Origin of the sequence: Escherichia sp. MOD1-EC5189, assembly GCF_002966045.1 — a bacterium.
GTDB classification, from domain to species: Bacteria; Pseudomonadota; Gammaproteobacteria; order Enterobacterales; family Enterobacteriaceae; genus Escherichia; species Escherichia coli_F.
Genome location: NZ_PTRX01000031.1, coordinates 1 through 51,698 on the forward strand (window position 1 = coordinate 1; position 51,698 = coordinate 51,698).

A 51,698-nucleotide genomic window follows, 5' to 3' on the forward strand; every position below is an offset into this window, starting at 1 on the left:
GAATCAGGAGAGCAGATTACCCCCTGGATCTGATTTCAGGCGTTGGGTGTGGATCACTATTGCACCGTTCGTGACAGTAGGTGGCGATGTAGCTGGTTGGCGTGCCTTTTGAGCCGTCGACGTACTCCGCCTTAAAGCGTGGGGTAATATCATCACCCAGCTCGTGACGATCTTCCTGAATGGCAATATCGCGGGTGTGGGACACAATGGTGTCGATTTCTTCCGGATGAGCAAAGACCATCATATGCCAGTGCACGGTGCCGTCATGGTGAGGCTCCACCGTGCGGATGCCATACCAGCGCAGGCCGTCGCGGTTCAGTTTCTTGCGGACCGCCGCAAAAAACGTGTTAACCAGGTAATCGCTGGAGTCGCGCATGGTGGCCCCGTTCCATTTGGGATTCGGATGACCGTTCTCTGTTGTGGCGTGGTATTTTGACGGGCAGGTGATGGTCAGAAACACCGCTTTGTCGCCACGGGCTTCGGCCAGAAGTTCCAGCCCCTTCATGGTGGCCATCATTTCTGCCTTACGGTGAACCGGGTTACTTACTCCCGCGTAATACACTGTCTCGAGATCAATCGTGAACCCGTCTTCGTTTTCCAGCATGAAACTTTTCAGGAAATCGCGTGTTTTCTCGCGCTGTGCGCGAAACTCGCTTAACGCGTCCTGGCTCAGATAGGGCGATGTTTTTCTGGAAACCAGACAGGCGGCGCGGAGTTGTTCTTCCCGCCACTCGCAACGTAACAGCCACAGTTTGCGTTTCCACCATTCCGCACAGGTCAGGCGAAGGATTGCGCCCGGTAACAGTTCCGTATCCGGATCGCTCTTGTTCAGAGCTTCGTAATGTGGCGGCATGGCGTGCAGGTGTAACGCCATGCGGGCCAGCATCTGATACGCCTTCAGCGTTACATCCATGGTCAGTTCGCCATCGGTCGCGCCAAAGCCATCGCAGAGTTTTTCGAAGGTGCTGCTGAACATCGCCGCCGTCATGGTGGCCAGCGTCTGTATCTGGTGCTGGTTGAGCTGCGGCAGGTAAAGCAAATCATCCAGGCGTTCGCGTCCGGCAAGGGAGCGATAACCCTGTGTCAGCCAGCGGTGATCGGTGCGCTCCAGACGTTCGAATATTTTGCGCAGGTTTCCGCGCGCGTAGCGTTCAGCCTGCCAGCTCTTTTTGCCTTTCTGACGATCGGCTTCCTGTTTTTTGCGCAGGAAGGAGAGGTGGCGAATAAGCGGATCGCGCAGATAGGACGGCAGCAGGCGCAGCGAAGCCATGGCTTCATCCACCGCGCCGCGTGCCTGTTTTCTGGCGTCTCCTGCCAGTGTGATGGTTTTGTCCTGTTTTTCCTGTGCGTCCAGGCTTTTATTAATCAGGTTGCCCAGCGGCGTTGCGGAGAACGCCGCATCAGCCATTTCCTGGCAGCGCTCGTTCTCTACCCGGTAGGCATCCAGCCAGGAGGAAAGCGCGGATTCAGGAGCGGGGATCCCCGTTCCTTCACGCCCCACTGCGTGGCGCGGTTGTTGCCAGTCCCTGATGTACTCTGCCGTCATAGTGATTTACTTCGACATGCCATTCAGGGTGTCGCGGCAGACTGTAGCCAGCCGCTGAATTTCCAGCACGGTGTCTTCTGTGTCGGCATGGCGATGTGTGATGCGGATGCTGTCGGCAATCACATCGACGATTGCAGAGGATGGGCGCTGGTAAATGCCAATAACGGACGGGGTGCCACCTTCAATGCGGTAAAGCCTGTAATTTCCCTCGTGGCTGTCAATCATGTAGCGACCATCAATAACAATCTTTCCGTCAGCGAGCTGCGGTACAGGCAGGGATTTCAGGTACATGTCATAACGATCACGCACGCGAGCGGCAAGATCACGTTCTGTGTTGAGCAGGTATTCAAGAAAGTCGTTGGCGAGAATCATTGCGGCAATCCTCTTGTTACAGATGTGCGAAGGCCTCCCGCCGCAAGGTGCAGGAAAGGCCCGGAACAGGAATTAATGGAGTTTGTTTTGCTGCTGGATGAGCTGTTGAAGCTAGTGCAGATCATCCGCCAGATAGCTGAAAACAGAGGCGGAATAAATGTTTGATAGTGCGTGGCTGCGCTCATGCAGCATATTGATGTGCATGATTTGCGCGACGCGTGATGCGCGGGAAAGTCTGCGGTTGATTTCAGTCTGGATGTGACGACGCTCCGCGATAGCGCGGTGTGGTTTGCGGTTTGCCATGGTGTGGCCCCTTGTGTAGTAAGTTGTGAAAACTCACCATCCAGAGCTGCGAAACTGTGGGTGGCGAGACGTACGAGGTTCGCAGTACCGGCTACACAAGAACCCGGCCCGACCGAAGTCGGCCCCGTACGCCCCGCCATAATTCTGACGCGAAAAAAACGTGGCAATACAGTACGCACAAAAAAACCGCTGGCGCGGTTGTGCGCTTGTGTAGTCAGCAGGCTGCGAAACCCGACACCCGTTTTGTGAGGTGCAGCGGAAATGTAACCTGACTGATTGCGGCATGGCAAGCGGTTTTTTTGTGTGTGCATGTTCTGGTTTCTTACTGGTTCAGAAAAAAATCAAAAACCTTGTCAATGCGTTGCAGCAGCTCTTGCTGTATTGCTTCCGGTGTTTCCGGTTCGCCTGGCGCCTTCAACGTCGCGCAGAAATCAGCGATTTCATGATGGAGCGTCAGGCGAATGGCAGGAGCCGTGGTTCTGGCGTGCTCCAGCTCATCCAGCAGTGCCAGCACAGCAGACGGCGAGAGCATTGCGCGAAATACCAGTAATTTTTGAGGCGTTGCCATTCGTTGCAGGGCAAATGCCAGTTCGCGTAGCTTCTGGTGATTGATGGTGCTCATGCTCTGGTTTCCTTCAGCAGCTGGTTAAACATGTGAGTAAGTGGATTGCTACACCCGAACGGCATCGGGTTTACGTGGTAAGAAGCTTGGCCTCCTGCTTTGCGAGCGCGACCACCTGTGCTGCGGTTTGTTCTGATGACTAAGCCGCCGCGCCAGAGTCGGCGTAACTCAGCATTGATGGCTGTGGTTGGGGTATTCAGTGCTGCGGCGATTTCTCCGCCGCTACAACCCGGATGGGTAGCGATGTAGTCCAGAATGGTCATCTGCGTGGCTCCTGTACCTGTCGGATAAGATTCACCCGCGCCACGTTGGTGGCGCAGAAGTAAGTGCCGTCAGTGAGGTAGATGTGGTGTGCATCCTTTTCTGAACGGTGTTTGTCGATTGTGGTAATCAGGCGTTCGTCGACTTCGTATTCACGCCCTCTGGAGGTAAAACGAACGACAGGAAAATGCTTAATTGCCATTACGCCTCCTTGGCGTGTGCGAATACCTCCGCTAATGCGGATTGTTTTTACATTTTCTTATTTTATCTGTGGTTTTATTTGCTCTGTTATTCGCCAGTGAAAAAACGTTCAATCTTTTTTATTGAATGAATAATTCGCATAATCCCAATAGCGCAGGCCACCGAAATAATCAGAACAAGCCATGAGATAAATATACTCATGCGATATTCCCCAGCTTATACGGTTCAATATGTTCCCCGCATTCTGCGGCACAGATCAGCTCGGAAAGTTCGTTAAGTGCATCCAGATCATCAGCGTAAAAAGCCACGTCATACAGACTTCGGATTGCTCTGGTCAATGAGTCACGGGCCGCACGTTCAGCATGAGCGCCTGATGCACTTAAGCGAAAATAAAAACGCTCAAGTGCTTTGTTAATGAGAGTTTTATATTCTTTGCCCATCACAACGCCCTTTAATCTGCTTTCTGTATTTCAGCTTCTGAATCCATACAAATAATTTCGATATAGGGTTCATCGCCATTAGCCTGGCGTGCCTTTTCAGCTTCGCTAATGATTTCTCGTACGGTCTGGTACGGAAGTTCCAGAAGCAGTCGCGTGCCGTTCAGATAAACGTAAGTGGCTTCGTCGGCTCCGTTTTTACCCGCCGGAGTCACTCCGTCAATAGCGGATGCACGTAATAACAGTTCACCGCGAAAATCAATAAAACGGATAAATACACCTTGTGCATGGTCTTTGGTCATAAAGCACCTGTTATAAATCAGCCTGTTTAATAAAACTTTGCCCGCGAAGCAGACGATCAACCGTGCGAAGTGCTTCGTATAATGTGAAATCCTGCCCGAACTGATTGTCGCCACTGCTTAGAGCAAAAATGCGGTTTCCGGTAAACGGATTGTGTGGGCATTTGTGGATCACGATTCCAGCTTTCTCAATCAGCCAGGCATGCTCGCCGATTTGTTTTACTGGGTAGCCATCCGGCGTTGCGTGTGTATCACTCAGGCTGTAGCGGATGTTGCTGCGTGATGCACTGGTAGCAAAACGGTTAGCGTGGCGTTCTGCACCATTGCGAAAGCGTGAATTACGTTGCTGTTTCATGTTAAAGACTCTGTACAGATTTAATTATTCCGGCATAGAGGCTGAACTCAAAATATTTGCGATTAAATCGCATCGCATTGTTTTCACGTTTTGCGGACTGCTGGTTCATTTTCGTTTGCCTCCGCACATGAGAATTGCGCCGCTTAAGAGGTAACCGAAGTTAATTGATAGTATTACAATTAACATAAGGTCCAATTTGTCCATGCCACACATAATTACCCTCATTGCAGTAGTTGTGGGTTGTCAGGTTTCTCACCCGATAAACCAGATAACAAACGCTATAAACATCGCCCCAATAGCTGCCGGGAAAAGTCCTTTGGTATAAGCGGCGATATATTCAATGCTGAGTTCAATAAAGCGTTCTTCATGTCCCGTTAACTTGCGAAACAAATAGATCTCTATTACGCCTATCTCAATAAAAACAAGGGTCAGAATGGCGCTGATGATATGGCTGGTCATTTATGACTAAAGTCCCAGCCACAACAACCATGCGTCGCGGCGTTCTTTCGGTTGCTCAAAAAACGCTTTGCGCATGCCTTCGTTAAATGCTGGCAGATATACCCAGTTTTCTGATGCACGCGTCTTTACTGAACCTGGTTTCACAAAGTCAATTGTCGGTAGCTTTGCTGCGTCAATCATGGTTCTGACTGTGGATTCCTTGCGGCCGATCATCTTGGCGAATAGTTGATATGGCACCGCTTCAAGTGGATATGGTGCTACCTGAATGAACCCCCCAAGCTCTGATTCGCTCATTGTGGTAATCTCCCTAATTCGTTCGAATGGCTCAAAATGGCTTATATCGGCTTATTTGAGTGTTTTTATGTTTGTGCCCGATGTGGCATGTTGCGATGGAGGATATGCCCGATATGGCATCTTTGTCAAGCATGGGTGAAAAATTTCGCCTGATTCGTGAAGCAGAAGGTATGACCCGCCAGGAGTTTGCGGATTGTGTTGGGCTGCCTTATGGGACGGTAACTAACTATGAGGTGAGGGGGAAGCAAGTAACAGAGGGTGCCTTACTTAAGGTTACGAAACACCCTAAATTTAAGAAGTATGCTTATTGGTTATCAACAGATGAAACGATGCCGGAGGTCGGGCAAATTTCTCCGGCTCTCTCTCTTGATGGTTCCTGCAATTCGGAGGGAGATCGCGTTTCAACCGAAACAATCCAAAAATTATCCCGCTGAGGCCAGAAAACTGGTTAGACCTGCTTTTTGTCTGGTCTGATTATTGCTGGAAAGAGGCTGGAGAAATTGTAGAGCGGTTCATTGGAGGGCTTCGTAATGTCGATTAAGAAGCTCGAAGATGGTCGTTATTTGCTGGACATCAGGCCGAACGGACGCAAGGGAAAGCGCGTGCGTAAGGTATTTGACAAAAAATCGGTAGCGGTGGCCACTGAACGCTACATCATGGCGAACGCTGAAAAGCGGGAATATATACAGGGCTACCGTGATCGTCGAACGCTAAATGATTTGCTTGAGTTGTGGTGGATGTATCACGGCCAGCACAGGCGTAAGGCGGAAGAAGACCGAAAACAACTGCGCAACATAATTAATGAGCTTGGCGCTGATATGCAGGCTGTGGATCTTGATAAGCTGAAAATTATCGCGTGGCGTTCTCAAAAGATAGCTGAAGGATTGAAACCGTCATCTGCTAACAGGTACATGAATCGGTTATCCGGAATGTTTACCGTGCTGAAAAAAATAGGTCTTTGGGATGCAGAACATCCAGTAAGGGGAATTTCTATTCTTTATGTATCTCCACGAGAAATGGCGTTCCTGTCACAGAAGGAAGTGGCGCTATTGCTCGATACACTGGAGGGCGACTACTGGCGTGTTGCGCTTTTGTGTTTAAGCACAGGGGCGCGCTGGAGTGAAGCTTGTAAGCTTCGTGGTGAACAGATAGTTCATAACCGTGTAACGTTTCTTGAAACCAAAAATGGCCGGAAGAGAACAGTGCCAATTTCGCAGGCAGTTTGTGAGGCGATCAAAACCAGAGAAACAGGCAGCTTGTTTGAGGTGAAGTACCGGGAATTCTGCCTGGCGCTGAAAAGAGTTAAGCCCGATTTACCAAAAGGCCAGGCTGCACATGTGCTGCGGCATACGTTCGCCAGCCATTTTGTGATGAACGGAGGAAACATTATTGCGCTTCAGAAGATTCTTGGTCACGCAACCATTCAGCAAACAATGGCATATGCGCATTTTGCACCGGATTACCTGCAGGATGCGGTGGCCCTTAATCCGCTGAAAGGTGGCGTAAGTGTCCACGCAGTGTCCACGGGGGATTAATTTTATATAGCCTGAAACGGCTTAAAGGGCGATACTGAATAACAATTTTTCAGTATTGCCCGTCTAAATGGTTATGTTGTTATCTGTATGATTATTAATGTTTTTTCAGATTAAACAGCAGTTTGCAAATGGGCGTTTGTTGATAAAGGAGCCTTAGATTGTCAGAGACTGAAAAAGGGTTAAAAATCCTTGTTGATGAAAATATGCCTTATGCCCGCGACTTATTTAGCCGTTTGGGTGAGGTGACTGCGGTTCCGGGGCGTCCAATCCCAGTAGCTCAACTGGCAGATGCGGATGCGCTGATGGTGCGTTCGGTCACGAAAGTGAATGAATCTTTGCTGGCAGGAAAACCCATTAAATTTGTTGGCACAGCCACAGCGGGAACCGACCATGTCGATGAAGCATGGTTAAAGCAGGCGGGAATTGGTTTTTCCGCAGCACCTGGCTGTAATGCGATTGCTGTGGTGGAATATGTTTTCTCCTCACTGCTGATGCTTGCTGAACGCGATGGATTTTCACTGCATGAGCGTACCGTGGGGATCGTGGGCGTTGGTAACGTTGGTCGGCGTTTACAGGCGCGACTGGAAGCGCTGGGGATCAAAACCTTGCTTTGCGATCCGCCGCGTGCCGATCGTGGGGATGAGGGCGATTTCCGTTCGTTGGATGAATTAGTCCAGCATGCGGATATCCTGACATTCCATACGCCACTCTTTAAAGACGGACCGTACAAAACGCTGCATCTGGCGGACGAAAAACTGATTCGTAACCTGAAGCCGGGAGCGATCTTGATTAACGCCTGCCGTGGCGCAGTCGTCGATAATACTGCCCTGTTGACCTGTCTGAATGAAGGGCAGAAGTTAAGCGTAGTGCTGGATGTCTGGGAAGGCGAACCGGAACTCAACGTAGAATTGCTGAAAAAAGTGGATATCGGCACGCCGCATATTGCGGGCTACACCCTCGAAGGTAAAGCCCGTGGCACTACGCAAGTATTTGAAGCGTATAGCAAGTTTATTGGGCATGAGCAACACGTTGCGCTTGATACGTTGCTACCCGCGCCAGAATTTGGCCGTATTACACTGCATGGTCCGCTCGATCAACCGACGCTGAAAAGGCTGGTGCATTTGGTGTATGATGTGCGCCGCGATGACGCACCGCTGCGTAAAGTCGCCGGGATACCGGGTGAGTTCGATAAACTGCGCAAAAACTATCTTGAGCGCCGTGAATGGTCATCTCTGTATGTGATTTGTGATGACGCCAGTGCGGCATCATTGCTGTGTAAACTGGGTTTTAACGCCGTTCATCATCCGGCACGTTAATCTCTTCTTCATGCTCTCTGCTGTAATATTGGCAGGGAGCTTTGCTATTTCTGGAGTAAACCACCATGTCTGAAGGCTGGAACATTGCCGTCCTGGGCGCAACTGGCGCTGTGGGCGAAGCCCTGCTTGAAACGCTGGCTGAACGTCAGTTCCCGGTTGGGGAAATTTATGCACTGGCACGTAACGAAAGCGCAGGCGAACAACTGCGCTTTGGTGGTAAGACAATCACCGTGCAGGATGCCGCTGAATTCGACTGGACGCAGGCGCAACTGGCGTTTTTTGTCGCAGGCAAAGAAGCTACCGCTGCCTGGGTTGAAGAAGCGACCAACTCAGGTTGCCTGGTGATCGACAGCAGCGGATTGTTTGCTCTCGAACCTGACGTACCGCTGGTGGTGCCGGAAGTTAACCCGTTTGTACTGACCGATTACCGCAACCGAAATGTCATCGCCGTACCGGACAGCCTGACCAGCCAGCTGTTGGCAGCACTGAAACCGTTAATCGATCAGGGCGGTTTGTCACGTATCAGCGTCACCAGCCTGATTTCTGCCTCCGCCCAGGGTAAAAAAGCGGTCGATGCGTTAGCAGGGCAGAGCGCGAAACTGTTGAACGGTATTCCGATTGATGAAGAGGATTTCTTCGGTCGTCAGCTGGCGTTCAACATGCTGCCGTTACTGCCGGATAGTGAAGGTAGCGTGCGTGAAGAACGTCGTATCGTTGACGAAGTACGCAAAATCCTGCAAGACGAAGGGCTGATGATTTCGGCAAGCGTCGTCCAGGCACCGGTTTTCTACGGTCATGCCCAGATGGTCAACTTTGAAGCACTGCGTCCGCTGGCGGCAGAAGAAGCGCGTGATGCGTTTGCCCAGGGCGAAGATATTGTGCTCTCTGAAGAGAACGAATTCCCGACGCAGGTGGGGGATGCTTCTGGTACGCCGCATCTTTCCGTTGGCTGTGTACGCAATGACTACGGTATGCCGGAGCAAGTCCAGTTCTGGTCAGTGGCCGATAATGTTCGCTTTGGCGGCGCGCTGATGGCAGTAAAAATCGCCGAGAAACTGGTGCAGGAGTATCTGTACTAATGTCCGACCAGCAACAATCGCCAGTTTACAAAATTGCGCTGGGCATTGAGTACGACGGTAGTAAGTATTACGGCTGGCAACGGCAGAACGAAGTACGCAGTGTACAGGAGAAGCTGGAAAAGGCGCTCTCCCAGGTGGCGAACGAACCGATCACCGTCTTCTGCGCCGGGCGTACCGACGCAGGCGTACACGGTACAGGGCAGGTTGTGCATTTCGAAACGACCGCGCAGCGCAAAGACGCTGCGTGGACGTTGGGCGTAAATGCGAATTTACCTGGTGACATCGCCGTGCGTTGGGTTAAAGCTGTACCTGATGATTTTCATGCCCGATTTAGCGCCACGGCTCGCCGTTATCGCTACATCATCTACAATCATCGGCTGCGTCCGGCAGTGCTGAGTAAAGGGGTAACCCATTTTTACGAACCGCTGGACGCTGAACGGATGCATCGGGCCGCGCAATGCCTGCTGGGCGAGAATGATTTCACCTCGTTCCGTGCGGTGCAGTGCCAGTCCCGAACCCCGTGGCGCAACGTTATGCATATTAACGTCACGCGTCACGGTCCTTATGTGGTGGTAGATATCAAAGCAAATGCCTTTGTACATCATATGGTGAGGAATATTGTCGGCAGCCTGATGGAAGTCGGTGCCAACAACCAGCCGGAGAGCTGGATAGCAGAACTGCTGGCAGCAAAGGACAGAACGCTGGCGGCAGCAACGGCAAAAGCGGAAGGGCTGTATCTGGTCGCGGTGGATTACCCTGACCGGTTTGATCTTCCAAAACCGCCAATGGGCCCGCTATTTCTGGCGGACTAACGAGAATAAAGCTCGGAAAATTTCAGGCTGTAGCCAACGTAGTTACGGCCTGAGAGATAACGAGTACAAGGCATAGGCTAATATGGACCTGATTTATTTCCTCATCGATTTTATCCTGCACATTGACGTGCATCTGGCAGAACTGGTCGCAGAGTACGGCGTCTGGGTTTATGCCATCCTGTTTTTGATTTTGTTCTGTGAAACCGGTCTGGTGGTAACGCCGTTCTTACCGGGAGATTCGCTGCTGTTTGTTGCAGGGGCACTGGCCTCGCTTGAAACCAACGATCTCAATGTTCATATGATGGTGGTACTGATGTTAATTGCCGCGATTGTTGGTGATGCGGTCAACTACACCATAGGACGGTTGTTCGGTGAGAAATTATTCAGTAATCCGAACTCGAAAATTTTTCGTCGTAGCTATCTCGACAAAACTCATCAGTTTTATGAAAAACACGGCGGCAAAACCATTATTCTCGCCCGTTTTGTGCCGATCGTCAGAACGTTTGCCCCCTTTGTCGCAGGGATGGGCCACATGTCGTACCGTCATTTCGCTGCCTATAACGTGATCGGCGCACTGTTGTGGGTACTGCTTTTTACCTACGCAGGCTATTTCTTCGGTACAATTCCGATGGTTCAGGATAACCTTAAGCTGCTGATCGTCGGGATTATTGTGGTTTCCATTTTGCCGGGCGTCATCGAAATTATCCGTCACAAACGCGCTGCGGCACGCGCCGCAAAATAAAAAGTAACTCCGCGGTTCGACCACTTTTTTATCCAAAGTTTCGGGCTGTTATGTTTTAATGTGCAACATTCATGGTCTGTTGGGGGCAAAAATGGCATTATGCGTCCCCAAAGATAAAACTGGCATCGAACCAGGTTCAGACAGAAAGGTCCCTAATGAGCTGGATTGAACGAATTAAAAGCAACATTACTCCCACCCGCAAGGCGAGCATTCCTGAAGGTGTGTGGACTAAGTGTGATAGCTGCGGTCAGGTTTTATACCGCGCTGAGCTGGAACGTAATCTTGAGGTCTGTCCGAAGTGTGACCATCACATGCGTATGACAGCGCGTAATCGCCTGCATAGCCTGTTAGATGAAGGAAGCCTTGTGGAGCTGGGTAGCGAGCTTGAGCCGAAAGATGTGCTGAAGTTTCGTGACTCCAAGAAATATAAAGACCGTCTGGCATCTGCGCAGAAAGAAACCGGCGAAAAAGATGCGCTGGTGGTGATGAAAGGCACCCTGTATGGAATGCCGGTTGTCGCTGCGGCATTCGAGTTCGCCTTTATGGGCGGTTCCATGGGGTCTGTGGTAGGTGCACGTTTCGTACGTGCCGTTGAGCAGGCGCTGGAAGATAACTGCCCGCTGATCTGCTTCTCCGCCTCTGGTGGCGCACGTATGCAGGAAGCACTGATGTCGCTGATGCAGATGGCGAAAACCTCTGCGGCGCTGGCAAAAATGCAGGAGCGCGGCTTGCCGTACATCTCCGTGCTGACCGACCCGACCATGGGCGGTGTTTCTGCAAGTTTCGCCATGCTGGGCGATCTCAACATCGCTGAACCGAAAGCGTTAATCGGCTTTGCCGGTCCGCGTGTTATCGAACAGACCGTTCGCGAAAAACTGCCGCCAGGATTCCAGCGCAGTGAATTCCTGATCGAGAAAGGCGCCATCGACATGATCGTCCGTCGTCCGGAAATGCGCCTGAAACTGGCGAGCATTCTGGCGAAGTTGATGAATTTGCCAGCGCCGAATCCTGAAGCGCCGCGTGAAGGCGTAGTGGTGCCACCGGTACCGGATCAGGAACCTGAGGCCTGATAACTGATAAGGGCAGGGCCACTGGCTCTGCCCTTTTGCTATTCTCACCGTAACGAATCAGCGGATACCATGATTATCAAACGCACTCCTCAAGCCGCGTCGCCTCTGGCTTCGTGGCTTTCTTATCTGGAAAACCTGCACAGTAAAACTATCGATCTTGGCCTTGAGCGCGTAAGCCAGGTCGCGGCACGTCTTGGCGTTCTGAAACCAGCGCCATTTGTATTTACCGTTGCGGGTACGAATGGCAAAGGCACCACCTGCCGTACGCTGGAGTCGATTCTGATGGCGGCAGGGTACAAAGTGGGCGTCTACAGTTCGCCGCATCTGGTGCGTTATACCGAGCGCGTTCGTGTGCAGGGCCAGGAATTGCCGGAATCGGCCCACACAGCCTCTTTTGCGGAGATTGAATCAGCACGCGGTGATATTTCCCTGACCTATTTCGAGTACGGTACGCTGTCGGCGTTGTGGCTGTTCAAACAGGCACAACTTGACGTGGTGATTCTGGAAGTAGGGCTGGGCGGTCGTCTGGACGCAACCAATATTGTCGATGCTGATGTTGCGGTGGTGACCAGCATTGCGCTGGATCATACCGACTGGTTGGGGCCAGATCGCGAAAGCATTGGTCGTGAGAAAGCAGGGATTTTCCGCAATGAAAAACCGGCAATTGTCGGAGAGCCTGAAATGCCTTCTACCATTGCTGATGTGGCGCAGGAAAAAGGCGCACTGTTACAACGTCGGGGCGTTGAGTGGAACTATTCCGTCACCGATCATGACTGGACGTTTAGCGATGCTCACGGCACGCTGGAAAATCTGCCGTTGCCGCTTGTCCCGCAACCGAATGCCGCAACGGCACTGGCGGCACTGCGTGCCAGCGGGCTGGAGGTCAGTGAAAATGCCATTCGCGACGGGATTGCCAGCGCAATTTTGCCAGGACGTTTCCAGATTGTGAGCGAGTCGCCACGCGTTATTTTTGATGTCGCGCATAATCCACATGCGGCGGAATATCTCACCGGGCGTATGAAAGCGCTACCGAAAAACGGGCGCGTGCTGGCGGTTATCGGTATGCTACATGATAAAGATATTGCCGGAACTCTGGCCTGGTTGAAAAGCGTGGTTGATGACTGGTATTGTGCGCCACTGGAAGGGCCGCGCGGTGCCACGGCAGAACAACTGCTTGAGCATTTGGGTAACGGCAAATCATTTGATAGCGTGGCGCAGGCATGGGATGCCGCAATGGCGGACGCTAAAGCGGAAGATACCGTGCTGGTGTGTGGTTCGTTCCACACGGTCGCACATGTCATGGAAGTGATTGACGCGAGGAGAAGCGGTGGCAAGTAAGTTTCAGAATCGGTTAGTGGGTACGATCGTGCTGGTGGCGCTGGGGGTGATTGTACTTCCAGGGTTGCTGGACGGGCAGAAAAAACATTATCAGGATGAGTTCGCGGCAATCCCTCTGGTGCCAAAAGCGGGCGATCGCGATGAGCCTGATATGATGCCAGCCGCCACCCAGGCGCTGCCGACGCAGCCGCCGGAAGGCGCAGCGGAAGAGGTGCGGGCAGGTGATGCCGCAGCACCGTCGCTCGATCCGGCCACTATTGCAGCTAATAACACCGAGTTTGAACCGGAACCTGCACCGGTCGCCCCACCGAAGCCGAAACCGGTGGAACCGCCTAAACCGAAGGTTGAAGCAGCACCTGCGCCGAAGCCAGAACCGAAACCGATCGTGGAAGAAAAAGCCGCCCCGACGGGTAAAGCGTATGTCGTCCAGCTGGGCGCGCTGAAAAATGCCGATAAAGTGAATGAGATTGTCGGTAAGCTGCGCGGTGCCGGTTATCGGGTTTATACGTCGCCATCCACGCCAGTGCAGGGTAAAATTACCCGTATTCTGGTTGGGCCTGATGCTTCCAAAGAGAAGCTGAAAGGATCGCTGGGTGAACTCAAGCAGCTTTCTGGCTTAAGTGGCGTGGTGATGGGCTATACACCGAATTAATACGGTTTTGCCTGATGCGACGCTGGCGCGTCTTATCAGGCCTGCGCAGGGGTAGAACCGTAGGTCGAATAAGGCGTTCACGCCGCATCCGACAGTCGTTGCCTGATGCGACGCTGGCGCGTCTTATCAGGCCTGTGCAGGAGTAGAACCGTAGGTCGGATAAGGCGTTCACGCCGCATCCGACAGTCGTTGCCTGATGCGACGCTGGCGCGTCTTATCAGGCCTACACAGGGGTAGAACCGTAGGTCGGATCAGGCGTTCACGCCGCATCCGACACGCATTGCCCGATGCCGCAAAGGCATGAAAAGTCGATGGCGTTGAATATTTTTTCAGCGCCATTTTTATTGATGCGTGGGAAGGAAATCCCTACGCAAACGTTTTCTTTTTCTGTTAGAATGCGCCCCGAACAGGATGACAGGGCGTAAAATCGTGGGACACATATGGTCTGGATTGATTACGCCATAATCGCGGTGATTGCTTTTTCCTCTCTGGTTAGCCTGATCCGCGGCTTTGTTCGTGAAACGTTATCGCTGGTGACATGGGGTTGTGCTTTCTTTGTCGCCAGTCATTACTACACTTACCTGTCAGTCTGGTTTACGGGCTTTGAAGACGAACTGGTTCGAAATGGGATTGCCATCGCGGTACTGTTTATCGCGACACTGATCGTTGGCGCTATCGTGAACTTCGTGATAGGTCAGTTGGTTGAGAAAACCCACCTGACGGGCACCGACCGGGTGCTGGGCGTCTGTTTCGGTGCGTTGCGCGGTGTGTTGATTGTTGCTGCCATTCTCTTCTTTCTCGACTCCTTTACCGGGGTGTCGAAAAGCGAAGACTGGAGCAAATCACAGCTGATCCCGCAGTTCAGTTTTATCATCAGATGGTTTTTTGATTATCTGCAAAGCTCGTCAAGTTTCTTGCCCAGAGCGTAAGTGCTCTGAGATGTGGCTTAACGAGGAAAAAGACGTATGTGCGGTATTGTCGGTATCGCCGGTGTTATGCCGGTTAACCAGTCGATTTATGATGCCTTAACGGTGCTTCAGCATCGCGGTCAGGATGCCGCCGGCATCATCACCATTGATGCCAATAACTGCTTCCGTTTGCGTAAAGCGAACGGGCTGGTGAGCGATGTCTTCGAAGCTCGCCATATGCAGCGTTTGCAGGGCAATATGGGCATTGGTCATGTGCGTTACCCCACGGCTGGTAGCTCCAGCGCCTCTGAAGCGCAGCCGTTTTACGTTAACTCCCCGTATGGCATCACGCTTGCCCACAACGGCAATCTGACCAACGCTCATGAGTTGCGTAAAAAACTGTTTGAAGAAAAACGCCGCCACATCAACACCACTTCCGACTCGGAAATTCTGCTTAATATCTTCGCCAGCGAGCTGGACAACTTCCGCCACTACCCGCTGGAAGCCGACAACATCTTCGCCGCCATCGCCGCTACAAACCGCTTAATCCGCGGTGCGTATGCCTGTGTGGCGATGATTATCGGCCACGGTATGGTGGCTTTCCGCGATCCTAACGGTATTCGTCCGCTGGTACTGGGAAAACGTGATATTGACGAGAACCGCACAGAATATATGGTCGCTTCTGAAAGCGTTGCGCTCGATACCCTGGGCTTTGAGTTCCTGCGTGATGTCGCCCCAGGCGAGGCGATTTACATCACTGAAGAAGGGCAGCTGTTTACCCGCCAGTGCGCTGACAACCCGGTCAGCAATCCATGCTTGTTCGAGTATGTTTACTTTGCCCGACCAGACTCGTTCATCGACAAAATTTCCGTTTACAGCGCGCGTGTGAATATGGGCACCAAGCTGGGCGAGAAAATTGCTCGCGAATGGGAAGATCTGGATATCGACGTGGTGATCCCAATTCCGGAAACCTCGTGTGATATCGCGCTGGAAATTGCTCGTATTCTGGGCAAACCGTACCGCCAGGGCTTTGTGAAAAACCGCTATGTTGGCCGCACCTTCATTATGCCTGGCCAGCAGCTGCGTCGTAAGTCCGTGCGCCGTAAACTGAACGCCAACCGCGCCGAGTTCCGCGATAAAAATGTCCTGCTGGTCGACGACTCCATCGTCCGTGGCACCACTTCTGAGCAGATTATCGAGATGGCACGCGAAGCCGGAGCGAAGAAAGTGTACCTCGCTTCTGCGGCACCGGAAATTCGCTTCCCGAACGTTTACGGGATTGATATGCCAAGCGCCACGGAGCTTATCGCTCACGGTCGCGAAGTAGATGAAATTCGCCAGATCATCGGTGCTGATGGTTTGATTTTCCAGGATCTGAATGATCTGATCGAAGCCGTCCGTGCGGAAAACCCGGATATCCAGCAGTTTGAATGCTCGGTGTTCAACGGCGTTTACGTCACCAAAGATGTTGATCAGGGCTACCTCGATTTTCTCGATACTTTACGTAATGACGACGCTAAAGCCGTGCAACGTCAGAACGAAGTGGAAAATCTCGAAATGCATAACGAAGGATGATGCCTTCGCTCAGGGTGCCGGTCTGGCACCCTGACTTGCAACTCCCGCCGAAATCCTGCAAAGTCTGCCTGCAAGTCTGACAGGGCAACTATTTATGAAACGACTCATTGTGGGCATCAGCGGTGCCAGCGGCGCGATTTATGGCGTACGATTATTACAGGTTCTGCGCGATGTCACAGATATCGAAACGCATCTGGTAATGAGCCAGGCGGCGCGCCAGACCTTATCCCTTGAAACGGATTTCTCCCTGCGTGATGTGCAGGCATTAGCCGATGTCACGCACGATGCGCGCGATATTGCCGCCAGCATCTCTTCTGGTTCTTTCCAGACGTTGGGGATGGTGATTTTACCCTGTTCAATCAAAACCCTGTCCGGCATTGTGCATAGCTATACGGATGGCTTACTGACCCGTGCGGCAGATGTGGTGCTGAAAGAGCGTCGCCCGCTGGTGCTCTGCGTGCGTGAAACACCGTTGCACTTAGGCCACCTGCGTTTAATGACTCAGGCGGCAGAAATCGGTGCGGTAATTATGCCTCCCGTTCCGGCATTTTATCATCGCCCACAATCCCTTGATGATGTGATAAATCAGACGGTTAACCGTGTTCTTGACCAGTTTGCGATAAATCTACCCGAAGATCTCTTTGCCCGCTGGCAGGGCGCATAACTCCACTGTTGTCCTGTTTCAGGGCAATTTTGCAACCGCGATCAAATCCTCAACATTTTGTTCCTGCCATTCAATCTAAACGCTGCGATCCAACCGCCATACCTGCTATCTTCAACTTCAGGACAATAATGCAACGTCTTATTAACATATTTAACGTTGAATGTTACTGTTGTCGTCAAGATGGCATAAGACCTGCATGAACGAGCCTGCAAACACACAACACAATACACAATATAAAAAAGCCATTTCACTTGAGGGTTATGTATGAAGAAGTCGATTCTCGCTCTGTCTTTGTTAGTCGGGATTTCCGCAGCAGCTTCCAGCTACGCGGCACTGCCGGAGACGGTACGTATCGGAACGGATACCACCTATGCACCGTTCTCATCGAAAGATGCCAAAGGTGACTTTGTTGGCTTTGATATCGATCTCGGTAACGAGATGTGCAAACGGATGCAGGTGAAATGTACCTGGGTTGCCAGTGACTTTGACGCGCTGATCCCCTCACTGAAAGCGAAAAAGATCGACGCCATTATTTCGTCGCTCTCCATTACGGATAAACGTCAGCAGGAGATTGCCTTCTCCGACAAACTGTACGCCGCAGACTCTCGTCTGATTGCTGCCAAAGGTTCACCGATTCAGCCAACGCTGGATTCACTGAAAGGTAAACATGTTGGTGTGCTGCAGGGATCAACCCAGGAAGCGTATGCCAATGATAACTGGCGCAGTAAGGGTGTCGATGTGGTGGCCTATGCTAACCAGGATTTGGTCTATTCCGATCTGGCTGCAGGACGCCTGGATGCCGCTCTGCAAGATGAGGTTGCTGCCAGCGAAGGTTTCCTCAAGCAACCTGCCGGTAAAGATTTCGCTTTTGCAGGCCCTTCAGTGAAAGACAAAAAATACTTCGGTGACGGCACCGGTGTCGGGCTACGTAAAGATGATGCTGAACTGACGGCTGCGTTTAATAAGGCGCTTGGCGAGCTGCGTCAGGACGGCACCTACGACAAGATGGCGAAAAAGTATTTCGACTTTAATGTCTACGGTGACTGATACGTCGCAGGGAAGCTGTACCTGATGGAATGATCATGGTGCACGCCAGGTTTGTTGCACTATCGTGGTGCATTAAAATGCATACTTAAGCATTTTTAATGAAAAATAATACGTCTAACGGGGCGGGATATTTTGCCTTGATGGTCAATTTTATGGCACGATAAGTGTAACAAACCTGTAAATATTCCCTATAAAAAGACTGTCAGTTGAGGACATTATGAAAAAACTGGTGCTATCGCTCTCTCTGGTTCTGGCCTTCTCCAGCGCAACGGCGGCGTTTGCTGCGATTCCGCAAAACATCCGCATCGGTACCGATCCGACCTATGCGCCATTTGAATCAAAAAATTCACAAGGTGAACTGGTTGGCTTCGACATCGATCTGGCGAAGGAATTGTGCAAACGCATCAATACGCAATGTACGTTTGTCGAAAACCCGCTGGATGCGTTAATCCCGTCCTTAAAAGCGAAGAAGATTGACGCCATCATGTCATCGCTTTCCATTACGGAAAAACGTCAGCAGGAAATTGCCTTCACCGACAAACTGTACGCTGCCGACTCTCGTCTGGTAGTGGCGAAAAATTCCGACATTCAGCCGACAGTCGAGTCGCTGAAAGGCAAGCGCGTAGGCGTATTGCAGGGCACCACCCAGGAGACGTTCGGTAACGAACACTGGGCACCAAAAGGCATTGAAATCGTCTCTTATCAGGGGCAGGACAACATTTATTCTGACCTGACTGCCGGACGTATTGATGCCGCATTCCAGGATGAGGTCGCCGCCAGCGAAGGTTTCCTCAAACAACCCGTTGGTAAAGATTACAAATTCGGTGGCCCGTCTGTTAAAGATGAAAAACTGTTTGGCGTAGGTACCGGCATGGGTCTGCGTAAAGAAGATAACGAACTGCGCGAGGCACTGAACAAAGCCTTTGCCGAAATGCGCGCTGACGGTACTTACGAGAAATTAGCGAAAAAGTACTTCGATTTTGATGTTTATGGTGGTTAATCGCCATCGGTGAAAGAAAGCCCGCTCCCTTCGGGTAACCGGAGGGAGACAAGAGGCGGTAATTCACCACACACGACAGGACAGGCAGCATGTTGTATGGGTTTTCAGGTGTTATTTTACAGGGTGCGCTCGTCACGCTGGAGCTGGCTATCAGCTCTGTAGTGCTCGCTGTAATCATCGGTTTAATTGGCGCTGGCGGTAAGCTCTCGCAAAATCGGTTTTCGGGGCTCATTTTTGAAGGGTATACCACGCTGATTCGTGGCGTGCCGGATTTAGTGTTGATGCTGCTGATTTTCTACGGTTTGCAGATTGCGCTAAACACGGTGACGGAGGCGATGGGCGTCGGGCAGATTGATATTGATCCGATGGTCGCAGGTATTATCACTCTCGGTTTTATCTACGGTGCTTACTTCACCGAAACGTTCCGTGGCGCGTTTATGGCAGTGCCAAAAGGGCATATAGAGGCGGCAACGGCGTTCGGTTTTACTCGTGGGCAAGTGTTTCGGCGGATTATGTTTCCGGCGATGATGCGTTACGCCCTGCCAGGCATTGGCAACAACTGGCAGGTGATTCTCAAATCTACCGCTTTGGTTTCGTTACTCGGCCTGGAAGATGTGGTCAAAGCCACGCAACTGGCAGGCAAAAGTACCTGGGAACCGTTCTATTTCGCCATCGTCTGTGGCGTGATTTACCTGGTTTTCACCACCGTTTCCAATGGTGTGCTGCTGTTCCTTGAGCGCCGCTACTCCGTGGGTGTGAAGAGGGCTGACCTGTGATCGAAATCTTACATGAATACTGGAAACCGCTGTTGTGGACCGACGGTTATCGCTTTACCGGTGTGGCGATTACCCTTTGGTTGCTGATTTTGTCGGTTGTGATAGGTGGAGTTCTGGCGCTGTTTCTGGCGATTGGTCGCGTCTCCAGCAATAAATACATCCAGTTTCCAATCTGGTTATTTACCTATATTTTTCGCGGTACACCGCTGTATGTTCAATTGCTGGTGTTCTATTCCGGCATGTACACGCTGGAGATTGTTAAGGGTACCGAGTTCCTTAACGCCTTTTTCCGCAGTGGCCTGAATTGTACTGTGCTGGCGCTGACGCTTAACACCTGTGCTTACACCACCGAGATTTTTGCCGGAGCAATCCGTTCGGTACCGCACGGAGAAATTGAAGCCGCCAGAGCCTATGGCTTTTCGACCTTTAAAATGTATCGCTGCATTATTTTGCCTTCAGCGCTGCGTATTGCGTTACCGGCCTACAGTAATGAAGTAATCCTGATGCTGCACTCTACTGCGCTGGCGTTTACGGCCACGGTGCCGGATCTGCTGAAAATAGCCCGTGATATTAACGCTGCCACGTATCAACCTTTTACCGCCTTCGGTATCGCCGCGGTGCTCTATTTAATCATCTCTTATGTCCTGATCAGTCTGTTCCGCAAAGCGGAAAAACGCTGGTTGCAGCATGTGAAACCGTCTTCAACGCACTGAGAATACGATGTCCGAGAATAAATTAAACGTTATCGATTTGCACAAACGCTACGGCGAACACGAAGTGCTGAAAGGGGTCTCACTGCAAGCGAATGCCGGTGATGTCATAAGTATCATCGGTTCGTCGGGATCGGGGAAAAGTACCTTTCTGCGCTGCATTAACTTCCTCGAAAAACCGAGTGAAGGATCGATCGTCGTTAACGGCCAGACGATCAATCTGGTGCGCGATAAAGACGGTCAACTCAAAGTCGCCGATAAAAATCAGCTGCGCTTACTGCGCACACGCCTGACGATGGTATTCCAGCACTTCAATCTCTGGAGCCATATGACGGTGCTGGAAAACGTCATGGAAGCGCCGATTCAGGTGTTAGGCCTGAGCAAGCAGGAAGCGCGCGAGCGGGCGGTGAAGTATCTGGCGAAAGTCGGGATAGACGAACGTGCGCAGGGGAAATACCCGGTGCATCTGTCCGGTGGTCAGCAACAGCGTGTTTCTATCGCGCGGGCGCTGGCAATGGAACCGGAAGTTCTGCTGTTTGATGAACCTACCTCGGCGCTCGATCCTGAACTGGTAGGCGAAGTGCTGCGTATTATGCAGCAACTGGCAGAAGAGGGAAAAACCATGGTGGTGGTGACTCACGAAATGGGCTTTGCTCGCCATGTTTCTACTCACGTCATTTTTCTCCATCAGGGGAAAATAGAGGAAGAAGGCGCGCCGGAGCAGTTATTTGGCAACCCGCAAAGCCCTCGTCTGCAACAGTTCCTTAAGGGATCGCTGAAATAATTCCCTCTCCGGTGGCTAACGCTGCCGGAGTATTTCATGGGGAATTTGCGAGTCCGCTTCCGCTGAAATGTAAAAGTTGCAGTCCGCTAAAAATACTTCTGAATTCGCTGTCCAAAGATAAAAACTGCCTGCTGCATTGGGTGTAAATCGTGGTTATTGTCGCGTCATCTTAAATTTGAGGGGTGACGGAACGCCATGACAATATCGACAACTTCCACGCCGCATGATGCGGTATTTAAATCTTTTTTACGCCATCCAGACACCGCGCGGGATTTTATTGATATTCATCTTCCCGCGCCGCTGCGCAAACTGTGTGATTTAACGACGCTCAAACTGGAACCAAACAGTTTTATTGATGAAGACCTGCGGCAATATTATTCCGACCTCTTGTGGTCTGTGAAAACGCAGGAGGGAGCGGGTTATATTTATGTGGTGATAGAGCACCAAAGTAAGCCGGAGGAATTAATGGCTTTTCGCATGATGCGCTATTCCATCGCGGCGATGCAAAACCATCTGGATGCAGGCTATAAAGAGCTTCCATTGGTGATCCCAATGCTGTTTTATCATGGTTGCAGAAGTCCTTATCCTTATTCACTCTGCTGGCTTGATGAATTTGCCGAGCCTGCTATAGCCCGCAAAATATATTCATCGGCTTTTCCGCTGGTGGATATTACCGTGGTGCCGGATGACGAGATTATGCAACATCGCAAAATGGCGCTGTTGGAGTTAATTCAGAAACATATTCGTCAGCGCGATCTGTTGGGATTAGTCGACCAAATTGTTTCGCTGCTAGTTACAGGGAACACTAATGACAGACAGCTAAAAGCCCTGTTTAATTACGTATTACAAACGGGAGATGCGCAGCGTTTCCGTGCATTTATTGGTGAGATAGCGGAACGAGCACCACAAGAAAAGGAGAAACTGATGACCATTGCTGACAGATTACGTGAAGAAGGCGCAATGCAGGGCAAACACGAAGAAGCTCTGCGTATTGCTCAGGAGATGCTGGAAAAAGGATTTGACCACGAAGTCATCCTGACGCTGACCCGACTTTCACCAGACGACCTTATCGCGCAAAGCCACTAACCCTGTAACACCGGGAGTTAACTGGTGGATGTTTACAGTAAACCACATCAGCGAACGACATCCGCCAGCGCCTCTTCTAAATCGTACCAGCGAAACGCAAAACCCGCTTCTTCCAGCCGTTTAGGCAGCGCGCGTTGTCCACCTAATAGCAGTACTGAAGATTCGCCCATTAACAGTCGAATGGCGGTCGCGGGGACGCGCAAAATGGCCGGACGATGCAGAGCATGACTGAGCGCATGGGCAAATTGTTCATTGCGTACCGGGTAGGGCGAAACCATATTAAATGGCCCGCGCAGCTCGTTATCCAGCAGCCAGAGAATACCATTGACCATATCATCGATATGAATCCAGGCCAGATACTGCCGACCGGAGCCAATCGGCCCGCCCAGGCCAAGACGAAACGGCGGCAGCATTTTACCGAGGATACCGCCATCCGGTGCCAGCACCACACCGGTACGCAGCAGGCACACACGCGTTTTGTCGCTTTGCGCCCGACAGGCAATTTCTTCCCAACGAGCGCAGAGTTTATGGGTAAATTCGTTATGCGGCGGTTCCTCTTCGGTAACCACCACTTCACCTAAGTCGCCATAATAGCCCGTTGCCGAACCGGAAATGAGTACCGACGGCGGCGTGTCGCTGGCATTAATTACATCGACCAGTTTTTGCGTGATATTCCAGCGGCTTTGGCAGAGACGATCTTTTTGCTCGTGAGTCCAGCGTTTATCAGCAATCGGTTCTCCAGCCAGGTTGATTACCGCATCAACGCCGTTGAGGTTGCTTTGATCGGCAAGCCCTTGCCATAGTGTCACCCGGGGGCCGAGAACGGAGCTGGCTTTCTGCGGATTACGCGTCACTACCGTGATTTGATGGCTCAGCTCCAGCAAACGCGGAATCAAATGACGACCAATTAATCCCGTCCCTCCGGTGATCACTATGTTCATGCAGCCTCCCGATATGGCGGTTAACGCTGCCAGCTTAAGGTCATGGATACCGAATCGGCGTAGCGCAGCGCGTGCAGTTTATCGATCTCTACTTCAGCATACGTCACCCAGTGATGTTCACGTGCGATATCGAGCACATCCTGAGTTAATTTTTCCAGCAAAGAGAAACGGTTATTCTCTACGTGCTGAATAATGTTTTTCGTTACGGTGCGATAATTCAGCGCATCGTTGATATCTTCGCTGGTGCGCGCTTTATCGGCGGGGTAGTGGATCGCCACGTTGATAACAATATCCTGACGGTTGTTAATCTCTTCGTCCTTAATTCCGATAAACGTACGTAAACGAAGGTTCTTTATACGAATAATAGCGGCAGGTTGTGCCATTGCAGGTTCTCCGTTGTTTTACTTAGTATTAAATAATACACGAGAACCTGTTTCTGTTAACTATCCGAACGCTCATCACCGAGTTGTGCTTTTAGTAGTGCCTGACCGGTGGCAGGGCGCGAACGGATCCGTTCATGCCAGTTCTTAACTGCAGGATACATTGCGAGGTCAATGCGCTGGCGAGTCCAGGCATTAACCCACGGCCAGCAGGCAATATCCGCAATGCTGTAGTTTTCTCCGCCCAACCAGGGCGAGTTTTCCAGCCGCTTGTTCAGCACGTGATACAGACGCTGAGTTTCAACTTGATAACGTTCAATAGCGTAAGGAATGGTTTGTGGTGCAGCGTGATTAAAATGATGATTTTGCCCAAGCATCGGCCCCAGCCCGCCTACCTGCCAGAATAGCCACTGTAATGTGGTGGCGCGTTCACGCATTTCATGACTCAAAAAGAGTCCCGTTTTCTCCGCCAGATACAACAATATGGCCCCGGACTCAAAGAGGCTTAACGGTTCGCCGCCATCGGCTGGGGAATGATCAACAATTGCCGGAATTTTGTTGTTAGGCGAAATGCGCAAAAATTCCGGGCGAAACTGGCCACCTTTTCCCAGGTCTACCTTAATCAAGCGATAATCCAGTCCAGCCTCTTCGAGAAACAACGTAATTTTGTGACCATTTGGCGTCGGGGCGAAATAGAGATCGATCATTGCAGCTCCGGTTGTCTAATCATCTGAACACCACAAGTATAGAAAGCGCGACGACTTGCGTGAGTATTCGTCACGTGACAGTGACAAAAAGGCTCTATAGTTTGATAGCAATCCCCCTTTATTGCCGAGGACATAATGAGTAAACCCGCTATCACGCTTTGGTCAGATGCCCATTTTTTCTCCCCTTATGTGTTATCCGCCTGGGTGGCGTTGCAGGAGAAAGGTCTGCCATTTCATATCAAGACCATCGACCTCGACAGCGGTGAACATTTGCAACCGACGTGGCAAGGTTACGGTCAGACACGCCGTGTGCCGTTATTACAAATCGATGATTTTGAGTTGAGTGAATCTTCTGCCATTGCGGAGTATCTGGAAGATCGATTTGCGCCACCGACCTGGGAACGTATTTATCCGCTTGATTTAGAAAATCGTGCACGTGCACGACAGATTCAGGCCTGGCTGCGCAGCGATCTGATGCCCATTCGCGAAGAACGTCCGACGGATGTTGTCTTTGCGGGGACGAAAAAAGCGCCACTAACGGCCGAGGGAAAAGCCAGTGCAGAGAAACTGTTTGCGATGGCAGAACATTTGTTAGTACTGGGTCAGCCGAATTTATTTGGTGAATGGTGCATTGCTGATACTGATCTGGCGCTAATGATTAACCGCCTGGTACTACATGGCGATGAGGTGCCAGAACGCCTGGTGGATTATGCAACATTCCAGTGGCAGCGAGCGTCTGTCCAGCGTTTTATTGCACTTTCGGCGAAGCAATCTGGCTGATAGCAACGGCAGAATCCAGTATCATAGCTTACGTTTTTTCGACGAGGAGTGAGTGATGAAACTGATGTTTGCATCGGACATTCATGGGTCGTTACCGGCGACGGAACGTGTTCTGGAATTGTTTGCCCAAAGCGGTGCCCAGTGGCTGGTGATCCTTGGCGACGTGTTGAATCACGGCCCGCGTAATGCTTTACCGGAGGGTTACGCGCCAGCCAAAGTCGCTGAACGGCTTAATGAAGTGGCACATAAGGTTATCGCTGTGCGCGGCAACTGCGACAGCGAAGTGGATCAAATGCTGCTGCATTTCCCAATAACCGCGCCGTGGCAACAGGTATTACTGGAAAAACAACGTCTGTTTTTGACGCATGGTCATCTTTTTGGCCCGGAAAATCTGCCTGCTTTAAACCAGAACGATGTGCTGGTGTACGGCCATACCCATCTGCCAGTGGCAGAACAGCGGGGGGAGATTTTCCACTTCAACCCCGGCTCGGTGAGTATTCCGAAAGGCGGTAATCCGGCGAGTTATGGCATGCTGGATAATGACGTACTTAGTGTAATCGCACTCAATGATCAAAGTATCATTGCGCAGGTCGCGATTAATCCGTAATTTACCCACAACTCAAAATGCGCCGTAAGAGCGCCAGAAAAAGAAGGTTTCCTGATAATGGAACAGCGTCGTTTGGCAAGTACTGAATGGGTGGATATTGTCAATGAAGAGAACGAAGTCATTGCACAAGCCAGCCGGGAACAAATGCGGGCACAGTGTCTGCGTCATCGTGCAACTTACATCGTCGTGCATGATGGCATGGGCAAAATTCTGGTCCAGCGTCGTACCGAGACAAAAGACTTTTTACCCGGCATGTTAGATGCGACCGCAGGCGGTGTGGTCCAGGCCGATGAGCAACTGCTGGAATCCGCGCGTCGCGAAGCGGAAGAAGAGTTGGGCATTGCCGGTGTCCCCTTTGCCGAGCACGGGCAGTTCTATTTCGAAGATAAAAATTGCCGTGTCTGGGGCGCATTGTTCAGCTGCGTCTCTCACGGTCCCTTCGCCCTACAGGAAGATGAAGTCAGTGAAGTTTGCTGGCTGACGCCGGAAGAAATCACCGCACGCTGCGATGAGTTCACTCCAGACTCGCTGAAAGCGCTGGCGTTGTGGATGAAGCGCAATGCCAAAAATGAAGCCGTAGAGACTGAAACGGCAGAATGAAAAAAGAGCCGCAATTGCGGCTCTTAACATTTTTAGTGGTAGCCCATCAACTGAGCGCCGATAACCACGACGCTGGACATAATAAACAGCAGTCCAAGCAGTGTCGCGCCCACCTTCAGCCAGTTACGGAAGTCCACCCGACAAACACCGAGCGTTGCCATTAACGAAGCTGAGGTCGGGTAAATGATGTGACTGAAGCCATCACCAAACTGGAACGCCAGCACGGTAACCTGACGGTTAACACCGACCAGATCGCCAAGCGGTGCCAGTAACGGCATGGTTAACGCCGCCTGACCAGAACCGGATGTCACGAAGAAATTAAATACCGCCTGGAAGAGTAACATAAACCAGGCTGCAACTGCGTTATCCAGACCGCTAATGGCATTGGCAATGCTGTTTAGAATGGTATTTAACACACTGGCATCACCCGCTTCACCGTTACCGACCAGCAACAAAATCCCTTTGGCGAAACCCACCAGTAGGGCAGGGGCGATCATCATTCGCGCCCCTTCGGTGAAGGATGAAGCCATGGTATTAACCGTCATACCGTTTAGGCGGAAAACAACGCCGATGATGCCAATAACTAGCCCCATCGTGAAGAACTGGCTGGCTATTTCTGGAATAAACCAGGCATTGACGATAACGCCCCAAATTACCCAGATCATGACGGCGGTTAAAACAATCAATACCAGCCAGTCACCAAAGGTAAATGGACGCTGTTCTACATCCGCCTGTTTTTCGCGGAAGAAACGATCGGACTCATGAACGCGTGACAACAGCGGATTCTTTTTCACCCGCGAGGCGTACACCATAGTGAAGACAAGACCAATCAGAGTAGAGATTACCCATACCACGATGCGCAAACCGGAGCCAGAAAGCACCGGAACACCAGCGATCCCCTGAGCAACAACCACACAAAACGGGTTCATCCACGAACTGGCAAAACCGATTTGCGTGGCGATATAAGTCACCAGGACGGTGGTAATACTGTCATAGCCCAGCCGGACCATTAGCGGTGCGATGATAATGGCAAAGGCGACGGCCTCTTCCCCCATACCAAATACCGCGCCGCCAAGTGAAAAGAGAATAAACAAGGCAGGGATAAAGAGAATTTCATTCCCGCGTGTATGCCGAATAAGTGCCAGGATGCCGTTATCAATGGTTCCTGTACGCATCACGATGCCAAACGCGCCGCCAATCACCAGCATAAACATGATGATGCCAACGGCTGTCCCGTATTTCGATCCTGAGGTTAATCCTTCAAACGGGAAATTCATCAGGCCCGGGCGTTCATCGCCCGTCGAGAACAGTTGCACGCGGTGATACTCAGGTTCGCCCGCCTCGTTAGTCAGAATGCGAAATGAGTGCGGATCTACGACTTTGCGTGTTTTTGTTTGACCATCAACCTGATACTGCACTTCCTGACTGTCAAACATCCCCACCGGAACTACCCAGGTGGCAAGGCTGGTTAAAATAGCAACAAAAAAGATAATCACCAGCGTATCGGGCATTGCCCATCTTCTGGTTGGTTTGGATTCAGTGATTGCGGACATAGCGCAGATATTCCCTTGCACAAAACAAAGTGGTAAGTATGCAAAGTGAGATGGCGCAATTCATTGATGCAGCGCAGTTAAGCAAGATAATCAGAAAGGATTAATGCAAATTAAGAGAATAAAAAACCGGAAATAGTGACTATTTCCGGTTCAGGTATCCGCAGCGCAAAGCTGCGGATGATGACGAGATTACTGCTGTTGTGCAGACTGAATCGCAGTCAGCGCGATGGTGTAGACGATATCGTCAACCAGTGCGCCACGGGACAGATCGTTAACCGGCTTGCGCATACCCTGCAGCATCGGCCCGATGGAGATCAGATCGGCAGAACGTTGTACCGCTTTGTAAGTGGTGTTACCGGTGTTCAGATCCGGGAAGATGAACACGGTAGCGCGACCAGCAACCGGAGAATTCGGCGCTTTGGATTTCGCAACGTCAGCCATTACCGCAGCGTCGTACTGCAGCGGACCGTCGATCATCAGGTCAGGACGTTTTTCCTGCGCCAGACGAGTTGCTTCGCGAACTTTCTCTACGTCGCTACCTGCACCAGAAGTACCGGTGGAGTAGGAGAGCATTGCAACGCGCGGTTCGATACCGAAGGCCGCGGCGGAATCAGCGGACTGAATCGCGATTTCTGCCAGCTGTTCTGCGGTCGGATCCGGGTTGATCGCACAGTCACCGTAAACGTAAACCTGTTCCGGCAGCAGCATGAAGAACACGGAAGATACCAGGGAGCTACCCGGTGCAGTTTTGATCAGCTGCAGCGGCGGACGAATGGTGTTTGCGGTGGTGTGAACAGCACCGGAAACCAGACCGTCAACTTCATCCTGTTCCAGCATCAGCGTACCGAGAACCACGTTGTCTTCCAGCTGTTCGCGGGCAACGGTTTCGGTCATACCTTTGTTCTTACGCAGTTCAACCAGGCGGCCAACATAGCTTTCGCGAACCACTTCTGGATCGACAATTTCAATGCCAGCACCCAGTTCTACGCCCTGAGATGCTGCAACGCGGTTGATCTCAGCCGGGTTACCCAGCAGTACGCAAGTTGCGATACCACGTTCAGCACAGATAGCGGCTGCTTTAACGGTACGCGGTTCGTCGCCTTCCGGCAGCACGATACGTTTGCCCGCTTTGCGCGCCAGTTCGGTCAGCTGATAACGGAAGGCTGGCGGAGACAGACGACGGCTGCGCTCAGAGGTGGCAGTTAGAGAGTCAATCCAGTCAGCGTTGATGTAGTTAGCAACGTATTCCTGAACTTTCTCGATACGCTCGTGATCGTCAACCGGAACTTCGAGGTTGAAGCTCTGCAGGCTCAGAGAAGTCTGCCAGGTGTTAGTGTTCACCATAAATACCGGCAGGCCGGTAGCGAAAGCGCGCTCGCACAGTTTGGAAATGCGCGCGTCCATTTCGTAGCCGCCAGTCAGCAGCAGGGCACCGATTTCTACGCCGTTCATGGCAGCCAGGCAAGCTGCAACCAGTACGTCAGGACGGTCTGCGGAAGTTACCAGCAGAGAACCGGCACGGAAGTGCTCCAGCATGTGCGGAATGCTGCGTGCGCAGAAAGTGACGGATTTAACGCGACGAGTGTTGATATCGCCTTCGTTGATGATGGTGGCGTTCAGGTGGCGAGCCATATCGATCGCACGGGTCGCGATCAGATCAAAGCTCCACGGCACCGCGCCGAGAACCGGCAGCGGGCTGGATTCTTGCAGCTTCGCCGGATCAACATTGTTTACTTTTGCTTTGGAAGAGTCGTCGAAAATCTCGGACAGATCCGGGCGAGTACGACCCTGTTCATCAACCGGTGCGTTCAGTTTGTTAACGATAACGCCAGTGATGTTGGTGTTTTTTGCACCACCGAAGCTGTTGCGAGTCAGTTCGATACGCTCTTTCAGCTGTTCCGGGGTGTCAGTGCCCTGAGACATAACGAAGACGATTTCCGCGTTCAGCGTTTTAGCGATTTCGTAGTTCAGAGACTGGGCAAACTGATGCTTACGTGTCGGGACCAGACCTTCAACCAGAACGACTTCAGCGTCTTTGGTGTTAGCGTGGTAGTTCGCGACGATCTCTTCCATCAGCACATCTTTCTGATTGCTGGAAAGCAGACCTTCAACGTAGCTCATTTTCAGCGGTTCAGCGGCTGTCGTGGTGGAAGAGTTCGCACGCACGATAGTCGTGGTCTGATCGGGCGCATCGCCACCGGTACGCGGCTGAGCGATAGGTTTGAAAACGCTCAGACGAACGCCTTTGCGTTCCATTGCACGGATCACGCCAAGGCTGACGCTGGTCAGACCGACGCTGGTTCCGGTAGGGATCAGCATAATAATACGGGACACGGTTTATCCTCTTTCGTTACCGCCGGTTTGGCGGGTTACAAAACAGCACCGCCAGCTGAGCTGGCGGTGTGGAATCAGGCGGTCAAGCGGCAGGCGTCTTGCGCGATAACCAGCTCTTCGTTGGTCGGAATCACAACAGCAGGGCGGGTGCCTTCTTTGTTGATGAAACCAGACTTGCCGAAACGTGCAGCCAGGTTGCGCTCATGATCAACTTCAAAGCCCAGCACGCCCAGTTTGCCCAGAGACAGTTCACGAACCATCGCGGCATTTTCACCGATACCACCGGTGAATACAACAGCGTCCAGACGACCATCCATCAGCGCGGTGTAGGCTCCGATGTATTTCGCCAGACGGTGGCAGTAAACGTCCATTGCGCGCTTCGCGTCTTCTTTTGTCGCGTAGTTGTCTTCAACATAACGGCAGTCGCTGGTGACTTCGGTCAGACCCAGCAGGCCAGACTCTTTGGTCAGCATTTTGTTGATTGCGTCAACGCTCATGCCCAGAGTGTCGTGCAGGTGGAAGATGATCGCAGGATCGATATCGCCAGAGCGAGTACCCATTACCAGACCTTCCAGCGGGGTCAGACCCATAGAGGTGTCAACGCATTTACCGTTGCGGATAGCAGAAACGGAACCACCGTTACCCAGGTGGCAGGTGATAATGTTCAGCTCTTCTACCGGTTTGTTCAGCATTTTTGCCGCTTCCTGGGTTACATAGAAGTGGCTGGTGCCGTGCGCGCCGTAACGACGGATGCCATGCTCTTTGTACAGGTTGTACGGCAGGGCGTAGAGGTAAGACTCTTCCGGCATAGTCTGGTGGAACGCGGTGTCAAATACAGCAACGTTTTTGTCTTTCAGCTGAGGGAAAGATTTCAGTGCTTCTTCGATACCGATCAGGTGAGCCGGGTTGTGCAGCGGTGCAAAAGAAGCTGCATCTTTGATACCCTGAATAACAGACTCATCGATCACTACGGAGCTGGTATACTTTTCGCCGCCGTGTACGATACGGTGACCGATAGCGGTCAGCTGCGCAGACAGTTCTGGTTTTTGTGCCAGAATAGTATTAACGATAAAGTTGAGCGCTTCGCTGTGAGCGGCGCCTGCACCTAAAGCCGCTTCCTGTTTATTGCCGTCCATTTTCCATTTGATACGTGCTTCGGGCAGGTGGAAACATTCGGCTAAACCAGAAAGGTACTCTTCACCATTCACTGCATCGATGATTGCAAATTTCAGTGAAGAACTACCGCAGTTCAGAACCAGTACTAACTTACTCGACATGGAAGTACCTATAATTGATACGTGGCTAAAAAAACGTCAGGGAGCCATAGAGCGTAGCGCATGATGACACTGACATTTATGATTAACATCATGCACTGCAAATTTTTTTTGCATGATGGAAGAAATATCTTGAGTCTATGCCATTTTGCGTAATTTTCAGCCAATGGCATAATGTATATGAATTTGACGACTCAATGAATATGTACTACTTAGGCCTTCAGGCTGCTAAAGGATACCTGATAGTGGGTATGGAAGACAAAATGTTTTGAACGTTGTCCCGCTGAGTTGTGAATTTGCACAAATTTTTGAATCTTTATATGTGAAGTTGAGGTGAAGCATGTCAACGCCGGATAATCGTTCTGTTAATTTTTTTAGCTTGTTTCGCCGGGGACAGCATTACTCAAAGACGTGGCCGCTGGAAAAACGCCTTGCCCCGGTCTTTGTCGAAAATCGCGTTATCAAGATGACGCGCTATGCGATCCGTTTTATGCCGCCAATCGCCGTATTTACTCTCTGCTGGCAGATTGCCCTGGGCGGACAACTGGGCCCGGCAGTTGCCACTGCGCTGTTCGCCTTAAGTTTACCCATGCAGGGACTATGGTGGCTGGGCAAGCGTTCTGTAACGCCATTACCCCCTGCAATCCTTAACTGGTTTTATGAAGTTCGCGGTAAATTGCAGGAGTCTGGACAGGTGTTGGCACCCGTTGAAGGCAAGCCTGATTACCAGGCATTAGCTGACACGCTTAAGCGCGCCTTCAAACAACTGGATAAAACTTTCCTTGATGATTTGTAATTGACCCCTGATTACGCATATAAAAGAAGGCATACTCAGCCTTCTTTTTTTTCACCGTAGTAGAGTGATACAGGAGTCAACAATGGAAATGACCAACGCGCAACGTCTTATTTTGTCTAACCAGTACAAAATGATGACTATGCTTGATCCGGCAAATGCTGAACGTTACCGTCGCCTGCAAACAATCATTGAGCGTGGTTATGGATTACAGATGCGTGAACTGGATCGCGAGTTTGGCGAGCTGAAAGAAGAAACCTGCCGCACTATCATCGACATTATGGAGATGTATCACGCGCTGCATGTGTCCTGGTCTAATTTGCAGGACCAGCAGTCCATCGATGAACGCCGTGTTACCTTCCTCGGCTTTGACGCCGCCACCGAAGCTCGTTATCTCGGTTATGTGCGCTTTATGGTTAACGTGGAGGGGCGCTATACCCATTTTGACGCCGGAACTCACGGTTTTAACGCACAGACGCCAATGTGGGAAAAATATCAGCGCATGCTTAATGTGTGGCATGCCTGCCCGCGTCAGTACCATTTGAGCGCCAACGAAATTAATCAAATTATCAACGCCTGAGGAGGCCCATGTGCGGTGCAAAGGTTTTCTGTTTGATCTTGATGGAACGCTGGTGGACTCCCTGCCTGCGGTAGAACGGGCGTGGAGCAACTGGGCCAGACGTCATGGGTTAGCGCCGGAAGAGGTGCTGGCTTTCATTCACGGTAAACAGGCCATCACCTCTTTGCGCCATTTTATGGTGGGCAAATCCGAGGCAGACATTGCTGCCGAATTTACGCGTCTGGAGCAAATCGAGGCCACGGAAACCGAAGGTATTACCGCGCTTCCGGGGGCAGTCGCTTTACTCAATCATCTGAATAAAGTGGGGATTCCATGGGCCATTGTGACGTCTGGCTCCATGCCCGTAGCGCGAGCGCGCCACAAAATAGCCGGGCTTCCCGCGCCAGAGGTGTTTGTGACCGCTGAGCGAGTGAAGCGCGGAAAACCAGAACCTGATGCGTATCTGTTAGGCGCGCAGCTGCTGGGGCTTGCGCCGCAGGAATGTGTGGTGGTGGAAGATGCTCCCGCTGGCGTGCTTTCAGGCCTGGCGGCGGGTTGTCATGTAATTGCGGTTAACGCTCCGGCAGATACCCCGCGCCTGAATGAGGTCGATTTAGTCCTCCACAGTCTGGAGCAAATTACTGTGACCAAACAGCCAAATGGCGATGTTATTATTCAGTGAAACACCTGATCATGATTTAGCCCCGTCTCGTCGGGGCTTTTTTATGGCAGAATCAAGTCATCCCCCTCAATTAACAAGGATAAGTTGTGAACGGTGAATTGATTTGGGTTCTTTCATTACTGGCCGTTGCCATCGTCTTGTTTGCGACGGGCAGAGTGCGTATGGATGCGGTCGCTTTGTTTGTTATTGTCGCGTTTGCATTAAGCGGAACGCTGACGGTCCCCGAAGTATTTTCCGGCTTTTCCGATCCTAACGTTGTCCTGATTGCCGCCTTGTTCATTATTGGCGATGGTTTGGTCCGTACCGGTGTTGCCACCGTAATGGGGACATGGCTGGTCAAAGTGGCAGGCAACAGTGAAATCAAAATGTTGGTTTTGTTGATGCTGACCGTCGCGGGGCTTGGCGCGTTTATGAGTTCAACCGGCGTTGTCGCTATCTTTATTCCCGTGGTGTTAAGCGTTGCCATGCGTATGCAAACGTCGCCGTCGCGCCTGATGATGCCGTTAAGTTTTGCCGGGCTGATAAGCGGCATGATGACGCTGGTGGCGACGCCGCCGAACCTGGTAGTCAACAGTGAATTGCTGCGTGAAGGCTATCATGGTTTTAGTTTCTTTAGCGTAACACCTATTGGCCTGGTCGTGCTGGTGCTGGGTATTTTGTATATGTTAGTGATGCGTTTCATGCTGAAAGGGGATACCCAGACCCCACAGCGCGAAGGCTGGACGCGTCGAACCTTTCGCGATCTTATCCGTGAATATCGACTGACCGGGCGTGCGCGTCGTCTGGCTATTCGCCCCGGTTCGCCAATGATTGGTCAACGGCTGGACGATCTCAAATTACGTGAGCGTTATGGCGCTAACGTCATCGGTGTTGAACGCTGGCGGCGTTTTCGTCGCGTTATCGTGAATGTTAACGGGGTTTCTGAATTTCGCGCGCGTGACGTTTTGCTTATTGATATGTCTGCGGCTGATGTCGATCTCCGGCAATTTTGTAGTGAGCAGTTGCTGGAGCCGATGGTACTACGCGGCGAGTATTTTTCTGACCAGGCACTTGATGTGGGCATGGCAGAGATTTCATTAATTCCTGAGTCAGAACTTATTGGTAAATCGGTGCGCGAAATTGGTTTTCGTACCCGCTACGGACTGAATGTGGTGGGGCTAAAGCGCAATGGCGAGGCGATGGAAGGTTCGCTGGCGGATGAGCCTCTGCTGCTGGGCGATATCATCCTGGTTGTAGGTAACTGGAAACTGATCGGTATGCTGGCAAAACAGGGGCGTGACTTTGTGGCGCTGAACTTACCCGAAGAGGTGAGTGAAGCATCGCCAGCACACAGTCAGGCACCTCATGCCATTTTTTGCCTGGTGTTGATGGTAGCGTTAATGCTTACCGATGAAATCCCTAATCCTGTTGCCGCTATCATCGCCTGCCTGCTGATGGGGAAATTCCGTTGTATCGATGCTGAAAGCGCCTATAAATCCATTCACTGGCCGAGCATTATTTTGATCGTTGGGATGATGCCGTTTGCTGTGGCATTACAGAAAACGGGAGGTGTCGCGCTGGCGGTGAAAGGGCTGATGGACATTGGCGGCGGTTACGGGCCACATATGATGCTGGGTTGTTTGTTTGTCTTGTCGGCGGTTATTGGGCTATTTATCTCTAATACCGCAACGGCAGTGTTGATGGCTCCGATTGCGCTGGCTGCTGCCAAAACGATGGGTGTGTCGCCTTATCCATTTGCGATGGTCGTGGCGATGGCAGCATCCGCCGCCTTTATGACACCGGTTTCTTCACCTGTTAACACACTGGTTTTAGGCCCGGGAAATTACAGCTTCAGTGACTTTGTGAAGTTGGGGGTACCGTTCACCATTATCGTGATGGCGGTTTGTGTGGTGATGATCCCGATGCTGTTTCCGTTTTGACAAGAGCCTGATGTCGCATCCGGCGCTTATTGCCTGATGCGACGCAGACTCCGGTTGCTTACAGCGGTGAATCCTGGCTAATCTCATCGAGCGAAAGATGGAAGCTGGGAACAAAGACTTCCATGAAGTAGTCCATCTCCTGGCTGCGGCGCGCTTCAAGCGTCGCTTCCAGTCGCGTTTTTGCCAGCAAGAATTCATTATTTCCCGCCGCGAGTTCTTCCAGACATTTCAGATATGCACACAGTGCATCTGCCTGTTTCACCAGAGATTTCTCTTCATCGCTGTATGCATGCTCGTCAATTAACGGCGCAAAAATATCCTGCAGCTCTTCCGGAACCATATCGACCAGTTTTTGCTGAGCGATTTTTTCAATAGCCTTGTATTCCTGAGCGATTTGCGAATTGAAGTATTTCACCGGGGTAGGGAGATCGCCGGTAAGCACTTCTGAGGCATCGTGGTACATCGCCAGTAAAGCGATACGTTCGGCGTTGACATTACCGCCAAATTTACGATTTTTGATAGCTGCCAGCGCATGGGCGACCATCGCTACCTGCAAACTGTGTTCGGACACATTTTCCGTCCGCACGTTGCGCATTAGCGGCCAGCGGTTAATGAGTTTCAGGCGGGAGAGATGGGCAAAAAAATGGCTCTGTTTCATAGTGACCTTACGTATGATGACATCATCAGGTCATTGTGGCGGGATAACACTGCCGGATGCAATCTCCGGCAGTGAAATTAAGATTACAGCTGATGATAACCAGAAAGGAAACGCGCGAACTTACTCAAAGACAGCTCGATATCATCAACACGTGGTAGTGTGACAATGCGGAAGTGATCCGGCCACGGCCAGTTGAATGCTGTCCCTTGAACCAGCAGGACTTTTTCCTGCAACAGGAAATCCAGCACCATTTTCTGGTCGTCGTGAATGTTAAAGCGTTTAGCGTCGATTTTCGGGAACATATACAGCGCACCGCGCGGTTTCACGCAGGAAACGCCCGGAATGTCGTTGATCAATTCCCACGCGCGGTTACGCTGCTCATAAAGACGCCCGCCGGGAGTAATAAATTCACTGATGCTCTGATAACCGCCTAGTGCGGTCTGAATGGCGTGTTGCGCAGGAACGTTAGCACACAGGCGCATTGAAGCCAGCATTTCCAGACCTTCGATGTAACCTTTGGCGTGTTTTTTCGGCCCGTTCAACACCATCCACCCCTGACGGAAGCCTGCAACGCGGTACGTTTTCGACAATCCGTTAAAGGTAATGGTCAGCAGATCAGGTGCCAGCGGCGCAATTGAGTGATGCTCAGCGTCGTCGTAGAGAATTTTGTCATAAATTTCATCGGCGAAGATAATGAGATTATGCTGACGTGCAATCTCCACTATCTCCATTAAAAGCTCTTTGGAATATACCGCGCCGGTTGGGTTATTTGGGTTGATAATAACGATCCCACGCGTACGAGGCGTAATTTTAGCGCGAATATCATCAAGGTCCGGGAACCAGTCAGAGGATTCATCGCAAAGATAATGCACCGCTTTACCGCTGGAGAGCGAAACCGCTGCGGTCCATAGTGGGTAATCAGGTGCAGGAACCAACATTTCGTCCCCGCTGTTCAGCAATGCCTGCATTGCCTGAACGATAAGCTCCGATACACCATTGCCGATGTAAATATCTTCCACGGTAACATCACGCATGCCACGAGCCTGGTAGTGCTGCATGATGGCTTTACGCGCGGAGTAAAGCCCTTTGGAATCGCAATACCCTTGAGCGGTAGGCAGGTTGCGAATCACGTCAACGAGGATTTCATCTGGCGCGTCAAAACCGAACGGGGCAGGGTTGCCGATGTTCAGTTTCAGTACCTTGTTACCTTCTTCTTCCAGGCGTTTTGCTTCTTTCAGCACCGGACCACGGATGTCGTAACAGACATTCTCTAATTTGCTGGATTTTTCAATGGGGGACATGAATCTTGACCTTTTTTGCTGTTATCGCCACTCCCTGCCGTGGAAGTCAGCTTAGAACAATGTACTCCCCCAGGACGGCGTTTTGAAGGTCTGCAGAATAAGATTTTGCCAGAGGGGAAGACTCGATTGTGCTGTTAATAACTTAATAATGGCAAAATAATGAGGTGTATATGCTTAGTAATTAATGTTATGTAGTGAATTGTTCTGATTCTTAATTGTGAGTGTGGTTTTTTTATCTGTAAGATAATTGTTTGAAAATGCCTCGTTTAAGAATTCACTAATGAATCGTGATGATGATATTTCCGCATTACGGAGAGTTTAACAGCGTGATGATTTCCGAGGTGTCGTAATGGGTGCAAGGTGTGAAACTATTGTTAAGCGGGATTAATGAATGAGGATGATGCTAATTAATTATTATTTAATATTCAAAAAGGTTTTGTTGTGCTTATTAATAATAGAAGATTACTTTGCCTAACATAACATAACTTTGCATCAGATAATTCGCAATGACCCTTATAAATAAAAGGTTTTTGGGGTAAAATGCTCGCATAAATGACGGATCCCTGCTCTTGATGCCGCCTCACCATTGCTGTTTGTACGTGTTCGCGTATGACCAGCGATGCTGCACGAGAGTGGAACAAGGACTCACATTTACATTTATACAAACACGCGCATGTCATAAATACAAAAGAGTGAGTAACTTAATAGATATGCGATTCCTGAAGATATATTCTGTGATCTACTTCAGGCATTATAACGGAACAATGTGAGTCGCTTTTTTAGTGCAACTCATATGCATTTTTACTTTCGTCCGGGTTCCGGATGAAACTGCCAGGGAGGCACATTACAAATGGAATTGCTTGTTTGTGTGTGCACAGCATTAACCAGCTCAGTACGAGCCGCCAGTAAGTGATAATATATGATAAGTGCAAATCGTCCGATAATTAACCTCGACCTCGATCTGCTGAGAACATTTGTTGCTGTTGCCGATCTGAACACTTTTGCTGCCGCAGCTGCCGCTGTGTGTCGTACTCAGTCCGCCGTAAGTCAGCAAATGCAGCGTCTGGAACAACTCGTTGGGAAAGAACTGTTCGCTCGTCACGGTCGCAACAAACTGTTAACTGAACATGGCATTCAACTTCTTGGTTACGCCAGGAAAATCCTGCGTTTTAATGATGAGGCCTGCTCATCATTAATGTTCAGTAATCTTCAGGGCGTGTTAACTATCGGTGCTTCAGATGAATCTGCCGATACGATCTTACCTTTCCTGTTAAATCGCGTGAGTTCGGTTTATCCGAAACTAGCGCTGGATGTCCGCGTTAAACGTAATGCCTACATGGCAGAAATGCTGGAATCCCAGGAAGTGGATTTGATGGTAACCACCCATCGTCCTTCAACGTTTAAGGCATTGAACCTGCGTACCTCGCCAACACACTGGTACTGCGCAGCGGAATACGTATTGCAAAAAGGCGAGCCGATCCCTCTTGTATTGCTGGATGATCCTAGCCCGTTTCGCGATATGGTGCTGGCGACGCTTAATAAAGCAGATATTCCATGGCGACTGGCTTATGTCGCCTCGACGCTTCCGGCCGTTCGTGCGGCAGTGAAAGCCGGTCTTGGTGTGACAGCAAGGCCGGTCGAGATGATGAGTCCTGATCTGCGTGTGCTGAGTGGGGTAGATGGCTTACCGCCGCTACCCGATACCGAATATTTGTTGTGCTATGACCCGTCCAGTAATAATGAGCTGGCTCAGGTGATTTATCAGGCGATGGAGAGCTACCATAATCCGTGGCAATACAGCCCAATGTCTGCTCCGGAAGGCGATGACTCATTGTTAATTGAAAGGGATATCGAGTAATCGACGGACCATAGATAATTTCTAAGACAATAGTGTAAAAACGAGCCGCTGGGGGTGTTTTAAACCCCAGCGGCTTTTTTTTAGTAAAAAGCCTTCCTCGTATCGTGCAGAACGCACAAAACTGTTCATTTTTCAATCACCAGAGATTCACGTCCCGAACGCACAAATAATCGCCTGAAAAAAATCACCTGCTACAATGATGTTAAAAAATACGTAAATTTGTTGCTGCGTTTTTGTTATGGAATGACAAAAGCGTGTCACAGATCAAGAAAATACTCTCTTTTGGGGGGAGGAATCGACACAAATTCCTGTCAAAATAGACCCGTATTTTTTCCATTGCTTCACAACGGACACGATTCAACAACATCTAATTATCCTGGAGTCGTCAAGGATCTGGGGTGAAAGGGCATTAAATGCTAATGGTGTTGATATTATGTAAACTAATGTGAAGAAACTTTTGTTAAAGTTGACAAAAGGTTATAGAAAGGAGTAAAAGACCACATCAATTAGCTGTATAAAAGAGTTTCTACAGTGATTGTAAGGTTTTTTTTATTCCTCCCCATGAATCGATGTGGCGTCCATCTGCCGTGAAGAGCAGTGAATCTGGCGCTACTTTTGATGAGTAAGCAATGAGTATGTCAACATCCACTGAAGTCATCGCTCATCACTGGGCATTCGCTATCTTTCTTATCGTTGCCATTGGCCTGTGTTGCCTGATGCTGGTAGGCGGTTGGTTTTTAGGCGGTCGCGCACGCGCGAGGTCGAAAAACGTTCCGTTTGAATCCGGTATCGACTCGGTCGGCTCCGCCCGCTTACGCCTGTCCGCCAAGTTTTATCTGGTGGCCATGTTCTTCGTTATCTTCGACGTTGAAGCGCTGTATCTGTTCGCATGGTCAACCTCTATCCGCGAAAGCGGCTGGGTAGGCTTTGTGGAAGCTGCAATTTTTATTTTTGTGTTACTGGCAGGTCTGGTTTATCTGGTGCGTATTGGCGCGCTGGACTGGACGCCCGCGCGTTCACGCCGCGAGCGTATGAACCCGGAAACGAACAGTATCGCTAATCGTCAACGCTAACCGCGAGGCATTAAGATGGATTATACGCTCACCCGCATAGATCCCAACGGTGAGAACGACCGTTACCCCCTGCAAAAGCAGGAGATCGTAACCGACCCTCTGGAGCAAGAAGTTAACAAAAACGTGTTTATGGGCAAGCTCAATGACATGGTTAACTGGGGTCGTAAAAACTCAATTTGGCCGTATAACTTCGGTCTTTCCTGCTGTTACGTTGAGATGGTGACTTCGTTTACCGCGGTGCATGACGTGGCACGTTTTGGCGCAGAAGTATTGCGTGCTTCGCCGCGTCAGGCTGACCTGATGGTGGTTGCAGGAACCTGCTTTACCAAAATGGCACCGGTTATTCAGCGTCTGTATGACCAGATGCTGGAACCAAAATGGGTTATCTCAATGGGTGCCTGTGCCAACTCTGGCGGTATGTACGATATTTATTCCGTTGTGCAGGGCGTCGATAAATTCATTCCGGTTGATGTGTATATCCCGGGCTGCCCGCCACGTCCTGAAGCGTACATGCAGGCACTGATGCTGTTGCAGGAATCTATCGGTAAAGAACGTCGTCCGCTCTCCTGGGTGGTTGGCGATCAGGGCGTTTATCGCGCCAATATGCAATCAGAGCGCGAACGCAAGCGCGGTGAACGCATTGCCGTAACCAACCTGCGTACACCTGACGAGATTTAATTTGCGCCTGTCGGCAAAGGGATTTTTCTTCGCTTATTCCTAAATCTATTTCGCGAAGCTTACTGCGCCGACAGTCACCACGGACCATTTGCAATGGTGAACAATATGACCGACTTAACCGCGCAAGAACCCGCCTGGCAGACCCGCGATCATCTTGATGATCCGGTGATTGGCGAACTGCGCAACCGTTTTGGGCCGGATGCCTTTACTGTTCAGGCGACTCGCACCGGGGTTCCCGTTGTGTGGATCAAGCGTGAACAATTACTGGAAGTGGGTGATTTCTTAAAGAAACTGCCGAAACCTTACGTCATGCTGTTTGACTTACACGGCATGGACGAACGTCTGCGCACACACCGCGAAGGGTTACCTGCCGCGGATTTTTCCGTTTTCTACCATCTGATTTCTATTGATCGTAACCGCGACATCATGCTGAAGGTGGCGCTGGCAGAAAACGACCTGCACGTACCGACCTTCACCAAGCTGTTCCCGAACGCTAACTGGTATGAGCGTGAAACCTGGGATCTGTTTGGCATTACTTTCGACGGTCACCCCAATTTGCGCCGCATCATGATGCCGCAAACCTGGAAAGGTCACCCGCTGCGTAAAGATTACCCGGCGCGCGCTACCGAATTCTCGCCGTTTGAGCTGACCAAAGCCAAACAGGATCTGGAGATGGAAGCCCTGACCTTCAAACCGGAAGAGTGGGGGATGAAGCGCGGCACCGAAAATGAAGACTTCATGTTCCTCAACCTCGGTCCGAACCACCCGTCGGCGCACGGTGCTTTCCGTATCGTTTTGCAACTCGATGGCGAAGAGATTGTCGACTGCGTACCAGACATCGGTTACCACCATCGTGGTGCGGAGAAAATGGGCGAGCGCCAGTCATGGCACAGCTACATTCCGTATACCGACCGTATCGAATATCTCGGTGGCTGTGTTAACGAGATGCCGTATGTACTGGCGGTAGAGAAACTGGCCGGGATCACCGTACCAGATCGCGTTAACGTGATCCGCGTAATGCTCTCCGAACTGTTCCGCATTAACAGCCATCTGCTGTACATCTCGACCTTTATTCAGGACGTCGGTGCGATGACGCCAGTGTTCTTCGCTTTTACCGATCGTCAGAAAATCTACGATCTGGTGGAAGCGATCACGGGTTTTCGTATGCACCCGGCGTGGTTCCGTATTGGCGGCGTAGCGCACGACCTGCCGCGTGGCTGGGATCGCCTGCTGCGTGAGTTCCTCGACTGGATGCCGAAACGTCTGGCGTCTTATGAGAAAGCGGCGCTGCAAAACACCATTTTGAAAGGCCGTTCCCAGGGCGTAGCCGCCTACGGCGCGAAAGAGGCGCTGGAGTGGGGCACCACTGGTGCTGGTTTGCGCGCTACCGGGATCGACTTCGATGTGCGTAAGGCGCGTCCTTATTCTGGCTATGAAAACTTCGACTTTGAAATCCCGGTTGGTGGTGGTGTTTCTGACTGCTACACCCGCGTAATGCTGAAAGTGGAAGAACTGCGTCAGAGTCTGCGCATTCTTGAGCAGTGCCTCAACAACATGCCGGAAGGCCCGTTCAAAGCGGATCACCCGCTGACCACGCCGCCGCCGAAAGAGCGCACGCTGCAACATATCGAAACCCTGATCACCCACTTCCTGCAAGTGTCGTGGGGGCCGGTGATGCCTGCCAATGAATCTTTCCAGATGATTGAGGCGACCAAAGGGATCAACAGTTACTACCTGACCAGCGACGGCAGCACCATGAGTTATCGCACCCGTATCCGTACGCCGAGTTATGCGCATTTGCAGCAAATTCCGGCGGCGATCCGCGGCAGCCTGGTGTCTGACCTGATTGTTTATCTGGGCAGTATCGATTTTGTTATGTCAGATGTGGACCGCTAATTATGCACGAGAATCAACAACCACAAACCGAGGCTTTTGAGCTGAGTGCGGCTGAGCGTGAAGCGATTGAGCACGAGATGCACCACTACGAAGACCCGCGTGCGGCGTCCATTGAAGCGCTGAAAATCGTTCAGAAACAGCGTGGATGGGTGCCAGACGGCGCGATCCACGCGATCGCTGACGTTCTGGGTATTCCCGCAAGTGATGTCGAAGGCGTGGCTACTTTCTACAGCCAGATCTTCCGCCAGCCGGTTGGTCGCCATGTGATCCGTTATTGCGACAGCGTGGTCTGTCACATTAACGGTTACCAGGGCATTCAGGCGGCACTGGAGAAAAAACTGAACATCAAACCAGGGCAAACGACGTTTGACGGTCGCTTTACGCTGCTGCCAACTTGCTGCCTGGGGAACTGCGACAAAGGGCCAAACATGATGATCGATGAGGACACTCACGCGCATCTGACCCCGGAAGCGATTCCTGAACTGCTGGAGCGGTATAAATGAAAAACATTATCCGTACTCCCGAAACGCATCCGCTGACCTGGCGTCTGCGTGATGACAAACAGCCAGTGTGGCTGGACGAATATCGCAGCAAAAACGGTTACGAAGGAGCGCGTAAGGCGCTGACCGGGCTGTCTCCGGACGAGATCGTCAATCAGGTTAAAGACGCTGGCCTGAAAGGGCGCGGCGGTGCGGGCTTCTCGACTGGCCTGAAATGGAGCCTGATGCCGAAAGACGAATCCATGAACATCCGTTACCTGCTGTGTAACGCCGATGAAATGGAGCCGGGCACTTATAAAGACCGCCTGCTGATGGAGCAACTGCCGCACCTGCTGGTGGAAGGCATGCTCATCTCCGCATTTGCGCTGAAAGCTTATCGTGGCTACATCTTCTTGCGTGGCGAATATATCGAGGCGGCAGTGAATCTGCGCCGTGCCATTGCCGAAGCCACCGAAGCAGGGCTGCTTGGCAAAAACATTATGGGAACAGGTTTCGATTTCGAACTGTTCGTCCATACCGGGGCAGGGCGCTACATCTGCGGGGAAGAAACAGCGTTAATCAACTCCCTGGAAGGGCGTCGCGCTAACCCACGCTCGAAGCCCCCCTTCCCGGCAACCTCTGGCGTTTGGGGCAAACCGACCTGTGTCAACAACGTCGAAACCCTGTGTAACGTTCCGGCGATCCTCGCTAACGGCGTGGAGTGGTATCAGAACATCTCGAAAAGCAAAGATGCTGGCACCAAGCTGATGGGCTTCTCCGGTCGGGTGAAAAATCCGGGCCTGTGGGAACTGCCGTTCGGCACTACCGCACGCGAGATCCTCGAAGATTACGCCGGTGGTATGCGTGACGGCCTGAAATTCAAAGCCTGGCAGCCAGGTGGTGCGGGCACTGACTTCCTGACCGAAGCGCACCTTGACCTGCCGATGGAATTCGAAAGTATCGGTAAAGCGGGCAGCCGTCTGGGTACGGCGCTGGCGATGGCGGTTGACCATGAGATCAACATGGTGTCGCTGGTACGAAACCTGGAAGAATTTTTCGCCCGTGAGTCCTGCGGCTGGTGTACGCCGTGCCGCGACGGTTTGCCGTGGAGCGTGAAAATTCTGCGCGCGCTGGAGCGTGGCGAAGGTCAGCCGGGCGATATCGAAACACTTGAGCAACTGTGTCGATTCTTAGGTCCGGGTAAAACTTTCTGTGCCCACGCACCTGGTGCAGTGGAGCCGTTACAGAGCGCCATCAAATATTTCCGCGAAGAATTTGAGGCGGGAATCAAACAGCCGTTCAGCAATACCCATTTGATTAATGGGATTCAGCCGAACCTGCTGAAAGAGCGCTGGTAACCGAATTTCGATTAACGCTCAGTCTCTGACTGAGAAAACTGGAAGCATGCTAATGGCTACAATTCATGTAGACGGCAAAGAATACGAGGTTAACGGAGCGGACAACCTGCTGGAAGCTTGTCTGTCTCTGGGCCTTGATATTCCTTACTTTTGCTGGCATCCGGCGCTGGGAAGCGTCGGTGCTTGCCGCCAGTGTGCGGTGAAGCAATACCAAAACGCGGAAGACACGCGTGGTCGCCTGGTTATGTCCTGTATGACACCGGCTTCCGATGGCACCTTTATTTCCATTGATGACGAAGAAGCGAAACAGTTCCGTGAAAGCGTGGTCGAGTGGTTGATGACCAACCACCCGCACGATTGTCCGGTATGTGAAGAAGGCGGTAACTGCCATCTTCAGGATATGACCGTGATGACCGGACACAGCTTCCGTCGCTACCGTTTCACCAAACGTACCCACCGCAATCAGGATCTGGGGCCGTTCATCTCTCACGAAATGAACCGTTGCATCGCCTGCTACCGCTGCGTGCGTTACTACAAAGATTACGCTGACGGTACAGATCTGGGCGTTTACGGTGCACATGACAACGTCTACTTCGGTCGCCCGGGAGACGGCACCCTGGAAAGCGAATTCTCCGGTAACCTGGTCGAAATTTGCCCGACCGGCGTATTCACCGACAAAACGCACTCCGAGCGTTATAACCGTAAATGGGATATGCAGTTTGCGCCGAGCATCTGCCAGCAATGTTCCATCGGCTGTAACATCAGCCCCGGCGAGCGTTATGGCGAACTGCGTCGTATCGAAAACCGTTACAACGGTACGGTAAACCACTACTTCCTCTGCGACCGAGGTCGTTTCGGTTACGGCTACGTCAACCTGAAAGATCGTCCGCGTCAGCCAGTACAGCGTCGTGGCGATGATTTCATTACCCTCAACGCCGAACAGGCAATGCAGGGCGCGGCAGATATTCTGCGTCAGTCGAAGAAAGTCATCGGCATCGGTTCTCCGCGTGCCAGCGTGGAAAGCAACTTTGCGCTGCGTGAGCTGGTGGGCGAAGAAAACTTCTATACCGGTATCGCTCACGGTGAGCAGGAACGTCTGAAACTGGCGCTAAAAGTGCTGCGTGAAGGCGGCATTTATACTCCGGCTCTGCGCGAAATCGAATCTTATGATGCGGTACTGGTGCTGGGCGAAGACGTTACCCAGACCGGCGCACGCGTTGCGCTGGCAGTGCGTCAGGCGGTGAAAGGTAAAGCACGCGAAATGGCGGCAGCACAGAAAGTGGCTGACTGGCAGATTGCGGCAATCCTCAACATTGGCCAACGAGCGAAGCATCCGCTGTTTGTGACTAACGTTGATGACACCCGTCTGGATGATATCGCGGCGTGGACTTACCGCGCACCGGTTGAAGATCAGGCGCGTTTAGGTTTTGCCATTGCTCATGCGTTGGATAACTCCGCGCCAGCGGTTGAGGGTATCGAGCCTGAACTGCAAAGCAAAATCGACGTCATCGTGCAGGCACTGGCAGGTGCGAAGAAACCGTTAATTATCTCCGGGACGAACGCTGGTAGCGCTGAAGTGATTCAGGCTGCGGCTAACGTGGCGAAAGCCCTGAAAGGTCGCGGCGCTGACGTCGGTATCACCATGATTGCCCGTTCCGTCAACAGCATGGGGCTGGGCATTATGGGCGGTGGATCGCTTGAAGAAGCGTTGACCGAACTGGAAACCGGACGCGCCGACGCGGTGGTGGTGCTGGAGAACGATCTGCATCGTCACGCTTCCGCTACCCGCGTGAATGCTGCGCTGGCGAAAGCGCCGCTGGTGATGGTGGTTGACCATCAACGCACAGCGATTATGGAAAACGCCCATCTGGTGCTTTCCGCCGCCAGCTTTGCTGAAAGTGACGGTACGGTGATCAACAACGAAGGCCGTGCCCAACGTTTCTTCCAGGTTTACGATCCGGCCTATTACGACAGCAAAACTGTGATGCTGGAAAGCTGGCGCTGGCTGCACTCGCTGCACAGTACCCTGCTGAGCCGTGAAGTGGACTGGACGCAGCTCGACCATGTGATTGACGCCGTTGTGGCGAAAATCCCGGAACTGGCGGGAATCAAAGATGCTGCGCCGGACGCGACATTCCGTATTCGTGGGCAGAAACTGGCCCGTGAGCCGCACCGTTACAGTGGTCGTACCGCCATGCGCGCCAACATCAGCGTTCATGAGCCGCGTCAGCCTCAGGATATTGACACCATGTTCACCTTCTCAATGGAGGGTAACAACCAGCCGACCGCGCACCGTTCGCAAGTGCCGTTTGCCTGGGCGCCGGGCTGGAACTCCCCTCAGGCGTGGAACAAATTCCAGGACGAAGTGGGCGGCAAACTGCGTTTTGGCGATCCGGGCGTGCGTCTGTTTGAAACCAGCGAAAACGGTCTGGATTACTTCACCAGCGTACCGGCACGCTTCCAGCCGCAGGACGGGAAATGGCGTATCGCGCCGTACTACCACTTGTTTGGCAGCGATGAATTGTCACAGCGTGCTCCGGTCTTCCAGAGCCGTATGCCGCAGCCGTACATCAAACTCAACCCCGCGGATGCCGCGAAGTTGGGGGTGAACGCGGGTACACGCGTCTCCTTTAGTTACGATGGCAACACGGTCACGCTGCCGGTTGAAATCGCCGAAGGACTGACGGCAGGGCAGGTGGGCTTGCCGATGGGCATGTCCGGCATTGCTCCGGTGCTGGCTGGCGCGCATCTTGAGGATCTCAAGGAGGCACAACAATGAGTTGGATATCACCGGAACTGATTGAGATCCTGCTGACCATCCTCAAAGCGGTGGTGATCCTGCTGGTGGTTGTCACCTGCGGGGCATTCATGAGCTTTGGCGAACGTCGCCTGCTGGGTCTGTTCCAGAACCGTTACGGACCTAACCGTGTTGGCTGGGGCGGTTCGCTCCAGCTGGTCGCGGACATGATCAAAATGTTCTTTAAAGAAGACTGGATCCCGAAATTCTCGGATCGCGTCATCTTTACTCTGGCACCGATGATTGCCTTTACCTCGCTGCTGCTGGCCTTTGCGATTGTGCCAGTCAGTCCGGGTTGGGTGGTTGCCGACCTGAACATCGGGATTTTGTTCTTCCTGATGATGGCAGGTCTGGCGGTTTACGCGGTGCTGTTTGCGGGCTGGTCAAGTAACAACAAATACTCGCTGCTGGGTGCGATGCGTGCTTCTGCGCAGACCCTGAGCTACGAAGTGTTCCTCGGGCTTTCCCTGATGGGCGTGGTGGCGCAGGCCGGTTCATTCAACATGACCGACATCGTTAACAGCCAGGCGCACGTGTGGAACGTCATCCCGCAATTCTTTGGTTTTATTACCTTTGCCATCGCGGGCGTGGCGGTGTGTCACCGTCACCCGTTTGACCAGCCGGAAGCCGAGCAGGAACTGGCGGATGGTTACCACATTGAATATTCCGGCATGAAGTTCGGTCTGTTCTTCGTGGGCGAATACATCGGGATTGTGACCATCTCCGCATTGATGGTGACGCTGTTCTTTGGTGGCTGGCAAGGCCCGTTGTTACCGCCATTCATCTGGTTCGCGCTGAAAACCGCGTTCTTTATGATGATGTTCATTTTGATTCGTGCGTCGTTACCGCGTCCGCGTTATGACCAGGTAATGTCCTTCGGCTGGAAAATCTGCCTGCCGCTGACGCTGATCAACTTGCTGGTAACGGCGGCTGTCATTCTCTGGCAGGCGCAATAAGGGGCACTAAGACCATGACCTTAAAAGAATTGTTAGTAGGTTTCGGCACCCAGGTTCGTAGTATCTGGATGATCGGCCTGCACGCGTTCGCCAAACGCGAAACGCGAATGTACCCGGAAGAGCCGGTCTATCTGCCGCCCCGTTATCGTGGTCGCATCGTTCTGACCCGCGACCCGGATGGCGAAGAGCGTTGCGTAGCCTGTAACCTCTGCGCGGTAGCCTGCCCGGTCGGCTGTATCTCGCTGCAAAAAGCAGAAACCAAAGACGGTCGCTGGTATCCGGAATTTTTCCGCATCAACTTCTCACGCTGCATTTTCTGTGGTCTGTGCGAAGAAGCCTGTCCGACCACGGCGATTCAGTTAACCCCGGATTTCGAAATGGGGGAATACAAGCGCCAGGATCTGGTTTATGAGAAAGAGGATCTGCTGATCTCCGGTCCGGGCAAATACCCGGAATATAACTTCTACCGGATGGCAGGTATGGCAATCGACGGCAAAGATAAGGGCGAAGCAGAGAACGAAGCCAAGCCTATCGACGTCAAGAGCCTGTTACCGTAAGGAGAGGGGCAATGGAGTTCGCTTTTTATATCTGTGGCCTGATAGCCATACTTGCGACCTTGCGAGTGATCACCCATACCAATCCGGTACACGCATTGCTGTACCTGATTATTTCGCTGCTGGCGATTTCCGGGGTGTTCTTCTCACTGGGTGCTTACTTCGCCGGTGCGCTGGAAATTATCGTCTACGCGGGTGCCATTATGGTGCTGTTCGTGTTCGTGGTGATGATGCTCAACCTGGGCGGTTCGGAAATCGAACAGGAACGCCAGTGGCTGAAACCGCAGGTGTGGATTGGTCCGGCAATTTTGTCAGCCATCATGCTGGTGGTGATTGTTTACGCCATTCTCGGTGTTAACGATCAGGGTATCGACGGTACGCCAATCAGTGCTAAAGCAGTGGGTATTACGCTGTTCGGGCCTTACGTACTGGCGGTGGAACTGGCTTCTATGCTGCTGCTGGCTGGTCTGGTTGTGGCCTTCCACGTCGGTCGTGAAGAGCGTGCGGGTGAAGTGCTGAGCAATCGTAAAGACGACAGCGCGAAAAGAAAAACGGAGGAGCACGCATGATCCCCTTACAACATGGACTGATCCTCGCGGCAATCTTATTCGTTCTTGGCTTAACCGGTCTGGTTATCCGTCGCAATCTGCTGTTTATGCTGATTGGTCTGGAAATCATGATTAACGCCTCCGCGCTGGCCTTTGTGGTCGCCGGAAGCTACTGGGGCCAGACCGACGGTCAGGTGATGTACATTCTCGCCATCAGCCTCGCGGCGGCGGAAGCGAGTATCGGCCTTGCGCTGCTGCTGCAACTTCACCGTCGTCGCCAGAACCTGAACATCGATTCAGTAAGTGAGATGCGCGGATGAACATGCTTGCCTTAACCATTATTTTGCCATTGATTGGCTTCGTCTTGCTGGCGTTCTCCCGTGGGCGCTGGTCTGAAAATGTCTCGGCGATCGTGGGCGTAGGCTCTGTGGGCCTGGCGGCGCTGGTAACCGCCTTTATCGGCGTTGACTTCTTCGCTAACGGCGAGCAGGCATACAGCCAGCCGCTGTGGACATGGATGTCGGTAGGCGACTTTAACATCGGTTTCAATCTGGTGCTGGACGGCCTGTCGCTGACCATGCTCTCGGTGGTCACCGGTGTCGGTTTCCTTATTCACATGTACGCCTCCTGGTATATGCGTGGTGAAGAGGGCTACTCTCGCTTCTTCGCCTACACCAACCTGTTCATCGCCAGCATGGTGGTTCTGGTTCTTGCCGACAACCTGCTGCTGATGTACCTCGGCTGGGAAGGCGTGGGCCTGTGCTCCTATCTGTTGATCGGTTTCTATTACACCGATCCGAAGAATGGCGCAGCGGCAATGAAAGCGTTTGTCGTGACCCGTGTGGGTGACGTGTTCCTCGCTTTCGCGCTGTTCATTCTCTACAACGAACTGGGCACGCTGAACTTCCGTGAAATGGTGGAACTGGCACCAGCGCACTTTGCTGACGGCAATAACATGCTGATGTGGGCGACGCTGATGCTGCTGGGCGGTGCGGTTGGTAAATCTGCGCAGCTACCGTTGCAGACATGGCTTGCCGACGCGATGGCGGGCCCGACGCCTGTCTCCGCGCTGATCCACGCCGCAACGATGGTAACCGCAGGTGTCTACCTGATCGCCCGTACCCACGGCCTGTTCCTGATGACGCCAGAAGTTCTGCATCTGGTGGGTATTGTCGGGGCAGTTACGCTGCTGCTGGCCGGTTTTGCCGCGCTGGTACAGACCGACATCAAACGTGTTCTCGCTTACTCCACCATGAGCCAGATTGGCTACATGTTCCTTGCGCTTGGCGTACAGGCATGGGATGCGGCGATTTTCCACTTGATGACCCACGCGTTCTTTAAAGCGCTGCTGTTCCTGGCATCCGGTTCCGTCATTCTGGCCTGCCATCACGAACAGAACATCTTCAGGATGGGCGGTCTGCGTAAATCTATTCCGCTGGTTTATCTCTGCTTCCTGGTGGGTGGTGCAGCACTGTCGGCACTGCCGCTGGTTACTGCGGGCTTCTTCAGTAAGGATGAGATCCTTGCGGGTGCGATGGCGAATGGTCATATCAATCTGATGGTGGCAGGTCTGGTCGGTGCGTTTATGACCTCTCTCTACACCTTCCGTATGATTTTCATCGTCTTCCACGGGAAAGAACAAATTCATGCTCACGCCGTGAAAGGGATTACTCACAGCCTGCCGCTGATTGTGCTGCTGATCCTTTCCACCTTCGTTGGCGCACTGATTGTACCGCCGCTGCAGGGCGTGCTTCCGCAAACTACGGAACTGGCGCACGGCAGCATGTTGACCCTGGAAATTACCTCTGGCGTGGTCGCGGTGGTTGGTATTCTGCTGGCAGCCTGGCTGTGGCTGGGTAAACGTACTCTGGTGACCTCCATCGCCAACAGTGCGCCGGGCCGTCTGCTGGGCACCTGGTGGTACAACGCCTGGGGCTTTGACTGGCTGTACGACAAAGTGTTCGTCAAGCCGTTCCTCGGTATTGCCTGGTTGCTGAAACGCGATCCGCTGAACTCAATGATGAACATCCCGGCGGTTCTCTCGCGCTTTGCGGGTAAAGGTCTGCTGTTCAGTGAGAACGGCTACCTGCGCTGGTATGTAGCATCCATGAGCATCGGTGCGGTCGTAGTGCTGGCACTGTTGATGGTACTGCGTTGAGTTAAGGATTGT

At 51.9% G+C, this 51,698-nt stretch carries 56 protein-coding genes and 1 pseudogene; 37 read left to right on the top strand and 20 right to left on the bottom strand.

The window, feature by feature from the left end:
• Window positions 1–55: 55 nt before the first annotated feature.
• The 12 genes and pseudogenes from ATB02_RS20955 to ATB02_RS21010 form a co-directional block, all read right to left on the bottom strand.
• Window positions 56–1,546, bottom strand: a pseudogene (locus ATB02_RS20955) (replication endonuclease); the annotation flags it as partial.
• 6 nt (window positions 1,547–1,552) lie between these two features.
• Window positions 1,553–1,918, bottom strand: a complete 366-nt coding sequence (locus ATB02_RS20960) for a hypothetical protein (RefSeq protein ID WP_000599381.1) — start codon at window positions 1,916–1,918, stop codon at window positions 1,553–1,555.
• A 111-nt stretch (window positions 1,919–2,029) separates the two neighbouring features.
• The gene (locus ATB02_RS26770) at window positions 2,030–2,221 is read right to left on the bottom strand and encodes a hypothetical protein (protein WP_000013440.1); all 192 of its coding nucleotides are present in this window, start codon (window positions 2,219–2,221) and stop codon (window positions 2,030–2,032) included.
• A 322-nt stretch (window positions 2,222–2,543) separates the two neighbouring features.
• Window positions 2,544–2,843: a hypothetical protein gene (locus ATB02_RS20975; RefSeq protein WP_000104314.1), complete on the bottom strand. Its 300-nt coding sequence runs from the start codon at window positions 2,841–2,843 to the stop codon at window positions 2,544–2,546.
• The gene (locus ATB02_RS20980; protein WP_000153703.1) at window positions 2,840–3,106 is read right to left on the bottom strand and encodes a MarR family transcriptional regulator; all 267 of its coding nucleotides are present in this window, start codon (window positions 3,104–3,106) and stop codon (window positions 2,840–2,842) included. Before ATB02_RS20980 ends, ATB02_RS20975 begins: the two co-directional genes overlap by 4 nt.
• Window positions 3,103–3,306, bottom strand: coding sequence for a hypothetical protein (locus ATB02_RS20985; protein ID WP_000985157.1), 204 nt, complete (start codon window positions 3,304–3,306; stop codon window positions 3,103–3,105). The genes ATB02_RS20980 and ATB02_RS20985 overlap by 4 nt, the downstream gene beginning before the upstream one ends.
• An 86-nt stretch (window positions 3,307–3,392) precedes the next feature.
• On the bottom strand, window positions 3,393–3,506 hold the full coding sequence (locus ATB02_RS26245; protein ID WP_000021652.1) for a hypothetical protein: 114 nt from the start codon (window positions 3,504–3,506) through the stop codon (window positions 3,393–3,395).
• Window positions 3,503–3,745 carry a DUF4754 family protein gene (locus tag ATB02_RS20990; protein WP_000514277.1) on the bottom strand — a complete coding sequence of 81 codons (243 nt, stop codon included), beginning with the start codon at window positions 3,743–3,745 and terminating at the stop codon, window positions 3,503–3,505. Before ATB02_RS20990 ends, ATB02_RS26245 begins: the two co-directional genes overlap by 4 nt.
• Before the next feature lie 11 nt (window positions 3,746–3,756).
• Entirely contained in the window at window positions 3,757–4,044 is a 288-nt protein-coding gene (locus tag ATB02_RS20995) for a hypothetical protein (RefSeq protein ID WP_000158965.1), read from the bottom strand.
• Window positions 4,045–4,054: 10 nt separating this feature from the next.
• A complete protein-coding gene (locus tag ATB02_RS21000; protein ID WP_000813360.1) occupies window positions 4,055–4,396 on the bottom strand; it encodes a DUF4761 family protein in 342 nt (113 codons plus the stop codon).
• Between the two features lie 252 nt (window positions 4,397–4,648).
• Window positions 4,649–4,855, bottom strand: coding sequence for a hypothetical protein (locus ATB02_RS21005; RefSeq protein WP_000200503.1), 207 nt, complete (start codon window positions 4,853–4,855; stop codon window positions 4,649–4,651).
• A 6-nt stretch (window positions 4,856–4,861) separates the two neighbouring features.
• Window positions 4,862–5,149: a Cox family DNA-binding protein gene (locus tag ATB02_RS21010; RefSeq protein ID WP_000004249.1), complete on the bottom strand. Its 288-nt coding sequence runs from the start codon at window positions 5,147–5,149 to the stop codon at window positions 4,862–4,864.
• A gap of 113 nt (window positions 5,150–5,262) precedes the next feature.
• Between ATB02_RS21010 and ATB02_RS21015 the strand changes: the two genes are divergently transcribed.
• The 18 genes from ATB02_RS21015 (at window position 5,263) to rpnB (ending at window position 22,243) form a co-directional block, all read left to right on the top strand.
• On the top strand, window positions 5,263–5,583 hold the full coding sequence (locus tag ATB02_RS21015; RefSeq protein ID WP_001390705.1) for a helix-turn-helix domain-containing protein: 321 nt from the start codon (window positions 5,263–5,265) through the stop codon (window positions 5,581–5,583).
• Window positions 5,584–5,679: 96 nt separating this feature from the next.
• Complete coding sequence (locus ATB02_RS21020; protein ID WP_000023404.1) at window positions 5,680–6,684, top strand: phage integrase; 1,005 nt, start codon at window positions 5,680–5,682, stop codon at window positions 6,682–6,684.
• A gap of 158 nt (window positions 6,685–6,842) precedes the next feature.
• Window positions 6,843–8,000, top strand: a complete 1,158-nt coding sequence (gene pdxB, locus ATB02_RS21025) for a 4-phosphoerythronate dehydrogenase PdxB (RefSeq protein ID WP_089705591.1) — start codon at window positions 6,843–6,845, stop codon at window positions 7,998–8,000.
• Window positions 8,001–8,065: 65 nt separating this feature from the next.
• Window positions 8,066–9,079, top strand: coding sequence for an aspartate-semialdehyde dehydrogenase (locus tag ATB02_RS21030; protein WP_001289165.1), 1,014 nt, complete (start codon window positions 8,066–8,068; stop codon window positions 9,077–9,079).
• Window positions 9,079–9,891 carry a tRNA pseudouridine(38-40) synthase TruA gene (gene truA, locus ATB02_RS21035; protein WP_105272180.1) on the top strand — a complete coding sequence of 271 codons (813 nt, stop codon included), beginning with the start codon at window positions 9,079–9,081 and terminating at the stop codon, window positions 9,889–9,891. Before ATB02_RS21030 ends, truA begins: the two co-directional genes overlap by 1 nt.
• A gap of 82 nt (window positions 9,892–9,973) precedes the next feature.
• Complete coding sequence (locus ATB02_RS21040) at window positions 9,974–10,633, top strand: DedA family protein (RefSeq protein ID WP_000364335.1); 660 nt, start codon at window positions 9,974–9,976, stop codon at window positions 10,631–10,633.
• 155 nt (window positions 10,634–10,788) lie between these two features.
• Window positions 10,789–11,703 carry an acetyl-CoA carboxylase, carboxyltransferase subunit beta gene (gene accD / locus ATB02_RS21045; protein WP_000118404.1) on the top strand — a complete coding sequence of 305 codons (915 nt, stop codon included), beginning with the start codon at window positions 10,789–10,791 and terminating at the stop codon, window positions 11,701–11,703.
• Window positions 11,704–11,772: 69 nt separating this feature from the next.
• A complete protein-coding gene (gene folC / locus ATB02_RS21050) occupies window positions 11,773–13,041 on the top strand; it encodes a bifunctional tetrahydrofolate synthase/dihydrofolate synthase (RefSeq protein ID WP_032184709.1) in 1,269 nt (422 codons plus the stop codon).
• Entirely contained in the window at window positions 13,031–13,693 is a 663-nt protein-coding gene (gene dedD, locus ATB02_RS21055; protein ID WP_105272181.1) for a cell division protein DedD, read from the top strand. The genes folC and dedD overlap by 11 nt, the downstream gene beginning before the upstream one ends.
• Window positions 13,694–14,133: 440 nt before the next feature.
• Window positions 14,134–14,622, top strand: coding sequence for a colicin V production protein (cvpA, locus tag ATB02_RS21060; RefSeq protein ID WP_032184707.1), 489 nt, complete (start codon window positions 14,134–14,136; stop codon window positions 14,620–14,622).
• 36 nt (window positions 14,623–14,658) lie between these two features.
• Window positions 14,659–16,176, top strand: a complete 1,518-nt coding sequence (gene purF / locus ATB02_RS21065; RefSeq protein ID WP_000334228.1) for an amidophosphoribosyltransferase — start codon at window positions 14,659–14,661, stop codon at window positions 16,174–16,176.
• Between the two features lie 94 nt (window positions 16,177–16,270).
• Window positions 16,271–16,840 (top strand): flavin prenyltransferase UbiX, encoded by a 570-nt coding sequence (ubiX, locus tag ATB02_RS21070; protein WP_000825697.1) that lies wholly within the window; start codon window positions 16,271–16,273, stop codon window positions 16,838–16,840.
• A gap of 264 nt (window positions 16,841–17,104) precedes the next feature.
• Window positions 17,105–17,887, top strand: a complete 783-nt coding sequence (gene argT / locus ATB02_RS21075; RefSeq protein ID WP_000748235.1) for a lysine/arginine/ornithine ABC transporter substrate-binding protein ArgT — start codon at window positions 17,105–17,107, stop codon at window positions 17,885–17,887.
• A gap of 217 nt (window positions 17,888–18,104) precedes the next feature.
• The gene (gene hisJ, locus ATB02_RS21080) at window positions 18,105–18,887 is read left to right on the top strand and encodes a histidine ABC transporter substrate-binding protein HisJ (RefSeq protein WP_000737621.1); all 783 of its coding nucleotides are present in this window, start codon (window positions 18,105–18,107) and stop codon (window positions 18,885–18,887) included.
• 89 nt (window positions 18,888–18,976) lie between these two features.
• Window positions 18,977–19,663, top strand: coding sequence for a histidine ABC transporter permease HisQ (hisQ, locus tag ATB02_RS21085; RefSeq protein WP_000965505.1), 687 nt, complete (start codon window positions 18,977–18,979; stop codon window positions 19,661–19,663).
• A complete protein-coding gene (locus tag ATB02_RS21090) occupies window positions 19,660–20,376 on the top strand; it encodes an ABC transporter permease (RefSeq protein WP_000569957.1) in 717 nt (238 codons plus the stop codon). Before hisQ ends, ATB02_RS21090 begins: the two co-directional genes overlap by 4 nt.
• Before the next feature lie 7 nt (window positions 20,377–20,383).
• Window positions 20,384–21,157 carry a histidine ABC transporter ATP-binding protein HisP gene (gene hisP, locus ATB02_RS21095; protein WP_001293612.1) on the top strand — a complete coding sequence of 258 codons (774 nt, stop codon included), beginning with the start codon at window positions 20,384–20,386 and terminating at the stop codon, window positions 21,155–21,157.
• A gap of 195 nt (window positions 21,158–21,352) precedes the next feature.
• The gene (gene rpnB / locus ATB02_RS21100) at window positions 21,353–22,243 is read left to right on the top strand and encodes a recombination-promoting nuclease RpnB (protein ID WP_000156119.1); all 891 of its coding nucleotides are present in this window, start codon (window positions 21,353–21,355) and stop codon (window positions 22,241–22,243) included.
• A gap of 47 nt (window positions 22,244–22,290) precedes the next feature.
• Here rpnB and ATB02_RS21105 read toward each other — a convergent pair whose 3' ends face one another.
• Genes ATB02_RS21105 through yfcG form a run of 3 tightly spaced genes read right to left on the bottom strand, consistent with a single transcriptional unit; the run spans window position 22,291 to window position 24,271 of the window.
• Complete coding sequence (locus ATB02_RS21105) at window positions 22,291–23,184, bottom strand: TIGR01777 family oxidoreductase (RefSeq protein WP_105272182.1); 894 nt, start codon at window positions 23,182–23,184, stop codon at window positions 22,291–22,293.
• Window positions 23,185–23,204: 20 nt separating this feature from the next.
• On the bottom strand, window positions 23,205–23,567 hold the full coding sequence (folX, locus tag ATB02_RS21110; protein WP_000068452.1) for a dihydroneopterin triphosphate 2'-epimerase: 363 nt from the start codon (window positions 23,565–23,567) through the stop codon (window positions 23,205–23,207).
• A 56-nt stretch (window positions 23,568–23,623) separates the two neighbouring features.
• Window positions 23,624–24,271, bottom strand: coding sequence for a GSH-dependent disulfide bond oxidoreductase (gene yfcG, locus ATB02_RS21115; protein ID WP_105272183.1), 648 nt, complete (start codon window positions 24,269–24,271; stop codon window positions 23,624–23,626).
• 135 nt (window positions 24,272–24,406) lie between these two features.
• Between yfcG and yfcF the strand changes: the two genes are divergently transcribed.
• The 3 genes from yfcF to yfcD are packed head-to-tail and all read left to right on the top strand — an operon-like array spanning window position 24,407 to window position 26,258.
• The gene (gene yfcF / locus ATB02_RS21120) at window positions 24,407–25,051 is read left to right on the top strand and encodes a glutathione transferase (protein WP_105272184.1); all 645 of its coding nucleotides are present in this window, start codon (window positions 24,407–24,409) and stop codon (window positions 25,049–25,051) included.
• Window positions 25,052–25,106: 55 nt separating this feature from the next.
• Complete coding sequence (yfcE, locus tag ATB02_RS21125) at window positions 25,107–25,658, top strand: phosphodiesterase (RefSeq protein ID WP_000772452.1); 552 nt, start codon at window positions 25,107–25,109, stop codon at window positions 25,656–25,658.
• A 57-nt stretch (window positions 25,659–25,715) separates the two neighbouring features.
• Complete coding sequence (yfcD, locus tag ATB02_RS21130) at window positions 25,716–26,258, top strand: NUDIX hydrolase YfcD (RefSeq protein WP_000437935.1); 543 nt, start codon at window positions 25,716–25,718, stop codon at window positions 26,256–26,258.
• A 32-nt stretch (window positions 26,259–26,290) separates the two neighbouring features.
• Here yfcD and yfcC read toward each other — a convergent pair whose 3' ends face one another.
• The 3 genes from yfcC to ackA form a co-directional block, all read right to left on the bottom strand.
• A complete protein-coding gene (gene yfcC / locus ATB02_RS21135) occupies window positions 26,291–27,811 on the bottom strand; it encodes a putative basic amino acid antiporter YfcC (protein ID WP_001274485.1) in 1,521 nt (506 codons plus the stop codon).
• A 189-nt stretch (window positions 27,812–28,000) separates the two neighbouring features.
• A complete protein-coding gene (gene pta, locus ATB02_RS21140) occupies window positions 28,001–30,145 on the bottom strand; it encodes a phosphate acetyltransferase (RefSeq protein ID WP_000086716.1) in 2,145 nt (714 codons plus the stop codon).
• Window positions 30,146–30,219: 74 nt separating this feature from the next.
• Window positions 30,220–31,422, bottom strand: a complete 1,203-nt coding sequence (ackA, locus tag ATB02_RS21145; protein ID WP_000095712.1) for an acetate kinase — start codon at window positions 31,420–31,422, stop codon at window positions 30,220–30,222.
• Between the two features lie 337 nt (window positions 31,423–31,759).
• Here ackA and yfbV point away from each other — a divergent pair, with 337 nt between their 5' ends.
• From yfbV to ATB02_RS21165, 4 genes are all read left to right on the top strand, one after another.
• On the top strand, window positions 31,760–32,215 hold the full coding sequence (gene yfbV / locus ATB02_RS21150; RefSeq protein WP_000106627.1) for a terminus macrodomain insulation protein YfbV: 456 nt from the start codon (window positions 31,760–31,762) through the stop codon (window positions 32,213–32,215).
• Window positions 32,216–32,297: 82 nt separating this feature from the next.
• Window positions 32,298–32,792 (top strand): YfbU family protein, encoded by a 495-nt coding sequence (locus ATB02_RS21155; RefSeq protein ID WP_000426124.1) that lies wholly within the window; start codon window positions 32,298–32,300, stop codon window positions 32,790–32,792.
• A gap of 10 nt (window positions 32,793–32,802) precedes the next feature.
• A complete protein-coding gene (hxpA, locus tag ATB02_RS21160) occupies window positions 32,803–33,453 on the top strand; it encodes a hexitol phosphatase HxpA (protein WP_039021420.1) in 651 nt (216 codons plus the stop codon).
• A gap of 86 nt (window positions 33,454–33,539) precedes the next feature.
• Complete coding sequence (locus ATB02_RS21165) at window positions 33,540–35,372, top strand: SLC13 family permease (protein ID WP_001012889.1); 1,833 nt, start codon at window positions 33,540–33,542, stop codon at window positions 35,370–35,372.
• 58 nt (window positions 35,373–35,430) lie between these two features.
• Here the strand turns inward: ATB02_RS21165 and yfbR are convergent, their stop codons facing one another.
• Together yfbR and alaA are read right to left on the bottom strand one after the other, a co-directional pair.
• The gene (yfbR, locus tag ATB02_RS21170; protein WP_000813854.1) at window positions 35,431–36,030 is read right to left on the bottom strand and encodes a 5'-deoxynucleotidase; all 600 of its coding nucleotides are present in this window, start codon (window positions 36,028–36,030) and stop codon (window positions 35,431–35,433) included.
• Between the two features lie 83 nt (window positions 36,031–36,113).
• A complete protein-coding gene (gene alaA / locus ATB02_RS21175) occupies window positions 36,114–37,331 on the bottom strand; it encodes an alanine transaminase AlaA (RefSeq protein ID WP_000074527.1) in 1,218 nt (405 codons plus the stop codon).
• Between the two features lie 919 nt (window positions 37,332–38,250).
• Here alaA and lrhA point away from each other — a divergent pair.
• From lrhA to nuoL, 12 genes are all read left to right on the top strand, one after another.
• Complete coding sequence (gene lrhA, locus ATB02_RS21185) at window positions 38,251–39,189, top strand: transcriptional regulator LrhA (RefSeq protein ID WP_000622290.1); 939 nt, start codon at window positions 38,251–38,253, stop codon at window positions 39,187–39,189.
• Between the two features lie 629 nt (window positions 39,190–39,818).
• Window positions 39,819–40,262, top strand: a complete 444-nt coding sequence (gene nuoA / locus ATB02_RS21190) for an NADH-quinone oxidoreductase subunit NuoA (protein ID WP_000062997.1) — start codon at window positions 39,819–39,821, stop codon at window positions 40,260–40,262.
• Between the two features lie 15 nt (window positions 40,263–40,277).
• Entirely contained in the window at window positions 40,278–40,940 is a 663-nt protein-coding gene (gene nuoB / locus ATB02_RS21195; RefSeq protein WP_000386733.1) for an NADH-quinone oxidoreductase subunit NuoB, read from the top strand.
• Window positions 40,941–41,033: 93 nt separating this feature from the next.
• Window positions 41,034–42,836, top strand: a complete 1,803-nt coding sequence (nuoC, locus tag ATB02_RS21200) for an NADH-quinone oxidoreductase subunit C/D (protein WP_000247878.1) — start codon at window positions 41,034–41,036, stop codon at window positions 42,834–42,836.
• A gap of 2 nt (window positions 42,837–42,838) precedes the next feature.
• Window positions 42,839–43,339 (top strand): NADH-quinone oxidoreductase subunit NuoE, encoded by a 501-nt coding sequence (gene nuoE / locus ATB02_RS21205; RefSeq protein WP_000545042.1) that lies wholly within the window; start codon window positions 42,839–42,841, stop codon window positions 43,337–43,339.
• Entirely contained in the window at window positions 43,336–44,673 is a 1,338-nt protein-coding gene (gene nuoF, locus ATB02_RS21210) for an NADH-quinone oxidoreductase subunit NuoF (protein ID WP_000789502.1), read from the top strand. Before nuoE ends, nuoF begins: the two co-directional genes overlap by 4 nt.
• 52 nt (window positions 44,674–44,725) lie before the next feature.
• Entirely contained in the window at window positions 44,726–47,452 is a 2,727-nt protein-coding gene (gene nuoG, locus ATB02_RS21215; protein WP_105272185.1) for an NADH-quinone oxidoreductase subunit NuoG, read from the top strand.
• Window positions 47,449–48,426 (top strand): NADH-quinone oxidoreductase subunit NuoH, encoded by a 978-nt coding sequence (nuoH, locus tag ATB02_RS21220; protein ID WP_000118507.1) that lies wholly within the window; start codon window positions 47,449–47,451, stop codon window positions 48,424–48,426. Before nuoG ends, nuoH begins: the two co-directional genes overlap by 4 nt.
• Before the next feature lie 14 nt (window positions 48,427–48,440).
• Window positions 48,441–48,983, top strand: coding sequence for an NADH-quinone oxidoreductase subunit NuoI (gene nuoI / locus ATB02_RS21225; RefSeq protein WP_000172749.1), 543 nt, complete (start codon window positions 48,441–48,443; stop codon window positions 48,981–48,983).
• Between the two features lie 11 nt (window positions 48,984–48,994).
• Entirely contained in the window at window positions 48,995–49,549 is a 555-nt protein-coding gene (gene nuoJ / locus ATB02_RS21230; protein ID WP_000393511.1) for an NADH-quinone oxidoreductase subunit J, read from the top strand.
• Window positions 49,546–49,848, top strand: a complete 303-nt coding sequence (nuoK, locus tag ATB02_RS21235; protein WP_000612644.1) for an NADH-quinone oxidoreductase subunit NuoK — start codon at window positions 49,546–49,548, stop codon at window positions 49,846–49,848. Before nuoJ ends, nuoK begins: the two co-directional genes overlap by 4 nt.
• Window positions 49,845–51,686, top strand: coding sequence for an NADH-quinone oxidoreductase subunit L (gene nuoL / locus ATB02_RS21240; RefSeq protein ID WP_105272186.1), 1,842 nt, complete (start codon window positions 49,845–49,847; stop codon window positions 51,684–51,686). Before nuoK ends, nuoL begins: the two co-directional genes overlap by 4 nt.
• The last annotated feature ends 12 nt before the right edge of the window (window positions 51,687–51,698 follow it).

Bases quoted from the DNA above. Each gene is read 5' to 3' on its own strand.
- accD (WP_000118404.1), top strand. From the start codon at position 10,789: ATGAGCTGGATTGAACGAATTAAAAGCAACATTACTCCCACCCGCAAG.
- nuoL (WP_105272186.1), top strand. From the start codon at position 49,845: ATGAACATGCTTGCCTTAACCATTATTTTGCCATTGATTGGCTTCGTC.
- ATB02_RS21005 (WP_000200503.1), bottom strand. From the start codon at position 4,855: ATGACCAGCCATATCATCAGCGCCATTCTGACCCTTGTTTTTATTGAG.
- yfcD (WP_000437935.1), top strand. From the start codon at position 25,716: ATGGAACAGCGTCGTTTGGCAAGTACTGAATGGGTGGATATTGTCAAT.
- ATB02_RS21000 (WP_000813360.1), bottom strand. From the start codon at position 4,396: ATGAAACAGCAACGTAATTCACGCTTTCGCAATGGTGCAGAACGCCAC.
- yfcC (WP_001274485.1), bottom strand. From the start codon at position 27,811: ATGTCCGCAATCACTGAATCCAAACCAACCAGAAGATGGGCAATGCCC.
- ATB02_RS20990 (WP_000514277.1), bottom strand. From the start codon at position 3,745: ATGGGCAAAGAATATAAAACTCTCATTAACAAAGCACTTGAGCGTTTT.
- rpnB (WP_000156119.1), top strand. From the start codon at position 21,353: ATGACAATATCGACAACTTCCACGCCGCATGATGCGGTATTTAAATCT.
- nuoE (WP_000545042.1), top strand. From the start codon at position 42,839: ATGCACGAGAATCAACAACCACAAACCGAGGCTTTTGAGCTGAGTGCG.
- nuoA (WP_000062997.1), top strand. From the start codon at position 39,819: ATGAGTATGTCAACATCCACTGAAGTCATCGCTCATCACTGGGCATTC.
- ATB02_RS21155 (WP_000426124.1), top strand. From the start codon at position 32,298: ATGGAAATGACCAACGCGCAACGTCTTATTTTGTCTAACCAGTACAAA.
- nuoK (WP_000612644.1), top strand. From the start codon at position 49,546: ATGATCCCCTTACAACATGGACTGATCCTCGCGGCAATCTTATTCGTT.
- ATB02_RS26245 (WP_000021652.1), bottom strand. From the start codon at position 3,506: ATGAGTATATTTATCTCATGGCTTGTTCTGATTATTTCGGTGGCCTGC.
- lrhA (WP_000622290.1), top strand. From the start codon at position 38,251: ATGATAAGTGCAAATCGTCCGATAATTAACCTCGACCTCGATCTGCTG.
- ATB02_RS21015 (WP_001390705.1), top strand. From the start codon at position 5,263: ATGGCATCTTTGTCAAGCATGGGTGAAAAATTTCGCCTGATTCGTGAA.
- ATB02_RS20980 (WP_000153703.1), bottom strand. From the start codon at position 3,106: ATGACCATTCTGGACTACATCGCTACCCATCCGGGTTGTAGCGGCGGA.
- ATB02_RS21020 (WP_000023404.1), top strand. From the start codon at position 5,680: ATGTCGATTAAGAAGCTCGAAGATGGTCGTTATTTGCTGGACATCAGG.
- nuoI (WP_000172749.1), top strand. From the start codon at position 48,441: ATGACCTTAAAAGAATTGTTAGTAGGTTTCGGCACCCAGGTTCGTAGT.
- nuoH (WP_000118507.1), top strand. From the start codon at position 47,449: ATGAGTTGGATATCACCGGAACTGATTGAGATCCTGCTGACCATCCTC.
- ATB02_RS20975 (WP_000104314.1), bottom strand. From the start codon at position 2,843: ATGAGCACCATCAATCACCAGAAGCTACGCGAACTGGCATTTGCCCTG.
- ATB02_RS20995 (WP_000158965.1), bottom strand. From the start codon at position 4,044: ATGACCAAAGACCATGCACAAGGTGTATTTATCCGTTTTATTGATTTT.
- ATB02_RS21040 (WP_000364335.1), top strand. From the start codon at position 9,974: ATGGACCTGATTTATTTCCTCATCGATTTTATCCTGCACATTGACGTG.
- cvpA (WP_032184707.1), top strand. From the start codon at position 14,134: ATGGTCTGGATTGATTACGCCATAATCGCGGTGATTGCTTTTTCCTCT.
- yfcE (WP_000772452.1), top strand. From the start codon at position 25,107: ATGAAACTGATGTTTGCATCGGACATTCATGGGTCGTTACCGGCGACG.
- hisJ (WP_000737621.1), top strand. From the start codon at position 18,105: ATGAAAAAACTGGTGCTATCGCTCTCTCTGGTTCTGGCCTTCTCCAGC.
- argT (WP_000748235.1), top strand. From the start codon at position 17,105: ATGAAGAAGTCGATTCTCGCTCTGTCTTTGTTAGTCGGGATTTCCGCA.
- ATB02_RS20960 (WP_000599381.1), bottom strand. From the start codon at position 1,918: ATGATTCTCGCCAACGACTTTCTTGAATACCTGCTCAACACAGAACGT.
- ackA (WP_000095712.1), bottom strand. From the start codon at position 31,422: ATGTCGAGTAAGTTAGTACTGGTTCTGAACTGCGGTAGTTCTTCACTG.
- ATB02_RS26770 (WP_000013440.1), bottom strand. From the start codon at position 2,221: ATGGCAAACCGCAAACCACACCGCGCTATCGCGGAGCGTCGTCACATC.
- ATB02_RS21105 (WP_105272182.1), bottom strand. From the start codon at position 23,184: ATGAACATAGTGATCACCGGAGGGACGGGATTAATTGGTCGTCATTTG.
- nuoJ (WP_000393511.1), top strand. From the start codon at position 48,995: ATGGAGTTCGCTTTTTATATCTGTGGCCTGATAGCCATACTTGCGACC.
- nuoG (WP_105272185.1), top strand. From the start codon at position 44,726: ATGGCTACAATTCATGTAGACGGCAAAGAATACGAGGTTAACGGAGCG.
- nuoF (WP_000789502.1), top strand. From the start codon at position 43,336: ATGAAAAACATTATCCGTACTCCCGAAACGCATCCGCTGACCTGGCGT.
- truA (WP_105272180.1), top strand. From the start codon at position 9,079: ATGTCCGACCAGCAACAATCGCCAGTTTACAAAATTGCGCTGGGCATT.
- hisQ (WP_000965505.1), top strand. From the start codon at position 18,977: ATGTTGTATGGGTTTTCAGGTGTTATTTTACAGGGTGCGCTCGTCACG.
- yfcG (WP_105272183.1), bottom strand. From the start codon at position 24,271: ATGATCGATCTCTATTTCGCCCCGACGCCAAATGGTCACAAAATTACG.
- ubiX (WP_000825697.1), top strand. From the start codon at position 16,271: ATGAAACGACTCATTGTGGGCATCAGCGGTGCCAGCGGCGCGATTTAT.
- nuoC (WP_000247878.1), top strand. From the start codon at position 41,034: ATGGTGAACAATATGACCGACTTAACCGCGCAAGAACCCGCCTGGCAG.
- ATB02_RS20985 (WP_000985157.1), bottom strand. From the start codon at position 3,306: ATGGCAATTAAGCATTTTCCTGTCGTTCGTTTTACCTCCAGAGGGCGT.
- folC (WP_032184709.1), top strand. From the start codon at position 11,773: ATGATTATCAAACGCACTCCTCAAGCCGCGTCGCCTCTGGCTTCGTGG.
- hisP (WP_001293612.1), top strand. From the start codon at position 20,384: ATGTCCGAGAATAAATTAAACGTTATCGATTTGCACAAACGCTACGGC.
- yfcF (WP_105272184.1), top strand. From the start codon at position 24,407: ATGAGTAAACCCGCTATCACGCTTTGGTCAGATGCCCATTTTTTCTCC.
- ATB02_RS21010 (WP_000004249.1), bottom strand. From the start codon at position 5,149: ATGAGCGAATCAGAGCTTGGGGGGTTCATTCAGGTAGCACCATATCCA.
- alaA (WP_000074527.1), bottom strand. From the start codon at position 37,331: ATGTCCCCCATTGAAAAATCCAGCAAATTAGAGAATGTCTGTTACGAC.
- yfbR (WP_000813854.1), bottom strand. From the start codon at position 36,030: ATGAAACAGAGCCATTTTTTTGCCCATCTCTCCCGCCTGAAACTCATT.
- purF (WP_000334228.1), top strand. From the start codon at position 14,659: ATGTGCGGTATTGTCGGTATCGCCGGTGTTATGCCGGTTAACCAGTCG.
- folX (WP_000068452.1), bottom strand. From the start codon at position 23,567: ATGGCACAACCTGCCGCTATTATTCGTATAAAGAACCTTCGTTTACGT.
- ATB02_RS21030 (WP_001289165.1), top strand. From the start codon at position 8,066: ATGTCTGAAGGCTGGAACATTGCCGTCCTGGGCGCAACTGGCGCTGTG.
- nuoB (WP_000386733.1), top strand. From the start codon at position 40,278: ATGGATTATACGCTCACCCGCATAGATCCCAACGGTGAGAACGACCGT.
- yfbV (WP_000106627.1), top strand. From the start codon at position 31,760: ATGTCAACGCCGGATAATCGTTCTGTTAATTTTTTTAGCTTGTTTCGC.